Raw genomic sequence first — 55,810 nt, 5'->3', positions numbered from 1 at the left:
GACGGAGAGGTCCTCGATCGACAGGAGGGTCATCGTCCGTCACCTCCTCGTGGAGTCGGCGCGTTCCTGCAGGCCCTCACCGAGGAGGCTGAAGCCCAGGACGCAGATCAGCAGGAAGAGGCCGGGAGGTACCGAGGTCCACCACCGGCCGGCGACGACGTCCCCGGTGCCGAGGCTGATCATGGCTCCCCATTCGGCGGTGGGCACCGGCACGCCGAGGCCGAGGAAGGACAGCCCGGCCAGCGTGAGCATCGCCCAGCCGCAGTTCAGCGGGGCGATGACGCGCACCGGCGTGAGGCTGTTGGGCAGTACGTGCCGCCAGAGCACCCCCCAGAAGGAGGCCCCGGAGGTGCGGGACGCCTCCACGAAGGGCAGTTCCCTGACGGAGCGCACCTCGGCCCGCACCAGCCTGGCGTACGCGGGCGCGTTCACCAGCGCGATCACCGCGACCAGGTTGGCGGTCCCGCCGCCGAGCAGCGCGGCCACCGCCAGGGCCAGGATGAAGGTGGGGAACGCCTGGAAGACGTCAAGCACCCGCATCAGCACGTCGTCGGGCCGGCCGCCCCGGTATCCGGCGACCAGGCCGACGAGACTGCCCGCGACCACGGCCAGGGCGACCGCGGCGACCGCGATGCCGACGTCGAGCCTGGCGGCGTGCAGGACCCGGCTCCACACGTCCATGCCGTTGAGGTCGGTACCCAGCAGGTGGGCGCCGCCCGGCGGGGCGAGGGAGGCGAGGGGGTCGATCTCCTCGGGGCCCCACGCGGTCAGCAGCGGCGCGAACGCGACCGCCACGGCGACCAGGACCAGAATCGCGGAACCGGCCGTGATCAGGGACGACGCGAAGCGCCGGTCCCCGCCCGACTCCCGGACGCGCCCGGTCCTCGGGGTGCGCGCGTCGCCGGGCTTCCGTACGCGTCCGGCTCCGTCCTCCGGAACGCGTCCGGCGTCGGGGGCGCGTCCGGCCTCGGGGGCGCGTCCGGCGTCCGGCATCAGATCCTCACTCTCGGGTCGAGGACCGCGTGGACGACGTCGGCGACGAGGAACACCACCACGTAGAACAGCGCGATCACGAGCACCGACGCCTGCACCACCGGGTAGTCCCGGTAGAGCAGGCCGCGCAGCGCCCACTGCCCGAAGCCCTGCCAGGAGAAGACGTACTCCACGAGGACCGTCGAGCCGATGGAGAAGCCGAACACCAGGGCCGCCAGCGCGGGAAGGCGCACCAGCGCGGCCCGTACCAGGTAGCCGCGCAGCAGCAGCCGGTCCCCGAGGCCGTGCGCGGCGGCGGCCGCGTACGCCTCGGAGGCGAGCACCTCCAGCGCGGAGGCCCGGACGCTGCGCAGCAGCGGCGCGACGATGACGATCACCAGCGTGGCCACCGGCAGCACGAGGTGTTCCAGCGCCGAGACGAACGCGGGGCCGTTGGCCGTCAGCGCCGCGTCGAGCAGGTCGGCGCCGGTGATGAGGCTGAGGTCGGTGTCGGGGTCGACCCGGCCGCTGGGCGCGGGGAACCAGCCCAGGACGCTGTAGCCGACGAGGACCAGCACCAGGCCGAGCCAGAACTCCGGCACCGAGTTGCCGACGAGCGCCGCGACGCGGACGGCGTGGTCGCCGAACCGGCCCGCGTTGCGCGCCGACCAGATGCCGAGCACCGTCGCCAGCACCAGCGCCACGGCCAGCGCGATCACCACGAGCTCCATGGTCGGCCCGACGCGCACGGCCATCTCCGAGCCCACCGGGGCACCGCTCTGGATGGAGGTGCCGAAGTCACCGGTGAACAGCCCCCCGGCGTAGTCGAGGAACTGCCGCCACAACGGCTGGTCCAGCCCGAACCTGGCCCGCGCGGCGGCGGCGTCGGCCTCCGTGGCGTTGGGGCCGAGGATGGTACGGATCGGGTCGCCCGGCAGGACCCTGACGAGGAGGAAGGTCAGGACGACCACCCCGAGGAGCACCGGGACGAGCTGGAGCAGCCGTCTGAGGAGGAACCGGAGGATGCGCACGGACTACCCGGCGACGCTCAGGTAGCGCAGCCGGGCCAGACCGTCCATCGGCTGGACCCAGCCCGCCACCGCCTCCCTGACTGGGAGGTTGAAGTTGGGCTGGCAGACGACGACCCATGGCACGTCCCCGGCCAGGATCTCCTGCACGCGCAGCCAGAGCTTGGCGCGCTCGGCCTCGTCGACGACGGTGTGGGAGTCTTCGAAGATCTTCTCGATCTCGTCGTTGACGTAGTTGGAGTAGTTGAGGCTGGCGCCCTTGGTGAAGCTGGTCCCGAGCATGTACTCCACGTCGTTGACCCAGAGCTGGCCCACGGTGATCTGCAGCGGGATGTTCTTCTTCTCCCTGCGCTCGGCGAGCGTGGCGGGGTCGAGCGGGGTGAGCTTCAGCTCGATGCCCGCCTTCCTGGCCTCGCTCTGCACCAGGACGGCGATCTGCTGCTGCTCCTCACTGTCGGTCTGGAAGACCAGCTCGGAGGTGACCGAGGTCCTGCCCGCCCCGGCCAGCGTCTCCTTGGCCTTGGCGACGTCGTAGGTGTAGGGATAGCCGGTCTCGGAGTAGCCGGGCATGTCCAGCGGGACCACGCTCCTGGCGGGCCGCGCGTCGCCGCCGTAGACGTTGGCGATGATCTGCTCGTACGGGACGGCGTGGGCGAGCGCCTTGCGGACCGCGGGCTCGTCGAAGGGCGCGGTGGTCACCGACATCTGGATGGCGACCTGGCTGTTGCTCGGCGCGGAGATGACCTTGATGCCCGGGGTGGTCTTGAGGTCCTTGATGTCGCGCTGTCCGATCCCGAAGGCGATGTCGATGTCGCCGTTCTGCAGTTGCAGGCGCTGGTTGGCGGCGGCGGGCACCACGGTGAGCCTGATCTCACCGCTCTTGGCGCCGTCGGGGCCGGGATAGCCGGTGTTGGCGGTGAGCAGGATCTCCTGGCCCTGGACCGCCTTGCCGACGTTGAAGTAGCCGCCGCTCGGGGGGTTCTTGGCGAACCACTCCTTGGCCCAGGGGTCGTCGTCGGTGGCGTGCTTCTTGGCCTCCTCGGAGTCGAAGACGTACAGCGAGATGGCCTGGATCTGCCGGGTGAGGGCGCTGGGGAACGCCTGGGTGAACGTCACGGTGTGGTCGTCGACCACCTGGACCTGGTCGGCCTCGGTGAGCCCGATCAGCCGGTAGATCCCTGCGACGTTGGCCTTCGCGGCGAAGGCGCGGTCCTTGGACCACTTGACGTCCCTGGCGGTCATCTCGTTGCCGCTGGCGAACTTCACGCCCTTGCGCAGCTTGAGGGTCCAGACCTTGTTGTCGGCGTCGGGCTCGAAGGACTCGGCGAAGGTGGGGGCGACGGCCTCGGTGTCGAGGATCCGGCCGCCGCCGACCGAGGTGACCCCGTAGTCGACCATGTAGGGGAAGACGTTCTTGTAGAGCATCAGCGCGGTCAGGTCGAATCCGACGAAGTCCTGGTCCCAGCTGCTCAGGTAGCTGCCCACCGCGATCCGCAGCGCCGAGGCGGCCGGGGCGCCGCTCCCGCCGGGGGCCGCGCTCGCCGCCGGGGCGTCCGAGCCGCCCGCCTTGGTACCCGCGGCGCACCCGGTCGCGAAGAGGAGGGCGACCCCACCCCCGAGGTGCAGGATCGAGCGACGGGACAGCTCGGGGGACACCGGGCCGTGGGGGTGAGGCAAACCGGGCATCGCAGTCCTCCAGGGGCCATGAGGGATAGGCCGCGAGGTGGGTGGATCGCGGCACTGACGGCCCACCCGACCTACATGTGCCGTTTGTTCTATCAGACCTGAGTTTGGTGAACAAGAGACCGATGCTTGTTCACACGCAAAACCCGTGTTCAGCCAGTTCAACGGGCAAGTGATAGGTCGACCCGAGTGGTCATGTTCACTGAATTTCACACGAACGACGCCCAGACGTGACCGGCACTTCCTACCCTCTCGGCGGGGCCTGGCGCACCGGCGCCCCGCACGCCCGGCCCCGCCGCCGGTCGCGGCACGTCCGGTTCGTGATCACCGCACCCGGGACGGGCGGGACGCGCCGGGGCCGTCGGGACGGGTGCGGGTTCGCCCGGTTCATGATCACCGCGCCCGGGATGGGCCAGGATGTATCAGGACGAGTAAGGATTTGCCCGGTTCATGATCACCGCGCCCGGGATGGGCCAGGATGTATCAGGACGAGTAAGGATTTGCCCGGTTCGTGATTACCGCGCTCAGGATGGGCAGGACGTATCGGGGCGAGTACGGGTTCCACCGGAGCCGGTCCTCGACCACAGTGCCGCCGGAACCCCGGCGGCGCCCCCTGCGGGAGTGAGCCGATGTTCTCCGTACCTGTACTGCTCGTCGTGGCCGCCGCGGCGGTGATCGCGACGCTGGCCTGCGCGCTCGCCCTGGTGGCCGGGTCCCCCTGGCCGCTCTCCCTGCTCAGCGGCGTCGCGGCGGGCGCGGCCACCCTCGGCGTGCTCTCCCGACTGCTGGACGACGGCCACCGGATCCGCCCGTAGCGCTCCGGCGTGCACGCGGGCACCGCCCTTCCCGCCGCCCGCGACGAGCCACGTACGGCACGTCACGTACGACGAGCCGCCCACGGCGGGTCGCGTACGGCGGGCCGCCCGCGACGGCACGTCCCCCGGCGCCCTCGGAGCGGCAGGGCACCGGAAGCCGGCGGGAACGGGCGGAGTCCGGTCGATCAGAGGCGGATCAGAGACCGCGCGCCAGGTGGTAGTAGGCCTGGTTCCAGCGGATCTCCTTGGCGAACTGGCGGGCGGTGGTGTCCGCGTCGATGACCAGGAGCTCGACACCGAGCATCTCGGAGAAGTCGGTGAGCTCCTCGGTGGTCAGCGCCGACGACAGGACAGTGTGGTGCGGGCCCCCGGCGGTCAGCCACGCCTCGGCGGAGGTGCTCAGGTTCGGGCGGGGCCTCCACACCGCGCGGGCGACGGGCAGGCTGGGCAGCGGCTCGGCGGGGGCGACCACGTCGATCTCGTTGGCCACCAGCCTGAACCGGTCCCCCATGTCGGACAGGCCGATCACCACGGCGGGGCCCGGCTCCGCGTCGAAGACCAGCCGGACGGGATCCTCGCGCCCGCCGATGCTCAGCGGGTGGATCTCGCACGAGGGCACCCCGGCGGCGATCGTCGGGCAGACCTCCAGCATGTGCGCGCCCAGGATGACCTCCTGGCCGGGGGTCAGGTGGTAGGTGTAGTCCTCCATGAAGGAGGTGCCGCCGGAGAGACCGGCCGACATCACCTTCAGGGTGCGCACCATCACCGAGGTCTTCCAGTCGCCCTCGCCGCCGAAGCCGTAGCCGTCGGCCATCAGCCGCTGCACCGCGAGCCCCGGCAGCTGCCGCAGCCCGCCGAGGTCCTCGAAGTTGGTGGTGAACGCGCCGAAGCCCCCCTCGGTGAGGAAGTGGCGCAGCCCCAGCTCGATGCGGGCGGCGTAGCGCAGCGAGTCGTGGCGCTCGCCTCCGGCGCGCAGCTCGGGGGCGAGCTTGTAGGTGTCCTCGTACTCGGCGATCAGGACGTCCACGTCGGCGTCCGCCGCGGCGTCGACGGCGGCGACCAGGTCGTTGACGCCGTAGGTGTTGACCGAGACGCCGAAGCGCAGCTGCGCCTCCACCTTGTCGCCCTCGGTGACCGCCACGTCGCGCATGTTGTCGCCGAAGCGGGCCAGCCGCAGCGAGCCCACCTCCGCGCGCCCCGCCGCGGCCCGCGCCCACGCGCCCACGCGCGCCGCCACCGCCGGGTCGCTCACGTGCCCGGCGACGGTCTTGCGCGCCACGCCCAGGCGGGACTGGATGTAACCGAACTCGCGGTCGCCGTGCGCGGCCTGGTTGAGGTTCATGAAGTCCATGTCGATGGAGCTCCACGGCAGCGCCACGTTGGCCTGGGTGTGCAGGTGCAGCAGCGGCGTGCGCAGCGCGTCCAGCCCGGCGATCCACATCTTGGCCGGGGAGAAGGTGTGCATCCAGGCGATCACCCCGACGCAGGCGTCCGAGGCGTTGGCCTCCAGGCAGACCCGGCGAATCGACGCGGCGTCGGTGAGCACGGGCTTCCACACCACCCGGAACGCCAGCGTCTCGTCAAGCTGCTCGGCGATCCCGCGGGACTGCTCCGCCACCTGGGCCAGCGTGTCCTCGCCGTACAGGCCCTGGCTTCCGGTGAGGAACCAGATCTCTCGCTCGTGGAGGGTCACCGCGGACTCCTTTGCCCGTAGACGTTCTGGTAGCGGTCGTACAAACTGTCGATGTCGGGCTGCGCGATGGGCAGCGGCTCGCCCAGCTGGCGGGCCACGTGCACGGTGCGGGCGACGTCCTCGCACATCACCGCCGCCTTGACGGCGGCGCGGGCGTCCGCGCCGATGGTGAAGACGCCGTGGTTGCGCATCAGGACCGCCGGGGAGCGGTGGCCCTCCAGGGTGGCGACGATTCCCTTGCCGATGTCGTCCCCGCCGATCAGCGCGAACGGCCCCACCGGGATCTCGCCGCCGAACTCGTCGGCCATCGCCGTCAGCACGCACGGGATGGCCTCGCCCCGCGCCGCCCAGGCGGAGGCGTACGTGGAGTGGGTGTGCACCACGCCGCCCACCCGCGGCATCGTCCGGTAGACGTACGCGTGCGCGGCGGTGTCGCTGGACGGCGCCAGCTCGCCCTCGACCAGCTCGCCGTCCAGGTCGCACACCACGATCGACTCCGGGGTCAGGGCGTCGTACGTCACCCCGGACGGCTTGATGACGAACAGGTCCTCACCTGGGACCCGTCCCGAGACGTTGCCCGCGGTCCAGGCCACGAGGTTGTAGCGGACCAGTTCCTGGTGGAGCGCGGACACCGTCTCCCGCAGCTTCCTGACGACGGCGCTCATCCGGCCGCCCCCTTTCGGTGCGAGCCCGGGTGCCCGGTCACGCGCGGTGCCGGATGCCCGGCCACGCGCGGGGGCGGGGGCAGCGCCCGCCCGTTCAGATGTTCCTCGCGCCCGGTCACGCGTCCTCCTTGTTCGTCGACGTGCTCTTCTCGTTCTCGCCGACCTGGTTGCGCAGGGCCCGCAGGCCGTGCAGCATCTCCCCGTCGGCGAAGTGGTCGTGCAGGCGGCGGTACTCGGCGTACAGCCGGTCATAGGTGTCCGCGCGCCCGGCGTCGGGGACGTAGACGGCCTCGCCGCGCCCGCCCATCGCGGCCGAGGCCGAGGTGATGTCGGGGTAGGCCCCGGCGGCGACCGCGGCGTGGATGGCCGACCCCAGGGCGCACCCCTGCTCGGAGCCGATCACCGAGATCGGGCGGCGCAGCACGTCGGCGTAGACCTGCATCAGGAAGTGGTTCTTGATCAGGCCCCCCGCGGCGACGAACTCGGTCACCGGCACCCCGGAGCTCTCGAAGGTCTCCACGATCGTGCGGGCGCCGAACGCGGTGGCCTCGATCAGCGCCCGGTAGGTGTCCTCGGGCTTCGTCGCGAGCGTCTGGCCGACGACCACGGCGGAGAGGTTGTGGTCGACCAGCACCGAGCGGTTGCCGTTGTGCCAGTCGAGCGCCACCAGGCCGTGCTGCCCGACCCGCTGCGCGGCGGCGCGCTCGGTGAGGAGGTCGTGCACGGTGATCCCGCGCTCCTCGGCCTCGCGCTCGTAGGAGCCCGGCACCGAGGTCTCGACGAACCAGCCGAAGATGTCGCCGACACCCGACTGGCCCGCCTCGTAGCCCCACAGGCCGGGCACGATGCCGTCACGCACCACGCCGCACATACCGGGTACCTCGGCCAGGGCGTCGGAGGACATGACGTGGCAGGTGGAGGTGCCCATGATGGCGACCATCTGGCCGGGCCGCACGGCGTCGGCAGCGGCGGCCGTGACGTGGGCGTCGACGTTGCCGATCGAGATCGCGATGCCCTCGGGCAGCTTCGTCCACGCGGCGGCGCGGGCGTCCAGCCGTCCGGCGAGGCCGCCCAGGGGGGACGGCTCCCCGCCGAGCTTGGCGGTGAAGCCGGTGAAGGCGGGGTTGAGCTCGGCGAGGAACTCCTCGGAGGGGTAGTGGCCGTCCTGGCGGATGGCCTTGTACCCGGCCGTGCAGACGTTGCGCGTCTCCACGCCGGTGAGCTGCCAGACGATCCAGTCGGCGGCCTCGATCCAGCGTTCCGCGCGGCCGTAGACCTCCGGGTCCTCCTCCAGCACCTGGAGGCCCTTGGCGAACGCCCACTCCGAGGAGATCTTCCCGCCGTAGCGGGGCAGCCACGCCTCTCCCCTGCGGGCGGCGACGGCGTTGATCCGGTCGGCGTGCGGCTGCGCCGCGTGGTGCTTCCACAGCTTCGGCCACGCGTGCGGGCGGTCGGCGAGCCCGTCGACCTCGCACAGCGGGATGCCCTCGGCGGTGGCGGGCAGCACGGTGCAGGCGGTGAAGTCGGTTCCCAGGCCGATGACCTGCGACGGGGAGATCCCGGCCGCCGCCACCGCCTTGGGCACCGCCTGGCGCAGCACCTCCCGCCAGTCCTCCGGCGACTGCAGCGCCCAGTCGGGGCCCAGGCGCACGGCGGTGCCCGGCAGCCGGTCCTCGATCACCCGGTGGGCGTACTCGTGCACGGCGGCGCCCATCTCGGCACCGTCGCCGACCCGGACCACCACGGCGCGGCCCGACAGCGTACCGAAGTCGACACCGACCACGTAACGATCGTTGTTAGCGTTCACATCATCTCCAGGACATCGGGACGTTGGGACCTCGGTACAGGGGAGTCCGGCACGGACGACCGCGCCGGATCCGCGGGGTTCAGGCGCGGCGCGGCGCGCCGGGACGGCGCGGACCCGAGCCGGGAAAGGCGCCCGGACCCGGCCGCGACCTCGGGCGCGGCATCACCACGGTACGCGGACTCAGGCGCGGAACGGCGCGGTGCTGGCCCTCGCCACGAACCGCGGCGGGACGACGTGTCGCTCGTGGGACCATTCCGCTCCCGCCTCCATCTGCCTGAGCAGGACCTCGATGCTGTGCTTCCCGACCGCCCCGAAGTCCTGCCTGATCGTGGTGAGCGGCGGGGTGAAGAACTCGGACTCGGGGATGTCGTCGAACCCCACGAGGCTGATCTGCTCGGGCACCCGCACGCCCAGCTCGGCGAAGGCCCGCAGCGCCCCGAGCGCCATCTGGTCGTTGGCGACGAACACCGCGGTGACGCCCGGCGCCGCCGCCAGGCGCAGCCCGGCCTCGTAGCCGGAGCGCGGGCTCCAGTCTCCGGACAGCAGCTCGGGGACCGGACGGCCCGCGGCGGTCAGCACCTCGCTCCAGCCCTCGATCCGCCCGTCGGCCTCCAGCCAGTCCGACGGGCCGGCGACGTGCCACACGGTCTCGTGGCCGAGGTCGAGCAGGTGCCGGGTGGCCAGGCGGGCGCCCTCGACCTGGTCGACGCTGACCACCGAGACGTCGCCCGCGTGGCTGCCCTCGACGGCCACGACGGGGACGTCGGTGGGCACGTCGGCCAGCGCGGGGGCGGCCGAGCGCTGCGGCGCGACCACCACTATGCCGTCGACGGACTGCTCGGCCAGGTAGCCGAGCGCGTCGCGCACGCCCGCGGTGTCGATGGTCTTGAGGCTGACCATGCTGACGAAGTATCCTGCCGCCCTGGCCGCCTGCTCGATCCCGTAGACCGTGCTCGCGGGCCCGTACAGGGTCGTGTCGAAGCTGACCACCCCGAGGGTGCGCGTGTGTCTCGTGACCAGGGCGCGGGCGACCATGTTGCGCCGGTAGCCGAGCTCGTTGATCGCCTCCAGCACCCGGGCCCGGGTCTCGGCGCGGACATTGGGATGATCGTTGAGCACGCGCGAGACCGTCTGGTGTGACACGCCGGCCCTCGTGGCGACGTCCGCCATCACCGGCGGACGTCGTTCGAGACTCGGGCTCAAGGGTCGGCTCCTTCAGGATGGCTTGGGACAGACTGTGAGCGCTAACAATGCCTCTCGTCAAGCACCCCCGAGATTACGTTCTTATTACTCAGAGATCATCCGTTAACGCCCACTTGACGTTGCCGTCATCACGCCCTTAACTGGCGCGTACTCTCTTGTTAGCGTTCACATCTCCTGCGAGAAGGTCTCCATGGTGCGAGAACTCCTGACCGCCCGGGGGTTGACAGTCGGCAGACCCGGGCATTTGATAGCTCGTCACGCAGCCGGACGGACCCCCACCCGGTCTGTCGCCGCTGGTGTGAGCGCTCACAGCGAGGCTCACGACGACGTCCGTGAAGACGCTCACGGTCACGTTCACCAACACGCTCACGGACACCGGAGCGGGCCGCGTCCCGGCCCGTTCCGGTGTCGCCGTGGGCGTGGCTCGGACGGGACGCGCCCCGGCGGTGGCACGCCGGAAGCCGGGACGCGCCGCCACGGCACCCTCTGCTCCCGGGACGCACCGCGTCCCACCGCCCTCCCGGCCCGCCCCCGGGCCCGGGCAGGCTCCCACACTGGAGGTATTCGATGAAGTTCGCGAAGCTGGCCACCGCCGCGGTGAGCCTGGCTCTCGCCATGGGAGTGACGGCCTGTGGCTCCAGCGTCAAGACCGTCGATCAGGGCGCGTCGGGAGCGGCCTCCGCGGCGCCCGCCGACACCCTCGTCGGCGTCACCATGCCCACCAAGTCCTCCGAGCGCTGGATCCACGACGGCAACAACGTCAAGAGCGCCCTGGAGAAGCTGGGATACAAGGTCGACCTGCAGTACGCGGAGAACGACATCCCCACGCAGGTCAACCAGATCGAGAACCAGATCACCAGCGGCGCCAAGCTGCTGATCATCGCCTCGATCGACGGTACCGCCATCACCACGCAGCTCCAGCAGGCGGCCGACAAGAAGATCCCGGTCATCGCCTACGACCGGCTCATCCGCAACTCGCCGAACGTCGACTACTACGCCACCTTCGACAACTACAAGGTGGGCGTGCAGCAGGCGACCTCGCTGCTGGTCGGCCTGGGGCTGAAGAAGGAGGACGGCTCCGAGGGCGACGCCAAGGGCCCGTTCAACATCGAGATCTTCGCCGGCTCCCCGGACGACAACAACGCCACCTTCTTCTACAACGGCGCGATGGACACCCTGAAGCCGTACATCGACAAGAAGACCCTCGTCGTCAAGAGCGGCGAGACCGACTTCAAGACCGTCGCGATCCTGCGCTGGGACCCGGCCACCGCGCAGAAGCGCATGGAGGACCTGATCACCAAGGCCTACTCCGGCAGCACCAAGGTCCAGGGCGTTCTCTCCCCGTACGACGGCCTGTCCATCGGCATCCTGTCGGCGCTGAAGAGCAGCGGCTACGGCACCGCCGACCAGCCCTACCCGGTCGTCACCGGCCAGGACGCCGAGGCCGCCTCGGTGAAGTCGATCATCGCGGGCGAGCAGTACGCGACGATCTACAAGGACACCCGCGAGCTGGCCGCCGTCACCGTCGAGATGGCCGACGCCGTGCTCAAGGGCGGCAAGCCCGAGGTGAACAACACCGAGGACTACGACAACGGCGAGAAGGTCGTCCCGTCGAACCTGCTCGACCCCGTGATCGTCTACAAGGACAACTACAAGAAGGTCCTCGTCGACTCCGGCTACTACACCGAGGACCAGCTCAAGTAGCGGTGTCGGTGTCATGACGAAAGGCATCCGGCCGGCGGCGCCCCACCCGCCGCCGGCCCGGTGCCCACGGAGCGGAAAGGCAGTGCGGAGGCGGACGGCATGACCGACGACATACTTCGGATGCGTGGCATCACCAAGACGTTCCCGGGCGTCAAAGCCCTGCAGGACGTCAACCTGGTGGTACGGCGCGGCGAGATACACGCGATCTGCGGGGAGAACGGCGCCGGCAAGTCGACGCTGATGAAGGTCCTGTCCGGCGTGTACCCGCACGGCTCGTACGACGGTGAGATCCTCTTCGACGGCGAACCGTGCCGCTTCTCCGACATCAGGGACAGCGAGAAGCGCGGCATCGTGATCATTCACCAGGAGCTGGCGCTCAGCCCGTACCTGTCGATCGCCGAGAACATCTTCCTCGGCAACGAGCGGACCAGCCGCGGCCTGATCGACTGGAACCGGACGAACGCCGAGGCCGCCGAGCTGCTGGAGCGGGTCGGGCTGCGGGAGAACCCGGTGACGGCCTCGATGGACATCGGGGTGGGCAAGCAGCAGCTGGTGGAGATCGCCAAGGCGCTCTCCAAGAAGGTCAGGCTGCTCATCCTCGACGAGCCGACCGCGTCGCTCAACGACGAGGACTCCGCGCACCTGCTCGACCTGCTGCGCGGGCTGCGCGAGGAGGGCATCACCTCGGTGATCATCTCCCACAAGCTGAACGAGATCCGGGCCATCGCCGACTCGACCACGATCCTGCGCGACGGCCGGACGATCGAGACCCTGGACATGAGGAACGACCAGGTCTCCGAGGACCGTATCATCTCGGGCATGGTCGGCCGCGACCTCGAGAACCGCTACCCGCCGCACGAGTCGAAGATCGGCGAGGAGGCGCTGCGGATCGAGGACTGGACCGTGCACAGCCCGAGCCAGCACGGCCGCGTCGTCGTCTCCGGCGCCAACCTGACGCTGCGCCGCGGCGAGATCGTCGGCCTGGCCGGCCTGATGGGCGCCGGGCGCACCGAGCTGGCGATGAGCGTGTTCGGCCGCAGCTACGGGGTCGGCATCTCCGGCCGCGTCTACAAGGACGGGCGGGAGATCCAGCTCCGCACGGTCGGCGAGGCGATCGGCCACGGGCTCGCGTACGCCACCGAGGACCGCAAGCGGTACGGGCTCAACCTGATCGAGGACATCAAGCGGAACGTCTCGGCCGCGGCGCTGGGGAAGCTGGCGAAGCGCGGCTGGGTCGACGACAACAAGGAGTACCAGGTCGCCGACGGCTTCCGCGAGAGCATGAACATCAAGGCTCCCAGCGTGCTGTCGGTCACCGGGAAGCTCAGCGGCGGCAACCAGCAGAAGGTGGTGCTGTCGAAGTGGATCTTCACCGACGCGGACGTACTGATCCTCGACGAGCCCACCCGGGGCATCGACGTGGGTGCCAAGTACGAGATCTACTCGATCATCAACCAGCTTGCCGACCAGGGCAAGGCCATCTTGGTCATCTCCTCGGAGCTTCCCGAGCTGCTCGGCGTCTGCGACCGCATCTACGCCATGTCGGCCGGTCGCATCACCGGTGAGGTCCCCCGGGCGGAGGCCACCCCGGAGCGGCTCATGCAGTTCATGACCAAGGAAAAGGAGTAGGGAGCACGATGAGCAGCGGCCAGATCCCGGCGCGTGAAGTCGCCGGACCCGCAGGAAAGACCGGAGCGCCGCCACCGGGCGGCGGCGACCTTCTGACGGTGCCCGCGAAGGCACCGGGAGGCCGTTTCTCCTTCAACCTGCGGCAGAGCGGCATCTACATCGCCTTCGCGCTGGTCATCGTGCTGTTCTCCGTCCTGACCGACGGCAGGCTGCTCAGCCCGCAGAACATCTCCAACATCATGGTGCAGAACTCCTACATCCTGATCTTGGCGATCGGCATGATCCTGATCATCATCGCCGGGCACATCGACCTGTCGGTGGGTTCGGTGGTCGCGGTCACGGGCGCGATCGCGGCCGTGCTGATGGTCGACATGGACGTGGCCTGGCCGCTGGCCCTCCTCGTCACGCTGATCGTCGGCGCGCTGATCGGGGCCTGGCAGGGTTACTGGATCGCCTACTTCGGCATCCCGGCGTTCATCGTGACCCTGGCCGGAATGCTGATCTTCAGGGCGCTCACCCTGACCGTGCTCGGCAACCAGGGCATCGGCCCCTTCCCCGACGAGGTACGGACCATCGCCAACGGCTTCGTGCCCGGCTTCTTCGGCAACATCGGCCTCGGCCCGCTCGGCGGCGCCGACCTGCTGACGCTGCTCATCGGCCTGGCCGCGGTGGCCGGGATCGCCGGCACGCAGTGGCGGGCCCGCCAGGCGCGGCTGGGCTACCGGCAGAAGGTCGACGCGCTGCCGCTGTTCTTCCTGAAGATCGGTGTCGCCTCCGCGGTGGTGATGGTCATCATCGTGCAGCTGGCCAGGTTCAAGAACCTGCCCTGGGTGCTGGTGCTCCTCGCGATCCTCGTCCTGGGCTACACGCTCATGACCAACCGCGCCGTCTTCGGCCGCCACATCTACGCCATCGGCGGCAACCTGAACGCGGCGAGCCTGTCGGGCATCAAGGTCAAGTCCGTCACGTTCTGGATCTTCGTCAACATGGGCGTGCTCTCCGCGGTCGCCGGGATCATCTTCGCCGGGCGGCTGAACCAGGCGGGGCCGACGGCGGGTAACAGCTTCGAACTGGACGCCATCGCGGCCGCGTTCATCGGCGGCGCCGCCGTCCAGGGTGGCGTGGGCAAGGTGGTCGGCGCGCTCACCGGCGGTCTCATCATGGCCGTGATCAACAACGGCATGTCCCTGATCGGCGCGCCCAGCGAGCAGGTCCTGCTCTTCAAGGGCCTGGTTCTGCTCGCCGCCGTCGCCCTCGACGTGTGGACCAAGCGCCGCGCGGGCGCGACCCGCTGACCCGTCCCACCGGATTCGTTCCCCCCGCCCCCTGCCCGCCGGACACCCCGGCGGGCAGGGGGCGGACCCGTCGGCGGCCATGGATCCCTTCGGCGGTCACCGGGTGTGGAGGTCCTCGCCCCGGGTAAAGCGAGTGATCTCGGACGGTGAGAGAGGACGCGGATGGCGATCGACTCGGTGGGCATGTGGATCGCGGTCATCGCGCTGGTGGTGGTGCTGCTCGCCCTCGACTTCGTGGTGGCGGCGCGCCGGCCGCACACCGTGGGCATGCGCGAGGCCACCGCCTGGACGGTCTTCTACATCGGCGTGGCCATCGCCTTCGGCCTGGTCCTGTGGTGGCTGGCCGGGCCGGGACTGGCGACGGAGTACTTCGCCGGATGGATGGTGGAGAAGAGCCTCTCCGTCGACAACCTCTTCGTCTTCGTCATCATCATGGCGCGGTTCTCGGTGCCCGAGGAGCACCAGCAGAAGGTGCTGCTCTTCGGCATCGCCACCGCCCTGGTGCTGCGCGCCGTCCTCATCGCGGTCGGCGCGGCGGCGATCGCCCTCTTCTCCTTCACGTTCCTGATCTTCGGCCTGCTGCTGATCTGGACGGCGGTCCAGCTCGTCCGGCACCGGAACCAGGACCCCGACGTCGAGAACAACCCGCTGATCCGGCGCGCGGGCAAGGTGCTCCCGGTCAGCGACGACATGCACGGCGGCAAGCTCGTCGCCCGCGAGGACGGCAGGCGGGTGGTCACCCCGCTGTTCGTGGTCTTCCTCGCCATCGGGAGCACCGACCTGCTGTTCGCCCTCGACTCCATTCCCGCCGTCTTCGGCGTCACCAAGCATCCGCTCATCGTCTTCGCCGCCAACGCCTTCGCGCTGCTGGGACTGCGTGCCCTGTACTTCCTGATCGAGGGCCTGCTCGAACGCCTGGTCTACCTGTCGATCGGCCTGGCGGTCATCCTCGGATTCATCGGCCTCAAGCTCATCCTGTCGTTCCTGCACGAGGACGTCTCGAAGTCCTTCCCCGAGGTCCCGACCCCGATCTCCCTCGGAGTGATCTTCCTGGTGCTGCTGGTCACCGTCATCGCCAGCCTGCGGAGGGTGCGCAGCCACCCGGAGGAGCGCGCGCACGCGGGCACCCTGCACCGGATGCGCCGCAAGGACGGGAAGAAGGGCGGCGGTCAGGGCCAGGGTCAGGGCCAGGGCCAGGGTCAGGAGGACCGTTCCGGCGGGCGGGGATCCACCGGCGACTGAGCGAGAGGGCGGCGGGGAACCGCCCCGGGCACGAACACGGCGGGGAGCCGCCCGGACGGGCGGCCCCGCTCAGCCGTGCGTCTGGAAGGCGTGGTCCACCGCCTCCCACGCGAGCCGCCCGGACGGGCGGCCCCGCTCAGGCCAGGCAGCGCAGGGCGGCCTTGAGCCTGCGGTCGAGGGGATGGTCGTCCGGCAGGCGGCCGACCGTCGCCTCCACGAACACCGGGGCCGGCAGCAGCTCGCTCGCCTCGTACGCGTGCACCCAGACCCCGTCGGCGGTCAGCTCGACCTCGGCCTTCGAGTCCTGCTCGGCGAGCACGAACGCGCCCACCCGAGCCCGCCACCAGGCCCGCTCCCCCGCCTCGTCCTCCGTGACCGGCGTGCCGACGTCGTCGGCGTGGGTGGCGTACTCGGAGGCGTAGTGGAAGGCCTGCAGCCCCACCGGGTACGGCCCGGCGAAGGTCGGCAGCGAGGCGTCGCGGCCGAGCGCGCGCATCCGCTCGCGCGTGTCCCCGTTCTCGCGCCGCCACTCCTGGAGCACCTCCTCGACCGGGACGCCGCGGCGCTTTCGCACACACCACTCGTTGAAACCGTCGAAACCACCGTCCACGCCCTCGCGCCGGAGCATCGCGGTGAAACCGTCGATGTCGTCGTCCAGGCAGGCGTGGTTGTACAGCTCCTCCCCCGCCAGGTGCCCGAGCACGTCCCGGACCGACCAGTCGGCCGCCCGCGAGGGACGGTCCCAGCCCTCCGCGTCGAGTCCCGTGAAGAAGCGGTCGAGGCGTTCCGCCTCGGCGTCGAAGATGTCGAACGGGTCGAGACCCACCAGGGGGTCCTTGGATTCGTTGGTCATGCCTCAGCCGTACCCCGAGAACGGCGGGCATCCCCTGGCGAGCCGCCGGCCGGCGGTGGCCGCGGACGCCTTCACCGGCCGTCGTGTGCCTGCTAGTCGTCGCCGTCCTCCTCGCCGTCTCCCCCGGAGTGATGACGAGGGAGTTCCCGATCCCGGCCGTCCGGCGGGAAGACGAAGCCGGAGTCGCGCAGGAAGGCGATGAGCGGCCCGTCGGGGGCGAGCCTGCCCCTCCGCCGCGCCTCGGACAGGTCCCGGCCGAGCTTGCGCAGCTCGTCGCGCGCCTTCTCGTTCTCGCCCTTCTGGAGGGCACGGGCCACTTTGACGATCCTCTCGCGGATCTCGCGGGCCGCCCTGCGGTCGATCTTCCCCTCACGTTCCTGGTCGGTGACCGCCCGGTGGAAGGCCGGCAGGAGTTCCTGCCAGCCCCGCGCCGCCGACCGCACCGGGGACGGCGCCGCGGACGCGCTCGGCGAGACGACCGGCGTGGGGGGCTGCGACGCGGGCGGTGCCGGGGACGGCGTCCAGGAGGACGGCGCCACCGCGGCGATCGCGGACGGTGCCGCCGTGCCGGCCTGCCGCGCCGGGTCCGATGGCACCAGTGCCCAGAGAGCCGCCGCCACCGGCACGGCCACCACGCCCAGCGCGATCGCGACGGACCGTCCGGGCGACCGCCCCCGCGTGAGCGCGGAGAGGACGCCGGACACGGACGCGGACACGGACGCCGACGTGGGTACCGGTCCCGGCGTGACCGCCGGCGGCACGGTGTCGTACACGGACGTCGGCATCGGCGGCGGTGGCGGTGGTGCCGTGTCGCGGGTGGCGGGCACGTGACGGGCCGTCGCGGCGAGCCGGCGGACCACCTCTCCCCCGGTCGGCCGCGCGCCGGGATCCTTCTCCAGCAGGGCAAGGACGAGCCTCTCCAGCTCCACCGGGACATCGGGCCGGTACCGCCTGAGCGGGTCCGGCCGGTCGCGGACGTGCTGGGAGATCACCTCCGTGGCCGGGCCGGTGAACGGGGGCCGCCCGCACAGCAGCTCGTAACAGACGCAGCCGAGCGCGTACATGTCGGAGGCCGCGTTTCCCGGCTCACCGAGGATCTGCTCGGGAGACAGGTAGGCGGCCGTGCCGATGACGCTTCCCGCCGAGGTCAGCCGCATCGCGGCCTCGGTCGCGACCCTAGCGGTACCGAAGTCGACGACCTTGAGCGCGCCGGCCGCGCCCAGGTGCAGGTTCGCGGGCTTGACGTCGCGGTGCACGACCCCGGCCCGGTGCGCGGCGTCCAGCCCGAGCGCGGCCTGCCCTGCCAGGTGGCACGTCTCGGACACGCTCAGCGGTCCCCGCCCGGCCAGCTCGGCGGCGAGGTCCCTGCCGGTCAGCAACTCCATCACCAGGTACGGCCGGCCCTCGTGCTCGCCCATGTCGAGCACCGTCACCACGTTGGGATGGACGACGCGCGCGGCGGTCCTGGCCTCCCGGGCGAACCTCTCGCGCGTCGCGGCGTCGGCCACCGCCGGTGACAGGATCTTGACCGCCACCGCCCAGCCCGGCCGCAGGTCGTAACCGCGCCAGACCTCGCCCGTGCCGCCGCGGCCGATCGGCTCGTCCAGCCGGTACCGGCCGGCGAGCACGGTCGCCGCCCCCTCCCAAACCCCCACGATCCCCGCCATTGATTCCTAGCCCGACAATTGGCCCACAACTATATGAGGGGAGTCTCCGGGCGGGAGCTCCTCGTCCTGCCGGATCTCGATGAACGAGGGTCCGGCCACCAACGCCAGGGGAGCGTGCCGGGGGACACGGGAAACACCGGGAAGCACCGGGAAACACGGAGTCCCGGAGGCGGCGCGCGCCTCCGGGACTCCGGTCGTGCCGCTCAGCCCTCGTTCGCCTGGCTGCCCGCCGCGTTCACCGGGCGGTAGGCGAGAGCGACGAGGCCGGTGCCGAACGTCGTGTTGTCCACGAGCTCCAGGGTCGCCTTGACGTTCTCCCCGCGGAACAGCCGCTGCCCCTCGCCGAGGATGACCGGGGAGACCAGGAGCCGGTACTCGTCGAGCAGGCCGTTCTCCATGAGCTCGTCGGTGAGCCGGCCACAGCCCCAGATCATGATGTTCCCGCCGGGCCGCCCCTTCAGTTCGGTCACCTTGGTGACGAGGTCGTCACCGTGGATGATGGTCGAGCTCTCCCACTCGGCCTTCTCCAGCGTCGAGGAGACCACGTACTTCTCGATGCTGTTCACGTGGTCGGCGTAGGGGTTGCTCATGCCGGGCCACGCCTGGGCCATGCCCACGTAGGTGACCCGTCCCAGCAGCAGGGCGTCGCAGCCGAGCGTGAGGTCCAGGGCGTACGCTCCCGACTCCTCGTCCGAGTACGGCATGGACCACAGGTGGGGGTTGTCGATGTAGCCGTCGAGCGTGGTGTGGGTCATGGCGATGATCTTGCGCATGGTTTTCTCCGTGTCGTTCGTGCTGGATGAGGCCGGATGAAGCAGGATGATCTGGATGGGGAAGGGGTTCAGGTGACGTACGGGTTCCTGGCCCGGGCGTCGCGCAGGGCGCGGGCCCACCAGGTCAGCCGGTCGAGCGTGGTCCGCACCGCGGTGTTGCACTCCGCGCCGGCCCTGGGCCAGGTGCCGTCGGCGGCGAAGAGATCCCAGTAGCGGGGAAGGGTGACGGCGTCGCGGATGGCCACGGCGTGCAGTTCGGTGAAGACCTGGCGGAGCTGGTCGACCGCGTGCAGGCCGCCGGAGTCCCTGCCGTAGGCGACGAAGGCGACGGGCTTGGCCTGCCACTCCTCGTAGTACCAGTCGATGGCGGTCTTCAGCGGAGCCGGGAAGCTCCGGTTGTACTCGGGGGTGACCACGACGAAGGCGTCGGCGGCCGCCAGCCTCGGTGCCAGGGCGGCCACCTCGGCGGGGACGGGCCCCTCCTGGTCGTTGAGGGTCTGCGGCAGGCCGGTCTCTGCCAGGTCGATCAGGTCGACGTCCAGATCGCCGCGCCTGCGGGCCCGGCCGGTGAACCAGCCCGCCACGGTGGGCCCGAACCGGCCGTCGCGGGTGCTCCCGATGATGACCGCCAGCCGCAGCCGGTCGTCCTGCGACATCTCCGTACCTCCCTCGCGTCCGTCCCCGGTTCGACGTGTCCCACGATGCCGCACCCCTCTTACGGAAAAGCTCCCGTCGTTTTACGGCCGGACCGGGGAGCGCGAGAATCCGCGGTAAGACGATGAGCGCGCGGCGTTATCGTGGCCTTCATGCGTTTCGGGGTGCTTGGGCCACTGGCCGTGTGGACGACCTCCGGCGAGCCGGTGGCGATCCCCGGGCTGAAGGTCCGCACCCTGCTGGCCGACCTCCTGGTGCACGAGGGGCGCCCGGTGCCCGCCGACCGGCTGATCGACGACCTGTGGGGCGACGATCCGCCCGGCAACCCGGCCAGCGCCCTGTCGGCCAAGGTCTCGCAGCTGCGCAGGGTGCTGGAGGACGCCGAACCCGGCTGCCGGGACCTGATCGTCCGCCATCCCGCGGGTTACGTGGTGAGGGCCGACACCGACGTCGCCGGTTTCCTGCGCCTCCTCGAGGAGGCGGCCCTGGCCGGGGACCCGTCGGTCAGGGCGGCGCTGCTGGCCGACGCGCTGGCGTCGTGGCGCGGTCCCGCGTTCGCCGACTTCGGTGACGAGCCGTTCGCGCGCCCCGCGATCGCGCGGCTGGAGGAGCGGCGGCTGACCGCGCAGGAGGACCGCGCGGAGGTACGGCTGGAGCTGGGCGAGCATGTCCTGCTCGCCGGGGAACTCGGCGACCTGCTCGCGGCGCATCCCCTCAGGGAGCGGCTGCGCGCCGCCCACATGCGTGCCCTGTACCGGTCCGGGCGGCAGAGCGAGGCGCTGGACAGCTACGAGGAACTGCGCGTGCTGCTCGCCGACGAGCTGGGCCTGGACCCGGGCGCCGACCTGGTCGCCCTGCACCGGGCCGTCCTCGCCCGGGACCCGGCGCTGGCCGCGCCCGGCGTTCTCCCCGACAGGCCCAGCGGCAACCTCCCTGCGCCCCTCACCGGCCTGATCGGCAGGGAGGAGGCCGTCACCGGGATCCGCGCCCTGGTGGAGGCAGAGCGGTTGGTGACGCTCACCGGTCCCGGCGGCGTGGGCAAGACCCGCCTGGCGCTCGAGGTCGCCAGGCACCTGACCGGCCCGGAGGCGGCCCCCTCCGGCGCCGCCCCCCGCCCTTCCGCCGGCGCATCCTCGGGCGGTGTCCCCTCCGGCGGTACCTCCTCGGGCAACGTCCCCTCGGGCGGTGTTCCCTCGGACGGTGTCCCCTCAGGCAACGTCTCCGGCGGCGTGCGTGACGGGGTCTGGCTGGTCGAGCTGGCCGCGCTCGACCGCCCCGGCGACGAGGACGCGGTCCACCGGCTGGCTGAGACGATCATGGCGGTGCTGGACGTCCAGGACACGGCGGGCGCCGCGGGGCCGGTGACCGCCGCCGACCGGCTCACCGAGGCGCTGCGCCCCCGGCGGCTGCTGCTGGTGCTGGACAACTGCGAGCACGTCGTCGAGCCGGTCGCCGAGCTGGCCGGGCTGCTGCTGCGTGCCGCCCCGGGGCTGCGGATCCTCGCGACCAGCCAGGAGCCGCTCGCCCTGCCCGGCGAGGTGGTCTGGAGCGTCCCGCCACTGGAGGTCCCCGGCCGGGTCACCGACGACATCCCCGCGCTGGAGCGGACGGGTTCCGTACGGCTGTTCGTGGCACGCGCGTCCGCCGCGACCCAGGGGGTCCGGGGGGCCCGGGGGGCCCGGGGATTCGTCCTCGACGCGGACACCGCCCCGGCGGTCGCGGCGCTGTGCCGCAGGCTGGACGGCATCCCGCTGGCGCTGGAGCTGGCCGCGACGAGGGTGCCCGCCCTCGGGGTGCACGGTCTCGTCGCCCGCCTGGACGACCGGTTCCGGCTGCTGGCCACCGGGCACCGGGGCGTCCCGCCGCGCCAGCAGACCCTGACGGCGATGATCGACTGGAGCTGGGAGCTGCTGACCGGCGCCGAGCGCGCCGTCCTGCGTCGCCTCGCCGTGCACGCCGACGGCTGCACCATGGAGGCCGCCGAGGCCGTCTGCGCGCAGGACGACGTTCCGGCCGCGGACGTGCTCGACCTGGTGGCGCGGCTGGTGAACCGGTCGCTGGTGGTCATGGTGGACGGCGCCGACGGGCCGAGATACCGGCTGCTGGAATCGGTGGCGGCGTACTGCGTCGAGCGTCTCCAGCGGTCCGGGGAGTACGAACGGGTGCGGCTGCGGCACCTGCGCCACTACACAGGCCTCGCCGAGCGAGCCGCGCCGCGCCTCTACGAGGCGGACCAGCGGCGCTGGCTGCGGCGCCTCGACGCCGACGCCGCCAACCTCCGCGCCGCGCTGAACGCGGCCGTCAGGAACGGCGACGCGGACGGCGCGCTGCGTCTCGCCGGCGCGATGGCCTGGTACTGGTTCCTGCGCGGCCGGCTGGCCGAGGCCCGCCGATCCCTGGCGGCGGCACTGGCCGTTCCCGGCGCACCACCGGTCGCCGTCCCCCGAGACCGCGAACCGGGTACGACCGGGAACCCTGAGCCGGACACCGCCGGCGGCTCCGGGAGCGTCTCGTTCGCCGCGCTCCGGGCCAGGGCCCTCACCTGGAAGACCGCGGTCGAGTTCCTCCAGGGCGAGGTGGAGGTCGCCGACCGGGAGAAGCTTCGCCGGGCGGCCCTGGAGGCGTACGAGGACGCGGACGATCCCGGCGGGCGTGCCAGGGCGTGGTGGATCCTCGCCTACGCGGGGCTCGACCTCGGCGACCTGTCCGCCGCCGCGGACCTGCTGGACCGGGCGCTCCCCTCCTTCGAGGCGCTCGGCGACCGGTGGGGGACGGCCGCGGCCCTCGCCCTCCGGGCCAAGCTCGCGCACGTACGCGGCGACGTGGAGGGGCTCGAGCGCGACGGCGAGCGCAGCGCGCGGATCTTCGGCGAGCTCGGGGAGCGCTGGGGGCAGCTGGAGGCCGGCGGCTGGCTCGGCGCGCTGGCCGAGATGACCGGTGACCTCGACCGGGCCGAACGGCTGCAGCGCGACGGCATGCGCCTGGCCGAGGAACTCGGGCTGTGGACGGAGTTCGCCGGGCGGCTGGGCTGGCTGGGCTGGATCGCGCTGCAGCGCGGCGACTACGCGCGGGCGGCGGAGTCGAGCGAGAGGTCGCTGCGGCTCTCCATGGAACAGGGCCACCAGGCGGGGCAGGTCTTCGCCCGGATGGGACTGGCCTTCGCCGCGCGCAGGGCCGGCCGCCTCGACATCGCGGAGACCCACCTGCGCGAGGTGCTGGACCGCACCCCGCCCGGCACCGAGGAGCCGCCGCCGTACCTGCCGATGATCGTGGCCGAGCTCGGCTTCGTCGCCGAGCAGCGCGGCGACGCGGCGACGGCCCTCAGCCTGCACCTCTCGGCCCTGGACCTCTCGGCCAGGCTCGACGGGGCCCGGGAGATGACGGTCGCCGTGTACGGCCTGGCCGGAGCCCTGGCCGTCGCCGGACACCACGACCGCGCCGCCCGGCTCCTGGGCGCGGGCACCGCGGCCCGCGCATCGGACTCCGTGCCCCCGAGCCCGTTGGAGGGCGGCGACGTCGACCGGATCACCTCGCGGATCCGTGACGCGCTGGGCGAGGAGCGCTTCGCCGCCGAACACGAACGCGGCACCGCGCTCACGCCCGATCAGATCAGGTCCACGGCCGTCATACCGGACGCCGCCGCGGCCGCACCGGACTGAACACGCCTCCCCACCGGGCCGGGAGCGGGGGGCGCGCCGGGTCGGCGGTCACCGGACCCTGGAGGGCCGCCCCGGGGCACGCCGTCCTCCCGGATCCGGTGATCACCCAGCGCAGGTAAATCAATTTCCTGATGGATTATCAGGGCCGGCGATCCTGGCAGACTGTCCGGCATGAGGAAGAACGAGGAGAGCGGGGAAGACGTCTCCGCGCCCCGGGCGCGCCGCAGGGGCCGCCCGCCCAGGGACCGTTCCGCGCCGACCGCGCCGTCGACACCCGACCGCATCCTCGCCGAGGCGACGGTCCTCTTCGCCCGGCACGGGGCCGGCGGCGTCTCCGTGCGCGACATCGCCGCCCGGGTCGGGATCGACGTCTCCAGCGTGCACCACCACTTCCCGTCGAAGGCGTCGCTGTACGACGCCTGCTTCGCGCGCGTCTTCGAGCTGGAGCAGGCGACGCTCACGCCGCCGGTGCGCGCCTTCCTCGCCGCCGTGCGCTCCGACCCCCCCGGCGACGTCGTGGGCGCGATGCACGCCCTGGTGGACGCGTTCGTCGACTTCCTCGACGAGCATCCCCAGACCACCTTCCTGTGGCTGCGGCGGTGGCTGGACCCCACCCTCCACCTGTCCCTGGACGAGGCGTACTCGCTGCCGATCTACGGCGAGATCGAGCGCGCCCTGCTGGAGGCGGCCACCCGCGGCCTCGTCGTCGAGCCGACGCCGCACATCACCGTGCGCAGCCTGGTCTGGGCGGCCCACGGCCACGTGACCGCGCTGAGCGCCCTGAGCTCCCACGGCGGCGACGCGGTGACCGCGGACCGCGAGAGGCGTGAGTTCCGCGCCTACGCCCACCGCTTCGTCGACCGGCTCTACGCGACCCCTGGCGCGGGCGCCTCCGACGGCCAATAATTCCATCAATCGATGGAATATGGGAGGCAGCGGATGGGCGCAAGCGAAGCGGGCCGGGAAGCGGCCGTCGGCGGCGGCACCGTGGCGGGCCAGGGGGCGACCGCCGACCGCGAGGGCCCGGCGGACCGGAGCGCGGCCGACGCGACCGACGGTACGCCGGGCCGGAGCGCGGCCGACGCGGCCGGCGAAACACCGGATCGGAACGCGGCCGACGCGGCCGGCGAAACACCGGATCGGAACGCGGCCGACGCGGCCGGCGAAACACCGGATCGGAACGCGACCGACGCGGCCGGCGAAACACCGGATCGGAACGCGACCGACGCGGCCGGCGAAACACCGGATCGGAACGCGACCGACGCGGCCGGCGAAACACCGGATCGGAACGCGACCGACGCGGCCGGCGAAACACCGGATCGGAACGCGACCGACGCGGCCGGCGAAACACCGGGTCGTGGTGGCGTGACCGCCGTCGTCGGTGGCGGCGCGGCGGGCATAGCCGCGGTCAAGGCCCTCGTCGAGGCCGGTCTGCCCGTCCTCGGCGTCGAGCGCGCCACCTCCCTCGGCGGCCTGTGGCGGCTGGACGCCGACACCGCGTCCTACGAGGGTCTCCGCCTCAACACGAGCAAGCCGCGCACGGAGTTCTCCGACTTCCCGATGCCCGCCGAGTGGCCCGACTACCCGGACCGCGCCCAGATGCTCGAATACCTGCGCTCCTACGCCGACCGCTTCGGGGTCGGCGAGCACTTCCGGTTCGGCACGACGCTCGAATCGGCCCGGCGCACCGGGGACGGCTGGGAGCTGGAGCTGACCGGCCCCGAGGGGCCCTACCGCGAGACGGTGGAGCACCTGGTGGTGGCCAACGGTCACAACCACGAGCCCCGGCTCCCCGAGCCGCCGTACCCGGGGACGTTCACCGGCACCGAGTCGCACGCGCACGACTACGTCACCCCCACCGAGCTGGCCGGCAGGCGCGTGCTCGTCGTAGGCACCGGCAACTCCGCGATGGACATCGCCGCCGAGCTGGCCGGCCACGCGTCGGCCGTGCTGCTGTCGGCCAGGCGGGGTGTCTGGGTGCTGCCCAAGCGGCTGCTGGGCCGCCCCTCCGACCAGCTCAACGGCGCCCTCGCGGCCCTGCTGCCCTGGCGGGTGCGGCAGGTGGTCTCCCAGGCGGTGCTCAGGGTCGCCGACAGGAGACCCGCCGGGCCGCGCCTGCCCGCTCCCCGCGAGGGCGTGCTCCAGGACCACCCCACCCTGAGCGACTCCGTCCCCCGGCTGATCGCGGAGGGAAGGGTGCTCGCCCGCCAGGGCGTCGCGCGCCTGGACGGCCCGCGGGTCCACTTCGCCGACGGTCAGGTGGACGAGGTCGACCACATCGTCTGGTGCACCGGCTACCGGGCCGTGACACCGTTCCTGGACGCCGCCACGATGCCCGACCCGGCGAGCGCGCTGCTCTACCGCCACGTCTTCCCCATCGGCGACGACTCGATCAGCTACGTCGGGCTGATGCAGTCGACCGGCTCGGCGCTGCCCGTCGTCGAGGCGCAGAGCCGCCTCGTGGCCGCCGTACGCGCGGGAACCCACCGGCTGCCCGACCCCGGGACCGCGCGGCGGATCGCCTCCACCGAACTCGACGCCGCCCGCGACCGCTGGGGGCGGCGCAGGCCCCACATGCGGATCGACGTCGACCAGTACCTCCGCGTCATGGACCGCGAGCTGCGCGCCGCCCCGTCCCGCGCGCTGGCCGGGCGCCGGATCCTGGTCACCGGCGCGGCGGGCACCTTCGGCAGGGCGATGAGCGCGCGGTTCACCGCCCAGGGCGCGCACGTGGTCGGCCTGGACATCGTGGACACAGCCCGCCCCGACGACTCCGGCCCGATCATCGCGTGCGACATCACCTCCCAGGAGTCCGTCGACGCCGCGGTGGCCGAGGCCGCGGCCCTGCTCGGCGGCATCGACCTGCTGGTCAACAACGCGGGGCGCGGCGGACCCGCCCCGGCCGAGCTCGCTCCCGGCGAGGAGGTCGAGGCGCAGCTGCGGCTGAACCTCCTCGGCGCCTGGCGCGTGACGGCGACGGTCATGCCCCACCTGGTGCGCACCCGCGGGCGGGTGGTCTTCATCGCCTCGCGGATGGCGCTCCTGCCACTGCCGCTGGCGGCGGCGTACGGCGTCTCCAAGCGCGCGCTCGCGGCCTACGCCGACGCGCTCCGGCTGGAGGTCGGCACGCACGTCGGCGTGACGACGGTCTACCCGAGCATGGTCCGCAGCCCGATCCACGACAGTACGCGGCAGGCGGGACTGTCCCTGGACGCGGTGTCCAGGCCGGAACCCGTCGAGGGCGTGGTCGACGCGATCGTCCGCGCCGTCACCGCCCGCCGCGCCCCGCGCGACGTGGCGACCACCGTCCGGGGGCGCGTCGAGATGATGGTCGGCAGGCACGCCCCCTCCCTGGCCGACCGCCTCGTACGCCGCACCGTCGCGGCCCGCGTGGCGGCCGGCGACTTCGCGAACGCCCCCCTCGCGGCGGGGATGGTGAGCAGGCACCGGAGGTAGAGGACCGGCGCCCACCGGGCACATCCGAGGGCACCCCGCCCGTTCGCCCCGGTCGGCCCCGCCCGGCCGGTGCGTCAGAACGGACAGTTCGGGAGCACCCCGCCCGCTCTGCCGCACCGGCCCCCCGCCCGGCCGGTGCGTCAGAAACCGGTGAGCGAGGGCATCCAGTCGGACGATCCACCGTGGAACACCCCGCTGAGAACGGTCCGCAACCGCTCCGTCTCGGCGGGCGTCAGGTTCAGGTCGACGGTGAGGACGGTCTCGGTCTCCATGTCGTCCGCCGCCCTGGGGGTGAGGTGCAGGACGAGGCGCCGGTCGTCGAGCACGCAGGCGGTGATGCCGCCCCCGGTGCCCCGCATGCCCTCGCGGGCCACCCAGTAAGGCTGCTCTCCCCCGCCTTTTCCGCCGAGGAAGAGGAGGTGGTCACCACCTCCACCGGTCTCCCCGTGCAGGAAGGCGGTGGGCCCTTCGCGCTCCTCGCCGAATCCGGAACCGCGAACGACCATGTGCTCGATCGGCGTGTAGGCCAGCTCCCCGGAGACGACCGGCTCGGGATCCGGTGGCACGCCTGAATCGCCGAAGTGAGGCCAGGAGTCCTCGGGCTCGCGGAGTCCCATCGGGACCGCGGTCGGGAGGGCGTCCCGCAGCCAGCCGGGAACGGTGTCGCGAGGAAACACCGCCAGTTCTTCCAGCGGCGCGAGGTCGGGGATGTCCGTGCCGTCGGGGAAGGGAAACCTCTCGGCGTCCACGTGTCCCCGGTACGACCTGCTCCCCGGCGTGAAGCGCAGCTCGCAGGAGAACCACGTGCCCTCGCCGTCGCGGTAGGCCAGCTCGCGGAGTCGCCGGACCTGCTCCTCCAGCCCATGAACGCCGACCTCTGCCCCGTCGCAGTCCACGACGACGCGGGTGAATCCCCCGACCTGGCCGCAACGGACCGTGGCGTCGCTCCAGCCGGGAGGCGCGGCGGCACGGACCAGGTCGCCGATCGCCAGCCGCAGGCGGCGCTCCTCGTCGTACTTCGAGCGCATGGTCATCCTTCCTTCGCCGTCAACAGCCCGTGCAGGCGGCGCGCCTCACGGAGCAGGCCGCTCGATCCCCTGCGCGCCGCCATGGCCTCGATCTCGGGGATCGCCCCGCGGGCGCGACACCACGCCGCCGTGGTGGCGGCCAGCTCCACGAACCCGGTCAGCCCGTGGCGCGGCCGGTCACCGGCCTGGGGCAGGAGCGCCGGCAAGGCCGCGGCGAGCGCCGTCCACACCTCCTCGTGGGCGCCCTGGCGGGCCGCCGACCCCAGGGCCGTCGTCAGGTGGACGAGCTTGATCTGGTCGTATTCGACCAGCGCCGCCGCCTGCCCGCCGAGTTCGGCGGCCGGCAGGTCGCCGCGCCCCGCCATCTCCAGCAGGATGTCGACGGCCTCCGGCGTGTCCGGGTTTCCCAGCAGGCGGGCGAGGACGAGCGCCACGGCGGCTCCCGGCGGCCCGTCGAGCCGGGCGAGCTCGCGCAGCCGGCCCGGTCGTACCGCCATGTGGTGCCACTGGTCATGCCGAAGCTGGCGTGACAGGTAGGCGGCAGCCACCTCGCGGTGGGACGGGAACATCGACGGCCACCAGCTCGGCTGGATCCCGTCGCCATACCGCGGGGAGTCGACGAACATCCGGTCGACGAGGGGCAGCCCGGTGGCCGGCGCGCGCAGCGACAGGACGGGCTGCGCCTCCCCGTACCCGTGTTCCGGGTGGGACCGGCCCATCTCCACCACCGGGTCCGCGAGCCGGGCACCGGACAGCCATCGGGCGACCAGGCGACCGGCCGCCGAGGAGAGCCGGCCTGCGCGTTCGGCCGCCTCCCCGTCCCGCTCTCTCGGCAGCCGCAGGAGCGCCTGCTGCAGGTCCGCGGCGAGCGGCTTCGCCCCGGCGGCCTCGATGACCTCCAGCCTCGTCACCAGCTCGGCCGCCTCCACGTGCCCGGTCGTGAGGGTGGGGGTGGCCAGCAGCAGGGGCGGGACGACGTCCTCCTCCACGGCCCTGTGGATCTCGGCGGCCCGGTGCAGCAGGAGCAGGCGCGGCGGAGGGAGGCGGCGGGTGTCGGGGAGCCTGCTCCTCCAGGAGCCGCGCTCCGGCGCGACGCCGGTGAGGGAACACGCGGCGCCGACCAACCACTGGTGGACCCGGTTCCAGTGATGCACTCCGTACAGGTGCCCGTACCCGCCCGGCAGGTCGGCGGCCATGCCCTCCCGGTTCCAGTAATGCACTCCGTACAGGTGCTCGTACCTGCCGGTCAGGTGGGGCTTGAACGCGGCGGCCGTGCCCTCCCGATCCTGATGCACGAGGGTGACGAAACCGGCGAGCAGCCGCTCCCACGCCTGCCAGTCGTCGGAGTCGTCCAGCAGGGGCACCATCTCGGCCACGGAACCGATCGGTTCCGGCATCCGCCGCGGGACGTCGGGCCGAGGGAGCGCGGGCGGATCGAACCCGTCCCGCGGATCGGTCCCGGCCGGCTCCTCGCCGCCGAAGACCGCGAAGGCACGCCGTCCGAGGTCGGGCGGGAGCGTGCCGAGCGCGTCGCGGATGACGGCACGGCCCTCGTCGTCCATCAGGTCCGCGTACTTGATCGCGAGCGTCAGCGCCCTTTCCCGCAGCTCGGCGGAGTCGGCGGCGAGCGCGAGCGCCAGTGGTCCGGCGATCGAGGTCACGAGGCCGGGCGAGAGCCGTACCCGCTGGTCCAGCCAGGTGAGTCCGGCGCGGACGAGCTTGCGCTCGGGCCGGAAGAGCACCGCCTCCCATCCCTCCAGCAGGTCGAGGGGGTCGAGCCCGTCGAGCCCGCGCAGGTGCCGCAGCGCCAGCTCGGCGACCGGCCCCGGGGCCGCGGGCAGCAGCCGCAGGTAGTCACGGGCCTGCGGCTCGATCTCGTGCGGCGCGGGCTCCAGGGCCTCGTGCAGGCGGACGAAGAACCGCAGCTCCGCCACCGAGCCCCCCAGCAGGAACCGCCTGACGCATCCCTGGAGCAGCTCCTGCCGTCTCGTCACGTCTCGGGCGGCCAGGGTGCGCAGAGCACCCAGCAGCGACCGGGCCGGATCGCTCTCCCACTGCAGAACCCGCCCCACCCCCTGGGCCTCGAAGAGGCGGGGAAGCATGACGTCGAAGAGCGGGTCCTCGTGCGGCGCGGGCAGGGCGCCGGCCGCGCTCGCCCATCCGGCGACCACCGGATCGTGGTCCGGCACCTCGATCCCGGTCGCGCGGAGCAGGGCGAGCGCCAACTCCAGGCCGCGGTCCTCCCACGTCCGGAGCCTCAGCACGAGCCGCCCCGCCAGGTCGGCCCGCCACCGCGCCGGCCGGGCCGCGAGAATCGTCATGATCCGCTCGGTGTCCTCGTACGGCGGGCTCCAGCGGGAGGTGAAGTCCCGGCGGTTCAGCCAGGTCGCCACGGCGGCCGCCCCGGGAAGGACCCCGGCCCCGGCGGCGCGGAGCGCCTCGGCGTGGTCGTCGAGCCCCTCCCAGGATTCGCGCCGGCCGCGCAGCGTCCTCAGGTGTCCGGGAAGGCGGCGGGCGACCTCCTTGCGCGCCTCCTCGTCCAGCCCGGCGAGCCGGGCCGCGACGGCGTCGGCGTCCCGGCGGTCGATGAGCCCGCGGATCTCCTCCCAGGCGGTCATGCGCCGGCCTCTTCACGGTGGCCGGCCTCTTCGCGGCGGCCGGCCTCTTCGCGGCGGGAGGTGGGAGGGAGTTCGCCGGGAACGGGGACCTTCGTCCCGGCCGGCGAGGCAGCGTGCGGGTGGGGGGTGGACATGCCGCGAACAGTAGTGATCCACTCCGACAATTCGGCCGCGGACCCGTCACGGAGCCGGGACCTGCGACGAGTCCGTGGCCCTGTCGCGAAACCACGGACTCGTCACAGGGTCACGGGGGTGGGACCGGCCTGCAGCCGGTTGCCCGTACGCCGCCAGCGGGCGAGCCCGCCGTCCAGCGGGCGCGCGTGAAAACCCCGCTCGCGCAGCAGCCGTACGGCCTCCGGAGAGACCGCGCAGTAGGGTCCGCCGCAGTAGGCCACGATCTCGGCGTCCCTGGGGAGCTCGTCGAGACGGTCGCGCAGCTCGGCCAGGGGCACCGACAGCGCCCCCGGCACATGACCGCGGGCGTGGTCGGCCGCGGGACGGACGTCGACGATCACGATGCCGGATCCGGGGTCGGCGAGACGCGCGGCGAGCTCGCCGGCGGTCACCGGCTCAAGCGCCGCGGGGTCGCCGAGGTGTTCGGACACCGCCTCCCGCAGGTCGGCGAGCCTTTCCCCGGCGAAGTCCTGCAGCTCGCCCAGGAACCGGGAGACCCGCTCGTCGGCCAGCCGGTAGTAGATCCGCGTACCGTTCCTGCGGCTCGTCACCAGGTGGGCGGCGCGGAGCTGCTGCAGCTGGGCCGAGGTGTTCTTCAGCGGGACGCCGGCCGCCTCGGACAGCTGCTCGACGGTGCGTTCCCGCTGGTCGAGCACGTCGAGCAGCCTGAGCCGCACCGGGCTGGCCAGCGTCTTCCCGATCCGCGCCAGCTGCCGGTAGATCGGTTCCTCGCGAAACTCCGCCATGACCGTCAGACCATGTACTGGTCGTGGCGAAGATAGAGATCCGTCCACTCCGCGTCGCTGAGCTGACGTCCCTCGGCCACGATCGCGCCGAGTTCCTCGAAGTACGCCTCGCGCGGTGCCCCGGGGGCGAAGAGCAGGAGCATCGAGGCCGGTTCGCCGGACTCGTTGCGGAAGCTGTGCACCCCGCCCGCCGGGACGTGCAGGAAGTCTCCCTCCGTCGCGTCGATCTGGCTCCGCCCGTCGAACAGCCGCACCGTCCCGGACAGGACGAAGAAGGACTCGGAGATCGTCCGGTGGAAGTGGGGCGCCGGGCCGGACGGCTTCGGCCCCATCTCCCAGCGGTACAGGCCGAACTGCCCGCCCGTCGAGGCGCCGGTGCCCAGGTAGTGCACCGCCGTCCCGCCGATCGTCAGATCCGGCCCCGCGCTCGCCGGCCGGAAGATCCCGCTGCTCTCGCCCGCCTCGTCCAGGTAAAGCGCCTTCGGGTATGACATCGCATACTCCATCCCTGTGAACCAATATTCCCAAGAACTATAGAATATAGGGATAAAGCGCGAAAGACGCGACGCGAGCGACGGGATCCGTGACGCCACACGGGCTCGGTTGGCCCCCGCGTCGTCGGCGATACTGTCACGATGGATCACGTGCGTGTCGAGGAGGGACCTGTCCTCAACGAGCTCCTGGTCACCGACCCGCATACACCGTCCCTGCGGAAAGGGATGGCCGGTACATGACACGGACGGCGAGAGCGGTCGGGAAAGAGCGACTCGACCCGGTCCGGTGATATGAGCGTGGGAGTTCATGGTGCGGACGCTTTTCGATCCGTAGGAGACCGAGGAGTTCGAGTCGGCGAAGGACCTGCTGATCCGTCGTTGCCTCGCCTGGGCGGGTGAGCACGGCGCGCGGGCCGACGAGGCGATGCTGGCGGCGGCTCTGAACGCGCGCCACCACAGCCGGGACGGGCGGCTGGCCTGCTGGGACGCGCGGCAGGTGCGGCGCTTCCTCCTGGAATGGATTCCCCGGCACCTCGTGGCCGAGCGGGAGGTCCTCGACACCGCGCCGGAAAGCCTGCTGACGCTCCTGCGCTACCTCACCGCGTCCGGCCTGCGCGACCCCCGGGGCGCCTCCCTCACGGAGCTGGAGGTGGCCGTGGCCAAGGCCGCGGCGGAGTATCCGGCGGCGCTGGCCGACCCGGCCCGGCAGGGCCTCGGGAAGTTCTGGACGCAGACCGCCCTCGACAACGGCGTCGTCCTCGACGACGAAAGGGCTGTGGCCAGATTCCGGCGCGATATCGACGCGGGCCGGATACGGTTCGACGCCGACGTGCTCGACAGGCTTCTCGAAGCCGAGTTCGCCGGCGCGGGACCCGACGACGAGCGGGCCTTCCCCCAGTGTCCCGTCGCCCTCCCTCCCGCCGCCGAACTCGCCGCCGAGGCCGCCCGGAGCGAGATCGTACGGCAGCTGGCCGCCCTGCCCGGCTGGGTGGGGACGGACGGGCGACCCCTCACCAAGACCGGGAACCTGCGGCTGGCCGACGCCCGCGAGCTGGCCGAGCTGCTGGGCACCGGGGAACGGGACCTGCGGGTGCGCAGTTCCACCGAGCTACCCCGGGTGAGCCTCCTGCTGGCGTGGGCGAAGAAGGCGGGCCTGGTGCGGGTGCGCAAGGAGCGCCTGGTCCCGGTGGCCAAGGCCGCCCCGCTCCTGCGTGACCCGGAGAAGCTGTGGCGGCGCGCGTTCGAGGCGGCCTTCGAGCTGGGCGTCGCGATCTGCGCGCCCGCCTCCGGGTGGTCCCGCCCCTCGATGCTCGTCACGGCATTCGACGAGCTGCTGCCCGACGTGCTGAACACGATGTACAGCCTGCCGGCCCCGATCCCCGTGGCCCGGCTGCAGGAGACCGTATGGCTGGCCTGCCAGGCGTACTTCCTCCTCGACCCCGAGGAGAACGGCTTCCGTCAGGACATCTGGCGCCGTCGGGTCGACAAGGATCTCCTCACGGTGTTCGACGCCCTCTCCCGCCTCGGTGCCGTCGAGACGAGCCACGGCGTGGCCGACGAGCTGTACTCCAGCGACCTGCGTCCCGGCGTCGTCGAGGGGATCGGCGAGCTCACCGAGGACGGCCTGCCGCTGCCGCCCGAGGCGTGCGCCCGGCTCCTGTCGCGCCTGGCGGAGCCGGGCCCGCTGGTACGGCTGACACCCCTGGGCACCCGAGCCGTACGGGAGCGGCTGCTCGCCGACGGGCGGGACGCCCCGCTGCTCGGGGAGCTGGCGGACGCCGAGCCGGGCGAACTGCTGGGGACGCTCGCCCAGCACTACACCCGGGAGACGGCCGCGGCCGAGCTCGAGGGCTGGCTGGCGGCGCACGGAGGTGACATCGAGCCGCTTCTGGACGCCGTACGCGCCTGCCCCTTCCGTACCCGCGCCTCCGCCATGCTCTCCACCCTGGCGGAGGCCCTCCCCGACGGCCGGTCGACGCAGGCGAGGCTCCGGCGTGACCCGGCGCTGGGACCCCTCGTCCTGACCGCCCTCCTGGAGGCGGGAGAGCTGAGCCCCGAGGATCTCACCGCCGACGAGCACCCGCTGCTCCTCTCCGAGAGTTTGATCATTCTGCTGGAGCTGGGCGGTCCCGAGGCCGTCGTGGAGCAGCTCCGCGAGTCGGCGGGCGGGAACGCGTCCGAGCTCGTCGCGGAGGTGCTGGACTCGGGGCATCCCGCGAGAGCGGCCCTGGAGGAGCTGCGCGTGCTGGTGTACGAGCCGATGCTTGCCACGAGCGCCCGGCTCCGCCTCGTGCCCAGCCCGGCGCCGGGCTCGCGCGGCCGTCCCAGTGGCCGCGGCAGGAAGCGCAGACACTGATGCGGCCTCGCCGGTGCCACCGTCCGCCGGGACGTTCGGCCCCCGGCGTCCCCGGTCCACCTGACCACCGGTCCACCGATCCACCGGACGTTCCTCGGCGGCGGTCGTCACGCCACGACGGCGGTCGTCACGCCGTCGAGGGAACCAGCGGGAGCCCGTGGTCGGCCGCACGGCGCGCGATCTCGAACCCGGCACGGGTGTAGATGCCGAGGGCCCCGGTCGGGTTGTCCGCGTCGACCCCCAGCCCCGCCGTGTCGTACCCCTGCGCGCGGAACTCGCCCAGCGCGTGCGCGAGCAGCGCGCTCGCCACCCCGCGCCCCCGCCACTCGCGCGGGGTGGCGATGATCTGGATCCACGCCTCGCGGACCCCGGTCGCCTCGGTGTCGGCCTCGAAGTAGTGGGTGAGCAGGATGCCCGCACACTCCCCCGACGCGTCCAGCGCGACGAAGGACCCCTCCGTCCGGAACGCCCGCACCCCCACGATGGTGCTCCGCCAGGAATCCGGGGTGTGCTGGACACTCCCCCAGTGGTCGACGAACGAGCGGTTGCGCACCTCCCGGACGGCATCCTCCAGATCGTCCCGGTAGGTGATGATCTCCAGCCCCTCCGGCGGCGAGACCTCCGGCAGCTCGGCGCCCAGGTCGAGGGTCATCCCGTAGAACCACCGGACCGGCTTCATCCCCGCCCTGGCGACCAGCGCCCGCAGGCCCTCGTTGCGGCTGTCCACCTCGATGTGGAGTTCGAGCGGCTGCCCGGGAAAACGGCGCTCGTGCAGCACCGGGGCGTTACCGATCGCCCACTCCAGCAGACGGCCCCCCAGCCCCCTGCGCCGGTACTCCGGATGCACCCCGCCCCACAGGCTCATCCGATGGATCGGCTCGGCCGCGGACCGGGACATGGTCATCCCGTACGCGACCAGCCGGCCGGACTCCCACGCTCCCAGCGTGCCCTCGACGGGGTCGAGCAGCGGGTTGGCGAGATCCTCGGCGAGGGCCTCCGCGGTCTCCCTCCCCCCGACCTGGTCCACCTCGTCGATCGCCGCCAGCAACTCCGCCCACGCCCCGACGTCGTCCTTGGTCAGCGGAGCCCACTCGAAGGTCATGGTTGTCGAGCGTAGAAGCACGCCGCTTTCGCCGGCCACCCGTTTTCCCGCCGACTGCGGGTAGGGTGCCGCCGTGGATCTGGACGTCATCCGGCGCGGCATCGACGCGCTCCGCGAGTACGACGCGGACCTCGACCTCTTCGGCGCCCGCGAGCACCGCTACCGGTTCGAGCCACCGCTCGACAAGGCCACGCTGGAGGACGTCGAGACGCGGATCGGGGTGCGCTTTCCCGCCGACTACCGCACGTTCCTGACCCGGCTCGGCAATGGCGGCGCCGGCCCGTACTACGGGGTGCACGGGGTGCGGCCGGACAGGTCCTGGAAACGGTTCGGCGCGTTCCCGTTCACGGAGGAGTGGGAGCCGCCCACGGACGACGATGGCTACGACGACGTCATGGAAGCCGCCTTCAAGGGACTGCTGCCGGTCGCCGAGCACGGCTACCGCTCCCACCTGGTCGTCAACGGCTCCGCCGCGGGCCAGGTCTGGGGCGACTGGACATGCGTCGGCGAGGCGCTCGCCCCGCAGGCCGAGTCGTTCGGCGCGTGGTACCACGACTGGCTGGAGGTTTCGCTGCGCGAGGTGCTGAGCGAGCGGATCGAGGACACCGTGCGCGACGAGACCGGCTGGAGCGTCGACCGGCGGTTGCTCGGCCTCCTGCCGCCGCCGCTCGCCGGCGGTGACGAGCGGCCGGAGGTGAAGGTCCTGCGGCTGGCCCGCCGGGCCTACCTCGCCCTTTACGAACGCCGCGACGGCGACGCCCGCGACCTCCTCGCCCAGGCCCGCGCGGCCGGCGCCGAGGGGGACCACGAAGCGGTGCGCCTCGCGCTCGCGGAGGCCGTGCTCCTGCGCGAGGAAGGCAGGACCGCCGACGCCCTGACCACCGTGGAACACGCGATCCCGCGGAACGGCTGGTGGTACGACAGGTCGTGGCTGCACCGCCTGCGCGTCGAGTTGCTTCTGGCGCAGAGCCGGCTGGACGACGCGTACACGGCGACCGAGGAGCACATCGCGCGCTGTCCCGACGACGACTTCGGCTACGTACGCCGAGCTCTCCTTCGGGTGTTGACCGGTGACCCCTCGGCCGCCGAGGAGGTCCTGCGCGCCGACGCCCCGCTCGGGAGGGGAGTTCGGTCGGCAGGCCACCCACGTCCCGCCGACCGCACCCCCGTCGCGCTACGGCTCCGCGCCCGGCGCCTGGCCTGGGAGTGCCGCCGCTGGGGACACGCCACCGACGCGCCCCGCTTCGACGCGATCGCCACCGCCTGACCGGGCTCCGACGACGGTCCCCGGCCGTGCGCCCCGTGATGTCATCCTCATCTTGCAGGTGTCTTAGTACGTGCGAGAAGTGGTCTGACGGGTTGTCTTATGCGGGTTCGCGTACGGATTGGGCGGTTGCCGGCGACGACTCCTCGACCACCGGCGGCTTCAGGAGGCTGGTCCCCCAGGCGACCGCGACGGTGACCAGGGAGAGGATCAGACCGATGATCACGGTGGCGGAAACGCTGTAGTTGTTGATCGCGACACCACCGGCGAACGCGCCGAACGCGATACCGACGTTGGCCGCGTACTCCACCGGACGCGACCGGCCGTGCTCCACCGGGGTGGAGCACGGCCTACCCGTAACACGTCGGTGATCATGAAATACAGTGCCGTTACGGGGTGTTTCAGATCGTTCGTCACACATCGATACGGGGCACCATCGCCCTATTGCCGCGGGGATCCCTTGGACCCGTTCATCGAGAGGACGTCTGGTCTCAGGGGCCCTACTTCCACTCGATGACCTGGAGGTAGTTTCCGTCGAGGTCGGCGAACGTGCCGAATTTTCCCTTCTCCCGGTCCTCGACCGAGATCCACTCCACGCCGGCCGCATTCAGCTGGGCCTCCACGGCGTCGAAGTCGTCGACGTGGAAGTTGATGATCGCGCGGCCCGGTTCGCTGTTCTTCGCCTCGACGTCGTCGCGCCCGTCGACGACCAGCAGGAAGCCGCCCAGGTCGATCGGGCCGTCGCCGGTGAACTCCGGCGCCAGCGCCTTGATGTACCAGGCACGCAGTTCGTCGGGACGGGTCGTGCCGAGCAGCATGCTTCCGGGCTTCAGCGTCGTCATGTCGAATCTCCTTGCTGTGTGATCACAGGTCGTGGCAGCGGCTATCGCCGCGCGTTCCGGTGCTACGTGAAATCGCGTTCCGCTGCCTCAGCGGTGCGCTTGATGGCCGCCAGTCGACGGTCCCAGTCGGCCGCGAGCGAGGACATCCACCGCGTGGCGGCGTCCAGGCTCTCGGATCTCAGCGAGTACCTCACCTCGCGCCCGACCCGGCTGCCGGTGACGAGTCCGGCGGCGTCCAAGACGGCGAGGTGCTTGACGATCGCCTGCCGGGAGACGGGGAACTGCTCGGCGAGCGTCGTCGCGGTGGCCGCGCCCAGCTCGGCGAGGAGGTCGAGCAGTCCGCGACGGATGGGGTCGGCGAGCGCGACGAGAACGCCGCTGACCTCCTCTCCCGTGTCATCGGATTCCGCCCTCACACGGTCGACTCTTCGACGCGCTTCTTCGCCGCGTCGAGGACCTGCGGCCAGCCGCTGGAAAGGTCCTCGATCGTCTTGGCGCGCACCTCATCGGACACGGCCAGCGCGGCGAAGCCGCTCTCGACCACGGTGAGGCGGGTCTTGTCACCCTCGGCGGACAGCGTGAACTCCACGAGGGTGCTGTTGCCCTCGGTCAGCTCCTGGCCAGGGGAGGCGGGAGCCCAGCGGTAGGCGATGTACGACTGCGGCTCGACCTTCACCACGCGCACCGGGAAATCGCCGTGCTCCGAGTTCCTGGCCACCGTCGACTCGCCCTCGACAGCGGTGGTGCCCTCGATGCTCTCCGGTTCGGCCACCCAGAAGCCGGGTGCGGAGACCAACGACCAGACGCGCTCGACCGAGGCGTCGATCAGGGTGTCGCGCTCGATCCGATCTTCGAACATGAGAAAACTCCTTCACGCGACGACATTAACGTGCAACCAGATTGTTGCACCTCGATCGGTCGTCGTGCAACCTACTCGTTGCACGAGAGTCGAGGACGCCGGACGATCGGGGACGACTGGGGGCGGTCGGGGACGGTCGCCAGGGTTCTGCGTAGTTCAAACGAGGAGAACCTCCCCGAAGCCCACTACCGGCGGCGAGCCGACAGCCGCCCCGGCGATGTTCGCCGGTTAAACCGATGGCGAAGATCCACCCCGGACACAGAACCGCCATCACCGATAGCGGCGATCTACGGGATGACGCCGTCTGCGACAACAACATCTTGATCACTCTCCGCCTCCAAGTGACGACTCATTGAAATGTCGTAGCGGCCCGGCACACTGACCACCGACACGGGAGGTGGGCATGGCACGGGGCCTGGGCAGGAACGCGGTCCGGAAGTCGCTCGGCCTCAGCGTCTGGGAGATCGAGCTCGCGGCCACGACCGGCCTGCTCCGGCGCTTTCCCGACCGGACCTTCGACCCTGTCTCCGTCAGGGCGGCCGAAGCCGACGTCGAGCACTTCCGGCGATCACTCGCCGCGGAGCGGCGCTGCACCGTCACCGAGGCGTCGGCCAGGCTCGGCGTCTCGATCGACCGCTTCAAACGGATCATCGCCGCCACCGGTCTGGCACCCGTGGCCATCGAGGAGATCCGGAAGTACGGCCGGATCCTCACCGTCCGCTACTACCGCGCCGCTGACGTGGACGCTCTGGCCGACCACGCCCACGCGGACACCGAGCTACGCGCCGCCGCGCGAGCGGTCTCCCGCTCCGAAGCCGCGAGAAAGGCCGCCCAGACCCGCAAGCTGAACCTCGCGCGCACCGTCGCGGCGCGCGCGGAGATAGAGGCGACCAAGCCCACCCCCGACGCGGACTGCGTGCGGGTCCTCCTGTGGACCGCTGCGCTGATGGTCGCCGCCGGCGTCTGGCCGGGGCCTCTCAGACCCCTTCACCGCATGGCGGACCCCCGCGTCCCACCACTCACCGAGATCCTGCGCGATGCCCGCCTCCCTCGCGCCGAACTGGAGACGATGCTCGCCGAGCTCACTCCGAGATCAGCGGAGCTCGTGCGTCTTCTCGTCTCGCCCCGGGACGCGTAACGGGAGTCGGGTGTGCCCATCGAGATGATCCCGGCCGAGCTGCCCCGGTTCGGCGACCACCTACTGGCTCCCCTCCTCCGCGAGGCAGTCTCCTCACCCCCTCCCTGGCTGCTGCGGGCGCGGGCGGAGGTGGAGTTGCAACGAGCCGTCCACGCGGAGGAGCGGCGTGCCGTCGAAGAGGCGTCCCAGCGGCGCCGAGCCGAGCGAGCCGCCGTCGACCAGGCCGCCCGAGCCGCTTCCCAGCTGTCCGACGAGTCCGTGGCCGAGATGTTCGGCATACCCGCCGACGTGATCCGGCGGCTCCGCCCGGCAAGCGGCCGTTGGACGGCCGACCACGTCGCGAGACTGCTCAAGGAAACCCCACCGTGGCTGCGGGACGATGCCGCGGCCCGGGAGGAGGTCGACCGTCGCCGTCACCGCGCCGAGCGGAAAGCCGCCCGGCGCCTCTCCTGGCGCAGCCTCTGGGCCGAGGCGCTCGGCGTCCCCCTCGACCGGGTCCCCGGTTCGGTCGGACGTCCCACCCGCGCGGCGATCGAAGCCGCCAGGCGAGAGCCGCCCCGGTGGGCGCGCGAGACACCACCCGACTGAAACGTACCTGACCCTCCGCTTCATGGGCTGCCACAGTTGTCCGGAGCGTCCAACAACTGTGGCCATCCACTGGTGAGACTCAGGTCCAGCGCCGCAAGGCTACGAGCCAATCGCCGAAGAGCAGGCGCCACTCGACCAGGCTCGGGACCGGCTCGCCGCCGCAGGAAGGCTCCTTCGACGCCACCTTCCAAGGCCGCATGACTAGACCCGACGAGCGGTCCGGTGCACGCTTCGCACGGCGGCGGCCTCCGGATGCGGCCGAAGATCCGGTACGACCGCCGCCAGGCGGTCCAGCTCTCGCTTGACCCGGGATGCGATGCCTCCGCTCAGCGTGAACCGAGTCGGGGACGGCGCTCGCAGTGCTCCGTCGAGCAGGTGGAGCGCACCCCTGCTACCGATTCCCGTATGCCCGAGGTCCAGATGGGCCAGCCGATGCGGGGAGGTGGCCAGCGCTCGGGCGATGGACGCCGCCCCCTCGTCACCGAGACGGTTGTCCTCGGCACCGAGAACCCCTGCGGACCGGACCCGTCCCAGGTCGAGCACCTCGACCCCGGCCGCCACAGCGGCGGCGACCAGTTCGACTGCGGCCACGGACCCGATGCCGTTGCTCGCCACCGACATCCGGCGCAGCCGCCCGGCCCGTACGGCTCCCGCTAGCGTTCTGGCCCCCTGATCTCCCAGCCCCGCGGCCGAAACGTAGAGTTCCTCCACCCCGTCCGCCGAGACCAGCCCCGCCAGTTTCTCGGCGCCCACCGGTCCAAGGGGATTGCCGCTCACGTACAGCCGCCCGATACCCCCGGTGGACAGCACCCGGTCCACGAGCATCGCGAGCCCGTCCGCGTCCAGACGGGTCTGGACCAGGTCGACCGTGCTCAACCCGGTACCGATGGCCTCACCGACGAGGCGACCGCCATCGGGTCCGAGCGGGTTGCGCTTGAGCCAGAGCCCTCGTACGACACCGGGTGAGGCGATCAGACGGTCGGCGATCCGGCATGCCCCGGCTGCGGTGATCCCGTTGCAGCCCAGGTAGAGCGTCTCGGCCCCGGAGGCCGTCGCCGCCTCGGCACCCGTGTCCGCGCCCGCGTCGCCCAGTTCGTCGGTGCCCAGCAGCAGATGCCGGGTCGGTCCGCCCTGCGGCAACGCCTCGGCGACCAGCTCAGCGCCGCGCGGCCCCAGTGCCTGCTTGCACAGGTCGAGGCGACCGCCGGGCATCGCCGTACCCACCGCGAAATCGGTGCGGCGGGTCACCGGCCGCCCGGTACGCAGCCACGCGAGCAAACCGTCAAGATCGCACGGCTCAGCGTGGTCCTTGCCTGAATGCTCGGCTACCACGACACCTCCACACGATTCCAGCCATAAAGCCCAGCTGTCACTATGCCCGTGTGATCCCTGTGGGCGACGTCGTTCTGGTCACGCCGCTCACCCACCATGCCGCCCGTACGATCCCCGCCGAACGATCCGCCTACCACGGCGCCTCCGCGTAGTCCTTGAGGAAGACGCCGTGCACCGGGTGGCCCGCCTCGCCGCGCACGATCGGGTCGTAGACCCGAGCCGCACCGTCGATGACGTCCAGCGGCGTCCGGCGATCGAGCCGGTCCCGCAGCGGCACCGGGTTCTCATCGGTGATCCAGCCGGTGTCCACACTGCACATGTACACACCCTCCCGCGCCAGATCGGCGGCGCTGGTACGGGTCAGCATGTTCAGCCCCGCCTTGGCCATGTTGGTGTGCGGGTGACGGCCGGTCTTGTTCGGCACCGCGAACTGCCCCTCCACCGCCGACACGTTCACGATGTACCGGCGAGGAAAGGGCGCCTCGCGCAGCAACGGCAGCAGCCTGTCGACCAGCAGGAACGGCGCGACCGCGTTGACCAGCTGGACCTCCAGCAGCTCGGCCGGGTCCACCTCCCCGATCCGCGCCGACCACGAGTTCCGCGCCGACAGATCGGGCAGCAGACCGGACACATCCGGCAGGCCCGGTGCCACGTCACCGGAACACGGCGCGGGGAGATCCGGCAGCCCCAAGACCGCGTTACCGGGGGACGGCACCGGAAGACCCAGCACCGCGCCACCGGAAGCCGTGACCGGAAGACCCAGCAGGCCCCAGGCCCCATCACCAGGAAGCGACATCGGAAGACTCGGCACGAATCCCGCCACCGCCGACGCTCCTGGCGGCAACTCGGCCCGCTCCCCCTCGACCAGGGCGGCATAGGCCGACGGCGGTCGGCGCAGGGTCTGAGCGGCGTTGTTGACCAGGATGTCCAGCCCGTCCCCGGCACTCAGAAACCGGTCGCAGAACGCGATGACCTGCCGGGGATCGCGCAGGTCGATCCCAACGACCTCCAGCCGACCTGCCCAGTCACCGGTTTCCGCGAACCTCTTGACGGCGTCGACCGGAAAGCGGGTGGTCACCGTGACGTGGGCGCCGTCGCGCAGCATCTTCAGCGCGAGCTGGTGCCCTATCTTCGTCCGTCCCCCGGTGATGAGCGCCCGTCGCCCCGACAGATCGGTACGGGCCGTACGGCGCGCGGCGTTGGAGGCCGCGCACGAGGGACAGAGCAGGTGATACAACCCGCCCACCCGGTTGAACCGCCCTTTGCAGACATAGCAACTCCGCGCCCTGCGCAGTTCCCCCGCCTCCCCCTGGGGCGACCTTCCCGTCTCTCCTCCTGGCCCCCCTTGGGGCTCTCTCCTCGTCTCACCCGATACTTCCCGTGCCTGTTCCCCTGGTGGTTCCTCGATAACAGGAGCGTCGATCACCCGGTCCGTCCCGCCCATCGCGGTGGCCGCCAGCACCGCGGCGTCGGCCTCCAGCGAGGCACGGCCACGGTCCCGCTTGCGGCGGCGCTGTCCGTCACGGACCAGCGCGAGCGCCACGTGCTCGATGCGGAGACGGTCCGGATCATCCAGCGGGAGCCGGCGCACCTCGCCGAGCACACGCAGCACCGTCGAGGCGCTCTCGGGATCCACGGCATCCTCCCTGAAGGGTGGGGCCCGGCTGGATTCGAACCAGCGTCCTCTTCCACTGCCAGAGAAAGCGCGACGGCCAACTGCGCTACGGGCCCCCAACGAAGGGTGGGGGCCGGCCGGATTCGAACCGACGTCCTTCGCCTTGCGAGGGCGACGCGACGACCAACTGCGCTACAGACCCCAAACGGAACCGGCTCAGGCTCGAACCGACACCTGTGCTCACCCTACCGACGAGATCAACTCAATTTTGGGCATTCACCGCAGCACGGAGAATCAGCTTGTCCCAAGTCGGGTGGCCACCGGTTTTGGTCGGCGTTCACCTCGGCCACTGGAAGTGTCACTCATCCATCCAGCGCGGTGATAGCCGATGTGATCAACGCACGAGCATCGGAACCGTAGACCGCCAGTTCAGCGAGCGCGGCGAACGTGTCGCCGTACATAGCGATCTCGCGCGGCTGGGTGATCGTCAAGTGCCCGGACACAAGCTCGACGGTCACCTCCGCGGCGCCGAACATCCAGAACCCCTCCACAGGCCAGATGTTCGAACGATCAGCGCCGAGCGGGACGATGCCCAGCGAGACCGTGGGCAGCGCACCCGCCGTGAGCAGGTACCCCAGCTGGCCGGCCATGGTCTCCGGGCCGCCGATGGGATGGCGTAAGACGTTCTCCTCCAAGAGAACTGCGAATCGACGGTCTCCCTCACGGACGACGTTCTGCTTGTCCACGCGCACCTGCACGGCCGCATCTACATCGTCCGGGAGAGACCGCCGTCGCATGATCGCAGTGCTGATCAGGCAGGCCGATAGTCGTCGTGGGGGATGGCGCGCTTCCACACCGCCTCGAACGCCGCAACACAGAACTTCACGAGATCCGAGTCGGTGAAGGTCTCCGCCCCCACCTTGTCTCCGTCACCGCTGAAGTAACTGACGAGCAACGTCTCTCCGTCGAACAACCAGAAGTCGTTGCCGGGCAACGCCAGATCGGTGGCGTTGCGTCGGGGCAGCCAGCGCACCTGCTCTCCGGCACGCACATTGGGAAAAGTGACGTCGTACTCGTAGCGGATGTACTGGCTGACAGGTTCGGACACGATCCGGGCGCGCCGTACCTCCACACCTCGGGTCGTCGCGTCGACGACGTTCTGTAGCCATGGCCGCCACCAGGAAGACCGATCATCCGGGTTGATCCGGTGACCTGCCTGCCAGGCATGGTAGCCAGGGTCGTCGAGCATGTAACCGTCGCGCATCTCCAGGTGCAGGGCGGAGTGCGCGCACACGCGTAGCCATTGTTCAAGCGTCCGTCCGACCGCCACCGTTCACCTCCGGGAAAAACTGCATCATGCGCTCGTGGAACCGGATCACCGTCTCCTCCTCAGCGATTCACCGGAAAACGGAGACCGCAGGTCACACCGATTATCCTCATGCCTCGAGGTTGATCCGCCCGAGGAACGCACCCCGCTCGGCGCGTTTGACCTCCGCGACCTTCTCGATGTCCCACCACTCGTACCCGTGGACATGGGCGACGGCCCGCAGGACTTCGAGCATGTCGGCGATCTCCTCCGCCACCCCGGCCGCCGGAGCCTCGCGCAGTTCCGCCGCCTCCTCGAACAGCTTCTCCAGCAGTGCCTCGCGATAGGCAGCGTCCCCGAGAACGGTCACCACCGGTTCCCCGCCACCCGCACGAATGATCTCCGGAATCCTGTCCCGCACGAGTTTCCCCACCTCAGACCGCCCTTCGCGCATGTACGGCTTTCTTCGGAAAGCCCAGAGACTACCGGCCTCCTCCTCCGTGCGCGCTTCCCTACACGAGCGGTGAAAATAGCCTGTATTTCGGCAAATACACACCAAGGGCGGCGGCGGATGGACTTCTCTCACTGGGAGCGGAGCCCACGCTCCTCGTGGCGCATGGCCGTGCTGATGGGGGCGAACAGCCGTACCTACAAGTTCGCCCTCGGTGCCGCCCTCCTGGACGCCGCAGCCGAAGGCCGGTCGGAGATCCTGCTCCGGGATCTGGCGGCGCCGTACGCGATGGGGCTGGTACGGCATCTCGGCCAGGCGCCACAGGTATCCCAGAAGGGCGAACGGGGAGAAAAGGACTTCCTCTCGGTGGCCGAGCGAGAGGCCGCGGAGTCACTCAGGCTCGGGAGCCCCACCGAAGAACTACTGGCGGCGGCTGTCGACTCCATGCCCAGGATGGTGATGCGGAAGTTCCACAACCTGCGTGGCGAAGGAGCGGAGGTGCCGCACCGCTTCTATGAGGTGACGGGCCGTTCCCACGAACAGGTCGTCCGGCTGGGCAAGGAACTCAGCGATATCGCCCGGTCAGAGCAGGCTCCGACCCTGCGGGGCGAGCTGTCAGCCCGCTGGAGCATCGTGGAGACGTCCTTCGCCGCCGGGATCGGCCGCAGCCTGATCGATGAGGGTGTCGCCGTGGACATGACCACCCTGCAGATCACCGACAGGCGGCGCCGCCGATCGGTCACCGGCGTCACGGACGCGGTCATCGGCTTCCAGCACGGTCTCTGCATGATCTGCGCGGAACCCATCACCCTGGGCATCGACGTCATCGCCGTCGACCACGTGTTCCCTTACTCGTTCATGAGGCTTCTCCGCCCCGGAGGCGGGGGCACGGCACCGGACCTGGACGCGGTCTGGAACCTGGCCCCCACACACGCATGGTGCAACGGCCAGAAGAGCAACCGGCCACCTGCTCCAGCGGAAATGATCAGGCTGGCTCAGCGAAACGAAGCCATCATGCGGTCACCGCACCCACTCAAGAAGACCCTGAAGTTGGCCTTGGAGCACAACGGGTACAAAGGAACCCGGCCGGGCCAGTGGTTCACGTTCATCCAACACGTACGCGACCTCCTCTGACGCGCCCGTCAACGGTGAGGGGGCAGCCGTCGAGGGCTTCCCCGGCTGGAGTCGCGGGTGGAACGCCGGATCACGGGCAACGACCGGTCACGTTCGAGGACGTCGAAGTTCCCCGCGTTCGATGCCGCCGGTGAAGGCGTCGTACTCGGCGTCGGTGAACAGGTGCGGAGCCTTCTCCGGGTTCTTGGAGTCGCGCAGGGCCACGATGCCCTGGTCCAGGAAGGCGATCTGGACGCAGTTGGTGCCGCCGCTACTGAGGCTGCTGGTGTGCCAGCGGGCGTCGCGAAGCTGGGTTTCGATCCAGTCGGGGTCGAGGGTGTTCTTGTTCATGAGGGGTCCTTGGCGATCGCGGTGAGGAGCGGTATCGATGCCTTCGGGGAGAGTGCGTCGGACTTCAGCAAGTCGCTGGTGGTGCGGTAGAGCTCGACGGTCTCGGGTTCGTTCAGGTGCAGGGAGGCGCGCAGGGACTCGATGCACACGAGGTCGCGACCAGTGGGAAACGACATGAGCATGAACGGGCCGTCCATTCCCGCGTGGGCTCCGGCGGAGAACGGCAGGACCTGGATCGTGACGGCGGGGTTGGTGCGGGCGAGGTGGATCAGGTGCTCGATCTGGGCGCGCATGCAGGCCCGTCCGCCGACTTCCTGACGCAGCAGGCCCTCCGGAAGCACGACCCAGATCTTCAGTGGAGGTCGGCGCTCCAGCATGGTGCGCTGATGCTCCAGCCGCAGTGCCACGAAGCGGTCGATGTCCTCCGGCGTCTTCCAGACTCTGCTGCCCTCGGTCACCGCGCGGGCGTAGTCCGGGGTCTGGAGAAGGCCGTGGACGGTGAGGGGGTTGAAGACGAACAGGCCGCTGGCGTTCTCCACCTGGGAGAGATAGTCGCCGAGCGGGTCGTCGACCACGCCTTCGTAGCGCTGCCACCAGTCGGCTTCACCGGCTCGGCGTACGAGGTCGCGAAGTTCTTCCCTCAGGGCGGTGTCGGTGATGCCGAAGACCTCGAAGAAGTGCGGAAGCTGCTGGATCCTGAGCCCTTGCAGCCCGTTTTCGATCTTGCTGACCGTCGAGAGGGACTGGTAGCCGAGGTGGCCTGCCGCCTCCTCCTGGGTCCAGCCGAGGGCCTCACGGATGCGTCTGAGCTCCGCGCCCAGGCGTCGGCGTCGCGGCGTGGGTTCGACGGGCATGGTCACCTCCTTCCTCGTGGGGAGCGTAGTGCTCAGGACGGGGCAAGGAAATGCCATCCTCCCTTGAGGAAAGACTTTCTTATAGGAATGACTTGCCTAAAGGGTGACCCGCACTGCATCATCGAGGCGTGACAGCGATGAGTGTTCAGACAGTCACAGAAAGACATGATTGTCGGCTTTGTCTGTATGTCTTCGCGGAGACGTCCCCTGTGCGCCACCGATCCCGAAGGCACCGTTGACCTCAGGCTTCCTCACCGGGGTGAAACCCAAGCGAGCCCCGCAGAGCATCCGCCGACCTGATCGCAGGGCTGCCCCCAGTCCCATCCGTTAGGAGCAACGATGCTCATCGAGCACGTTCCGGATCCCGGCGAATACGACAGACCACACAAACGCTTCCGGATGACCGCCTGGTGCCTGCCTCCCGGCAACGCGGCCCGACGCGCCCGGGAACTGTTCCGCGACCGGCTGGCCAAACTGCCTCTGGACCCCGACGTGCTCGATGACCTGGAGATCGTGGTCTCCGAGCTGGTCACCAACGCCACTCGCTACGCCCCCGGCCCCTACGAGCTCCGCCTCCTGCACGACCAGGCCTGCCCGTCCGCGCCGAGGTCGTCGACGCCGGAGCCGGAACCACCCTCATCGGCCACCTGTTGAACCGCCCCCCGCCCGTCCCCGAGCGGATCGACGATCTCGAACTCGGCGGCCGGGGCCTGCGCATCGTCGCCGAACTCACCCACGGACGCTGCGGCACCCAGTGGACCCGCCTGTGCGGCACCGGCCAGCTCGGCACCGTCGTCTGGTTCGACCTCCCCACCCAGCGGCACCGGCCCTGACCTCCCCGACCTCCGGGGCAGCCGGGATCGTCCCCCGATCCCCTTGACCCCGGAGCCGGTCCACACTCACGGCTCCCCGTGCCGAGCGTGGACCGCACACGGAGGCCGGCGCCCACGGACCCCATCCCACTCCCGTCCGGGACGCCGACCTCCCACCCCTTATGAAGCGGCAACGCCCAACCTGCACGTAGAAAGCTTTGATGGCCCGCGCCACGCGGCCGGTGTCAATGACAGCTCGGGCAAGTTCATGACGTACGCGCGCGGCGTGCGGAAGGATGACGCCGGACGGCTGGACGCACGGTGAACCTCGGAGAACTATGCAGTCGCAACCTGGCTATTGGCGCGTGTCCGACGGCACCCCCGTGACGGCGGCGGAGGCCCGGGAGATCTGGGCCCGTGAGGCCTATCCCCTGCTCGTCGATGTGGCGCGCACGTATCACGCGGTCATCACCTACAAGGAGCTCGCCGAGAGGATCCAGGAGAGCACGGGCATCCGCACCAGGACCCTGCTCCACAACTGGATCGGAACCGTTCCGAGCAAGGTGGTCCGGGAAGCTCATCGCCGCGGCGACCCGCAGCTCACCGCCCTGGTGGTGCGCACCGACGACGGCATGGTGGGCGAGGGCTACAAGGAGGTTCTCGAGGTCGCCGGAGAGCCACCGGCGGACAGCGTTCCGGATCGCGAGCAGCACGCCGCTCGCGCCCGGCTGGAGTGCTACCGGCGCTTCGGTGCGGCCCTGCCCGCCGATGGCGGCGTTCCCGCTCTCGCCCCGCTGTATCAGGCCGCCGTCGAGCGTCGACGCGTACGCACCGAGAGTTTTCCCCGGCTCTGTCCCCGCTGTTTCGTGCAGCTTCCGTCGACCGGCGCCTGCGACTCGTGCGACTAGCGGCGGCCGAGCCGTGAGGAGCCGGCTCTCCTCCGTCGTTCGCGCACGACAAAGCCCTCGCCGACTCTCTCGGGTTGTCCTCAGAGCGGGGCGGACCGGCGGGTCACGTGGGTGTTCGTCGCCTCCGCCTCGGCGCGAAAAGGAAGAACCCGGGCTCAGCTCTGCTTGGCGATGACCTGCCGGTGGTAGTCGAGATGATCCTGGCTGATCCCGTGGTCCTGGATGACTCGGAGATGGCCGAGCGAGACACCGGATGCCGTGTCCGTCGTCGTGAGGTCGGCCTGGATGGTGATCATCCCCCGGTCGAGCAGGACGTGGTGGTTGGGGCAGAGACAGAGCAGGTTGCCGGGCTCGTCGGGGCCGTTGTGCGGCTTTCCAAGCGGGCGGATGTGGGCCCCCTCGGCGTAGAAGCCCCGGTGGAGAGCGAGACGGTCGCCGCAGATCTGGCAGTGGAAGTCGTGCGCGCGCTTGATCTGCTCGGCGAGCAGGGAGTCGCGGATGACGCGCTCCACGACGGCCTCGCGACGGCTGGGTGAAGAGGACACCGCGTTCAGTCCGACTCTGGCGAGAAGCCTGTCGTGGTCGACGCCGTGGAAGTACGCGCCGAGCAGCCTCACGACGATCCGGGCCCGGATGTCCTCCCGGTCGGTGACGATCTCATGAGCCCACGACCGCAGTCCGCTGTCCGGCTGGTGCTCCTTCATCCACTTCCGCGCGTGCCGACTACTGGCTGCCGGTACGTCGGTGTGGCCGGGCAGATCCCAGAGGCCGTGATGGTGAAGCCACAGCACGGGGGACTCCGGGTTGGGCCGGTCCTCCTCGAGACCGAACTCCTCGATGAGCCGCCCGATTTCGCGGTAGGTGCTCTCCCACCGCCGCAGGCGTGGCTTGCCCTGGGCCGCGCGGCCGATCACCCAGAGCAGGGTCAACGGCTGATGCCTTTTCTGCGCACCGGTCGCGGGAGACACGGCGAGCTTGAGCGACTCGACCTTCCGCAGGAGGTCTTCGACGGAGGACACCTTGGCAGCCTGCCCCGGTTTCGTCACCTCGAAGCCCAGGCCGCCGAGCACCCGGGCGACGGTGGCGTTCCCGCCCGAGAACTCGTCAGGGCGCAAAGGCCTGCCCCCGACTCCGCGGTGAGCGACTCCGGCGATCGCCTTGGAGTCGTACCGCCTGCCGCCGTGAAGGAGGAAGTAGCCGAGAGCGGGCCGGTAGCCGTACTCCTCGAGAAAAGCGTCGCGGCCCAGCTTGTCGAACTCGTCGATGGCGGCGAGCACCATCTCACGTCGAAGATCGGAAAGCGCCACCCCACGAGCCTATGCAGGTATCACCGAAACCGCCGCTGATTTCAGGTGAAATCGCACTTCCGGCCAACGGGGGCGCCGGCCGAAATCCTTTGCGGGGACCAGCCGTTCCCGACAGGGCCGGGAAGGCTCGGAACCGAGGTCGGGCAAGAGAGCCCTCCAGCAAGATCGAACCGTGCCTCACGCCTGTGCAACGTGCCGGCCTCTTGCATCGGAGGCGCCTGACGGAGAGGGCCGGGAGGGCCGATTCGTCCCGCTACGAAGGCATCACACTCTGCTCGTTCGCGCTGCCCATTCGAGCCTTGCGTGCGATCGTTCAGGCAGACGAGCACTGAAGGAAGGCACCCGGATGCTCAACAGCTCACCTGGTTACGCGGTCGTCGACCTGGAGACCACGGGCCTGCGCCCCTCCCGGCACGACCGGATCATCGAGATCGGCATCGTGCACCTCGATGCCACCGGTCAGATCACCGGCGAGTGGAGCACGCTGGTCAATCCCGGGCGCGACCTCGGCCCGCAGCACGTCCACGGCATCAACGCCGCCGACATCCGTCACGCCCCCACCTTCGACGACATCGCCGCGACACTGGCCACCCTGCTGCACGGACGCGTCCCGGTGGCCCACAATCTCCCCTTCGACCTCGGCTTCCTGACCTACGAGTTCCAACGGCTCGGCGTGACCGCACCGCTCCGCCACGACCTCGGCGTATGCACCATGGCGGAAGCCGTACGGTTTCTCCCCCAGGCCCCGCGCAACCTCGCCGGTTGCTGCGCCGTGGCCGACATTCCGCTCGACGGCCACCACGACGCGCTCGTCGACGCCCGCGCCGCCGCCGGCCTCCTGCGCCACTACCTCGCCCTGGCTGGCGCCACCCACCCATGGCATCCCTTGCTCGCCACCGCGGCACGGACCTCCTGGCCCACGCTCCCCGGTGCCGGAACACCGTGGGTACGGCGCGGCGTCTCCACCGAACGCGACGGCCATTTCCTGGCCCGCATCCTCGACCGGCTCCCCCGCGTACCTCAGCCCGTAATGGCCGATTCCTATCTCGCCCTGCTCGACCAGGCTCTGCTGGACCAGCACATCTCCGCCGCCGAAGCCGACGCCCTCGTCCAGCTCGCCGTCGATCTCGGACTTACCCGCACCGAGCTGGAACGGCTGCACCATGACTACCTGACCGCGCTCGCGCACGCCGCCCTGGCCGACGGCGTCGTCACCGCCTCCGAACGGCGAGAGCTGGACCTCGTCGCCACCCTGCTCGGCCTGCCCGGCGAATCAGTCGACAAGGCACTCACCCGCGCGACGCGGGAGCGCCCCTCCGTACCCTCTCGCTTCAAACTGGCCACCGGTGACCTGGTGGTGTTCACCGGCGAGATGGACGGCGGCCGCGAAACCTGGGAGGCCCTCGCCCGCCAGGCCGGCTACGTTCCACATCCCAACATCACGAAGAAGGTCCGGATACTGGTCGCCGCCGATCCCGACACCCTCTCCGGTAAGGCCCGCAAGGCACGCGCCTACGGCATCCCCATCGTCACCCCGGATGCGTTCAACGGCATGCTTCTCTGAGGACGGCCAGCCTGGCACGGAGAGCCATGATCACCGGGAACATCCATGTGGCGGCTTCAGACTCGTCGCGCACAGCGCTTTCGTTGCCTCCCGGCTCCGGACTTCTTGGCCGGCTGATTCCGGCGACAGGAAAGATAACCTTATGTGATCGACCACACGCTTCACGTGACACGATTTGGCCTTTACATGTGATGGCTGGAGCAAGGTCATGGAGCACGGCAAGAGGACATGTGTCATGCGTACGGGACCGGTGCGCATCTCCAGCAAGAACCAGGTGACCCTGCCTGCGGCGGTGCTGCGCAAGCTCGGTCTTCACGCGGGAGACCCGGTCGACATCGCCGAAGAGGACGGCCAGATCATCCGGCGACACCGCTGCCGTCTCGACGGTGTGATCTGCACCATTCCCGGCTTCATCGAGGCCGTGGACGTCGAGGCGAGCCGCGAGAGCTGGGGATGACGGGCGCCGACCGTGACGCTCGACACCGGCGTCATCGCCGACTTGCTCGATTTCGACGACGCGTTGCACGGCCGTACCCGTGACGCCGTTCGCCGCTGGGAGAACAAGGCGAACTCGTCCAATGGGGACGAACGTCTCCTCGGGGATCTCGCCATCTCAGGGGGTGTACCTGGCTACACCCGAGGTGTGCACGTAGTCGGATTCCGGCGGTGAGCCGGATTTTCTACCGTCGTTCTCATGAAGGTCATCGAGGCGGCAGGCGTTCGTGAGCGCTCCTCGGGCCAGGTGACGGCGCCCACCATGCCGTCCGCCATCGACGGAAGGAAGCAGCCGGCATGATGAAGAACGCAGACTTCAGGCATCGGCGCGAGGTATCGCCGGGCGTTTACCGCATCGATCCGGACGCGACGACGGTCCGCTTCACGACACGTGCGGTGTTCGGCCTGCTGCCCGTACGAGGATCCTTCAGGGTTGATCACGGCCGGATCCTGGTCACCGACGATGTCGGCGACTCCACCGTGGACGTGGTGATCCGGGCGGCCAGCTTCGAAAGCGGTAACTCGCAGCGCGATGGGCATGTCCGGTCCCCGGACTACCTCGACGCCGCCGTGCACCCCGAGATCGTCTTCCGCGCCCACGGTGTCGAACGATCCGCCGAAGGCGCCGAGGTGCGGGGATCGCTGACCGTGCGAGGCGTGACGCGGCCGACGGTCCTGACACTCGGCCCGGTCGTCATCGATGATCGGTGCCTGAGAGTCCGGGCCACGACCAGCGTCGACAGGTACGCCTTCGGCCTGACCAGGGCGAAGGGCATGACAGGCCGCCACCTCGGTATCACTCTCGAAGTCGTCGCCTTCCCGATCGGGACATAGGGGGCTCTTCGACGTCACGCGAACCGTCGCGCGGGACTGCCCGCGTCCTCATTCGTCGATGCCGCCTCGGCCTGGCGCGCCGGGAGTCCTATGCTGTCCGACCATGCGCCTCCACGCCGCCCCCGTGGTCACCCGATGGGCTCTCCTCGCGACCATGTGCCTCACCGTCCTGCCGTCCGGGGTCGCGCAGGCCGCCTCGCCCGAGAGTCCGCTCCTGAAAACCGGGAAGCTGGCGGCCACCTCCTGCCAGGAACCGCCGATCATCGACAGGGGCGTGCCGCTGACGCGCGAGTATCTGGCGGCGGTCGTGAGATGCCTGAACACATCGTGGTCCGCCCACTTCGCCCACGCCGGGCTGAGGTTCCGCAAGCCCACGGTCCGCTTCTACGAGGAACCGGCGCGGCGCGTGTGCGGGGTGCGCTGGCCCGCCAACGCGGCGGCCTTCTACTGCACCGAACGGGCCACGCTGGTCTTCCCGCTCACCGGCCACTGGATCGAGGACCGGACCGACCTGTACCCCCTCAAGGTGGCGGCCCACGAATACGGCCACCACCTGCAGAGCCTCACCGGCGTCAGGGACGGCTACGAGGCCCGCGTCCGCTCCGACCGTGGCCACCAGGCCGAGCTCGGCCGCCGCTACGAGCTCCAGGCCGACTGCCTGGCGGGCGTGTTCCTGGGCAGCGTACGAGGCTCGCTGCCCCGCACCGGACAGGACTGGGAGGCGCTGTCCGGCGCGCTCCGTGCCGGCGGCGACGACGACGGCCACCGCACCCACGGCACCGGCGCCAACCGGCTCCGCTGGTTCGAACGCGGCCACCGGGCCGTCTCCCCCGCCGCCTGCGACACGTGGACGGCCCCCGCGTCCCGGGTGTCCTGACCGCGCGGGGAGAAACGTCCGCGGGCCCGCGCCCCGACGGCGCGTCCGGCCGCGGGAGCACCGGACCGGACACCCCGGTGTGCCGTCGGAGAACATGTCATCAGCCCCGGACGCGAAGCCGGGGAGACGAGGAGACGGAGAAATGCGCGGGTCACCACACGATCGGGCCCTGGCGCCCCCACCGCTCCCGATCCACCGCGATCCCCCCGGGAGGGCCTGATGGAGGCCCGGGACCACGAGCTTCTGCAGGCCGCCAAGCACCTCGCCATCGCGCTGGACCTCACCCCCGCCGAGGTCATGCGGCGCGTCGTGGAGCTGGGCCGCGGCGAACGCGCCGACTGGTCCAGCGGCGCGCTGCTGCTGTTCGCCCTCGCCCAGCTGGCGGCCGAGCGGCCGCCCCCGCCCGGAGCGGGCGGGCGCACCGAGACGGTCGAGGACGTCGAGGCGCCGAGCCTCGGTGTCCTCCCGGGGAGCCGGCGACGCGGCGCGCCCCGGCACGGTCGCGACCATGCCGGACGGCCCTCGCCCGGCGAGTGACCACCGGACCCGCCGAACCCGCCGGGCGTGCGCGCTCAGAGGGGTCTGTACATGATGTGCAGCCCGACGTAGCCCTTGACCGGATGGTCGAAGCCCTCCGGCAGGGTCGCCAGCACCGCGAAACCGAGTGAGCGCCACAGTCCCACCGCCCGGGTGTTGGTCTCCACGACGGCGTTGAACTGCATCGCCCGGTAGCCCTCGGCACGCGCCCAGTCCAGGGCGTGCTCGCCCAGCGCCCGCCCGACGCCGCGTCCGGCGTGATCGGGGTGGACCATGAAGCTCGCACTGGAGATGTGTGAGGCGGGCCCCATGTGATTGGGGTTCATCTTGGCCGTGCCCAGAACGGTCCCACCGGTGTCGACGGCGACCACCGTGCGTCCTGGATGCTCGAGAAGCCACATCGCCCGGGCCCGCTCCTCGCTGACGTCGCGATCCCAGGTGAAGGTCTCACCGGCCGCCACGATCTGACGCAGGAAAGGCCAGATCAGTGGCCAGTCGGCGGACGTCGCGTCTCTGATCAACATGACGTCCAGCATGCTGGCCGGGATGACGGGCCGCAAACCGTTTCCACAGGGATCCTCGCCGACACCGCCTGACCGCACGGAAACTGTTGTCCAGCGCCGGGACTGTCTTCTATGACGTCCGGCGGCGCACCCTGATGTTCGGCACCACCCCTGTCGGCCGCGGCTGACATCCCGGGCGGCGCGCGGGTGCAGGCCCTCACTTCCCCAGTACCGAAAATCTGTAGTGGCTGAAGTAGACATCCGTGGTGGGTGGGGGTAGAGTTCCTGACATCGCAAGGAACGGATCCACGAGGGCAGAGCAGGACGTAGGCATCACGACGAACTGCCCGGACGAGCGTGGACAGCTGGCTGACAAAGACGACGCAGTGAAGAGGGGCAGCGGGTCGGACGTGCCAGGACCGGCAGCAGGTGAAAGGGTCCCGGCCGTGGGCGCACTGCCACCGCGGTAACGGAAAAAGCACCAACGTCGGACGTGCCAGGGCCGAAGCAGCGGAAGGGTCCCGGCCGTGGACGCGCAGCTGCGGCGAACAGCGAACGGGCAGAAGGTCGGACGTGCCAGGACCGGCGGTAGGTGAAAGGGTCCCGGCCGTGGACGCACTGCCACAGCGGTAACGAGGTACGACGTCGGACGTGCCGGGACCGGCACAGCAGGTCAAGGGTTCCGGCCGTGGACGCGCAGCTGCGGTGATCAGTGATGCATGAGGTCGAAGAAGCAGAGATAGCGAAGGGAGTGTTGAACGCCATCAGGATCGCCCGTTGACGGCTGATGTTCCGCCGCGCGGGTACCGCAGTCCCACGGATTGGAAGGTGGTCTACGGTCACGCATACGCGATCCCCGCATCCCCGCCCCATCGGGCGGCCGGTGCGGAAGAAACGGATCGGCCCCAGGGCCGATAGATGGTGTTGAACCTCGCGGGCCCCGG

General features: G+C 70.9%; 52 protein-coding genes and 2 tRNA genes (1 of these 54 cut by a window edge). 22 read left to right on the top strand and 32 right to left on the bottom strand.

From position 1 onward, the window contains the following. The 4 genes in view from ACTOQ2_RS38120 to ACTOQ2_RS38105 are tightly spaced (at most 6 nt apart) and all read right to left on the bottom strand, a layout consistent with a single transcriptional unit that may run on beyond the window. A protein-coding gene (locus tag ACTOQ2_RS38120; RefSeq protein WP_440105960.1) for a dipeptide ABC transporter ATP-binding protein crosses the window boundary here: on the bottom strand, positions 1-33 show its 5' portion. It extends 2,073 nt beyond the left edge of the window; only the first 33 of its 2,106 coding nucleotides appear in the window; the start codon lies at positions 31-33; the stop codon falls past the left edge of the window. Between the two features lie 6 nt (positions 34-39). Next, on the bottom strand, positions 40-993 hold the full coding sequence (locus ACTOQ2_RS38115; protein ID WP_440105958.1) for an ABC transporter permease: 954 nt from the start codon (positions 991-993) through the stop codon (positions 40-42). Next, a complete protein-coding gene (locus ACTOQ2_RS38110; RefSeq protein ID WP_440105956.1) occupies positions 993-2,003 on the bottom strand; it encodes an ABC transporter permease in 1,011 nt (336 codons plus the stop codon). Before ACTOQ2_RS38110 ends, ACTOQ2_RS38115 begins: the two co-directional genes overlap by 1 nt. Positions 2,004-2,006: 3 nt before the next feature. Next, on the bottom strand, positions 2,007-3,686 hold the full coding sequence (locus ACTOQ2_RS38105; RefSeq protein ID WP_440105954.1) for an ABC transporter substrate-binding protein: 1,680 nt from the start codon (positions 3,684-3,686) through the stop codon (positions 2,007-2,009). A 626-nt stretch (positions 3,687-4,312) separates the two neighbouring features. On the opposite strand from ACTOQ2_RS38105, the gene ACTOQ2_RS38100 reads away from it, so the two are divergent. Continuing rightward, on the top strand, positions 4,313-4,498 hold the full coding sequence (locus ACTOQ2_RS38100; RefSeq protein ID WP_440071672.1) for a hypothetical protein: 186 nt from the start codon (positions 4,313-4,315) through the stop codon (positions 4,496-4,498). A 196-nt stretch (positions 4,499-4,694) separates the two neighbouring features. Here the strand turns inward: ACTOQ2_RS38100 and araA are convergent, their stop codons facing one another. The 4 genes from araA to ACTOQ2_RS38080 form a co-directional block, all read right to left on the bottom strand. Further along, the gene (araA, locus tag ACTOQ2_RS38095) at positions 4,695-6,191 is read right to left on the bottom strand and encodes an L-arabinose isomerase (RefSeq protein ID WP_440105952.1); all 1,497 of its coding nucleotides are present in this window, start codon (positions 6,189-6,191) and stop codon (positions 4,695-4,697) included. Continuing rightward, on the bottom strand, positions 6,188-6,856 hold the full coding sequence (locus ACTOQ2_RS38090) for an L-ribulose-5-phosphate 4-epimerase (protein WP_440105950.1): 669 nt from the start codon (positions 6,854-6,856) through the stop codon (positions 6,188-6,190). The genes araA and ACTOQ2_RS38090 overlap by 4 nt, the downstream gene beginning before the upstream one ends. A gap of 115 nt (positions 6,857-6,971) precedes the next feature. After that, the gene (gene araB, locus ACTOQ2_RS38085; RefSeq protein ID WP_440105948.1) at positions 6,972-8,663 is read right to left on the bottom strand and encodes a ribulokinase; all 1,692 of its coding nucleotides are present in this window, start codon (positions 8,661-8,663) and stop codon (positions 6,972-6,974) included. Positions 8,664-8,843: 180 nt separating this feature from the next. Then, a complete protein-coding gene (locus tag ACTOQ2_RS38080; RefSeq protein ID WP_440105966.1) occupies positions 8,844-9,833 on the bottom strand; it encodes a LacI family DNA-binding transcriptional regulator in 990 nt (329 codons plus the stop codon). A 600-nt stretch (positions 9,834-10,433) separates the two neighbouring features. On the opposite strand from ACTOQ2_RS38080, the gene chvE reads away from it, so the two are divergent. The 4 genes from chvE to ACTOQ2_RS38060 all read left to right on the top strand — a co-directional run bounded on the left by chvE (position 10,434) and on the right by ACTOQ2_RS38060 (position 15,736). Beyond that, complete coding sequence (chvE, locus tag ACTOQ2_RS38075; protein ID WP_440105946.1) at positions 10,434-11,570, top strand: multiple monosaccharide ABC transporter substrate-binding protein; 1,137 nt, start codon at positions 10,434-10,436, stop codon at positions 11,568-11,570. Positions 11,571-11,669: 99 nt separating this feature from the next. Further along, a complete protein-coding gene (gene mmsA / locus ACTOQ2_RS38070) occupies positions 11,670-13,199 on the top strand; it encodes a multiple monosaccharide ABC transporter ATP-binding protein (RefSeq protein ID WP_440105944.1) in 1,530 nt (509 codons plus the stop codon). An 8-nt stretch (positions 13,200-13,207) separates the two neighbouring features. After that, positions 13,208-14,494, top strand: a complete 1,287-nt coding sequence (gene mmsB / locus ACTOQ2_RS38065) for a multiple monosaccharide ABC transporter permease (RefSeq protein ID WP_440105942.1) — start codon at positions 13,208-13,210, stop codon at positions 14,492-14,494. A 162-nt stretch (positions 14,495-14,656) separates the two neighbouring features. Beyond that, a complete protein-coding gene (locus ACTOQ2_RS38060) occupies positions 14,657-15,736 on the top strand; it encodes a TerC family protein (RefSeq protein ID WP_440105940.1) in 1,080 nt (359 codons plus the stop codon). A 136-nt stretch (positions 15,737-15,872) separates the two neighbouring features. Here ACTOQ2_RS38060 and ACTOQ2_RS38055 read toward each other — a convergent pair whose 3' ends face one another. The 4 genes from ACTOQ2_RS38055 to ACTOQ2_RS38040 all read right to left on the bottom strand — a co-directional run bounded on the left by ACTOQ2_RS38055 (position 15,873) and on the right by ACTOQ2_RS38040 (position 19,685). Next, on the bottom strand, positions 15,873-16,589 hold the full coding sequence (locus ACTOQ2_RS38055) for a maleylpyruvate isomerase family mycothiol-dependent enzyme (protein ID WP_440105938.1): 717 nt from the start codon (positions 16,587-16,589) through the stop codon (positions 15,873-15,875). Between the two features lie 92 nt (positions 16,590-16,681). Then, positions 16,682-18,244, bottom strand: a complete 1,563-nt coding sequence (locus tag ACTOQ2_RS38050; protein ID WP_440105936.1) for a serine/threonine-protein kinase — start codon at positions 18,242-18,244, stop codon at positions 16,682-16,684. 215 nt (positions 18,245-18,459) lie between these two features. Further along, positions 18,460-19,029 (bottom strand): dihydrofolate reductase family protein, encoded by a 570-nt coding sequence (locus tag ACTOQ2_RS38045; protein ID WP_440105934.1) that lies wholly within the window; start codon positions 19,027-19,029, stop codon positions 18,460-18,462. Between the two features lie 68 nt (positions 19,030-19,097). Further along, entirely contained in the window at positions 19,098-19,685 is a 588-nt protein-coding gene (locus ACTOQ2_RS38040; protein ID WP_440105932.1) for an NADPH-dependent FMN reductase, read from the bottom strand. 150 nt (positions 19,686-19,835) lie between these two features. Here ACTOQ2_RS38040 and ACTOQ2_RS38035 point away from each other — a divergent pair, with 150 nt between their 5' ends. The 3 genes from ACTOQ2_RS38035 (at position 19,836) to ACTOQ2_RS38025 (ending at position 26,798) form a co-directional block, all read left to right on the top strand. Next, positions 19,836-23,342, top strand: coding sequence for a BTAD domain-containing putative transcriptional regulator (locus ACTOQ2_RS38035; protein ID WP_440105930.1), 3,507 nt, complete (start codon positions 19,836-19,838; stop codon positions 23,340-23,342). Between the two features lie 171 nt (positions 23,343-23,513). Then, entirely contained in the window at positions 23,514-24,248 is a 735-nt protein-coding gene (locus tag ACTOQ2_RS38030) for a TetR/AcrR family transcriptional regulator (protein ID WP_440105928.1), read from the top strand. A 459-nt stretch (positions 24,249-24,707) separates the two neighbouring features. After that, on the top strand, positions 24,708-26,798 hold the full coding sequence (locus ACTOQ2_RS38025; protein ID WP_440105926.1) for an SDR family NAD(P)-dependent oxidoreductase: 2,091 nt from the start codon (positions 24,708-24,710) through the stop codon (positions 26,796-26,798). A 140-nt stretch (positions 26,799-26,938) separates the two neighbouring features. Here ACTOQ2_RS38025 and ACTOQ2_RS38020 read toward each other — a convergent pair whose 3' ends face one another. The 4 genes from ACTOQ2_RS38020 to ACTOQ2_RS38005 form a co-directional block, all read right to left on the bottom strand. Next, positions 26,939-27,832, bottom strand: a complete 894-nt coding sequence (locus ACTOQ2_RS38020; RefSeq protein ID WP_440105924.1) for a hypothetical protein — start codon at positions 27,830-27,832, stop codon at positions 26,939-26,941. Then, positions 27,829-30,444, bottom strand: a complete 2,616-nt coding sequence (locus ACTOQ2_RS38015; protein ID WP_440105922.1) for a DUF7824 domain-containing protein — start codon at positions 30,442-30,444, stop codon at positions 27,829-27,831. The genes ACTOQ2_RS38020 and ACTOQ2_RS38015 overlap by 4 nt, the downstream gene beginning before the upstream one ends. Positions 30,445-30,680: 236 nt before the next feature. Next, positions 30,681-31,364 (bottom strand): ArsR/SmtB family transcription factor, encoded by a 684-nt coding sequence (locus tag ACTOQ2_RS38010; protein ID WP_440105920.1) that lies wholly within the window; start codon positions 31,362-31,364, stop codon positions 30,681-30,683. Positions 31,365-31,369: 5 nt separating this feature from the next. Then, positions 31,370-31,858 carry a cupin domain-containing protein gene (locus tag ACTOQ2_RS38005; protein ID WP_440105918.1) on the bottom strand — a complete coding sequence of 163 codons (489 nt, stop codon included), beginning with the start codon at positions 31,856-31,858 and terminating at the stop codon, positions 31,370-31,372. A gap of 424 nt (positions 31,859-32,282) precedes the next feature. Here ACTOQ2_RS38005 and ACTOQ2_RS38000 point away from each other — a divergent pair, with 424 nt between their 5' ends. Then, positions 32,283-34,214: a hypothetical protein gene (locus ACTOQ2_RS38000; protein WP_440105916.1), complete on the top strand. Its 1,932-nt coding sequence runs from the start codon at positions 32,283-32,285 to the stop codon at positions 34,212-34,214. A 127-nt stretch (positions 34,215-34,341) separates the two neighbouring features. Here ACTOQ2_RS38000 and ACTOQ2_RS37995 read toward each other — a convergent pair whose 3' ends face one another. After that, positions 34,342-35,316 carry a GNAT family N-acetyltransferase gene (locus ACTOQ2_RS37995; protein ID WP_440105914.1) on the bottom strand — a complete coding sequence of 325 codons (975 nt, stop codon included), beginning with the start codon at positions 35,314-35,316 and terminating at the stop codon, positions 34,342-34,344. Positions 35,317-35,389: 73 nt separating this feature from the next. On the opposite strand from ACTOQ2_RS37995, the gene ACTOQ2_RS37990 reads away from it, so the two are divergent. Continuing rightward, positions 35,390-36,583: an SMI1/KNR4 family protein gene (locus ACTOQ2_RS37990; RefSeq protein ID WP_440105912.1), complete on the top strand. Its 1,194-nt coding sequence runs from the start codon at positions 35,390-35,392 to the stop codon at positions 36,581-36,583. Positions 36,584-36,680: 97 nt separating this feature from the next. Here ACTOQ2_RS37990 and ACTOQ2_RS37985 read toward each other — a convergent pair whose 3' ends face one another. The 4 genes from ACTOQ2_RS37985 to ACTOQ2_RS37970 all read right to left on the bottom strand — a co-directional run bounded on the left by ACTOQ2_RS37985 (position 36,681) and on the right by ACTOQ2_RS37970 (position 38,281). Next, positions 36,681-36,890: a hypothetical protein gene (locus tag ACTOQ2_RS37985; RefSeq protein WP_440105910.1), complete on the bottom strand. Its 210-nt coding sequence runs from the start codon at positions 36,888-36,890 to the stop codon at positions 36,681-36,683. A 190-nt stretch (positions 36,891-37,080) separates the two neighbouring features. Next, positions 37,081-37,422 (bottom strand): VOC family protein, encoded by a 342-nt coding sequence (locus ACTOQ2_RS37980; protein WP_362677032.1) that lies wholly within the window; start codon positions 37,420-37,422, stop codon positions 37,081-37,083. 62 nt (positions 37,423-37,484) lie between these two features. After that, a complete protein-coding gene (locus tag ACTOQ2_RS37975) occupies positions 37,485-37,838 on the bottom strand; it encodes an ArsR/SmtB family transcription factor (protein WP_440105908.1) in 354 nt (117 codons plus the stop codon). Continuing rightward, a complete protein-coding gene (locus ACTOQ2_RS37970) occupies positions 37,835-38,281 on the bottom strand; it encodes an SRPBCC domain-containing protein (protein WP_440105906.1) in 447 nt (148 codons plus the stop codon). Before ACTOQ2_RS37970 ends, ACTOQ2_RS37975 begins: the two co-directional genes overlap by 4 nt. A 403-nt stretch (positions 38,282-38,684) precedes the next feature. Between ACTOQ2_RS37970 and ACTOQ2_RS37965 the strand changes: the two genes are divergently transcribed. Together ACTOQ2_RS37965 and ACTOQ2_RS37960 are read left to right on the top strand one after the other, a co-directional pair. Continuing rightward, positions 38,685-39,419, top strand: a complete 735-nt coding sequence (locus ACTOQ2_RS37965) for a hypothetical protein (protein ID WP_440105904.1) — start codon at positions 38,685-38,687, stop codon at positions 39,417-39,419. 12 nt (positions 39,420-39,431) lie between these two features. Then, entirely contained in the window at positions 39,432-40,007 is a 576-nt protein-coding gene (locus tag ACTOQ2_RS37960; RefSeq protein ID WP_440105902.1) for a hypothetical protein, read from the top strand. Between the two features lie 201 nt (positions 40,008-40,208). On the opposite strand, the gene ACTOQ2_RS37955 is transcribed toward ACTOQ2_RS37960, so the two are convergent. The 7 genes from ACTOQ2_RS37955 to ACTOQ2_RS37925 form a co-directional block, all read right to left on the bottom strand. Then, positions 40,209-41,285 carry a ribonuclease inhibitor gene (locus tag ACTOQ2_RS37955; protein WP_440105900.1) on the bottom strand — a complete coding sequence of 359 codons (1,077 nt, stop codon included), beginning with the start codon at positions 41,283-41,285 and terminating at the stop codon, positions 40,209-40,211. 184 nt (positions 41,286-41,469) lie between these two features. Next, positions 41,470-42,975 carry an SDR family NAD(P)-dependent oxidoreductase gene (locus tag ACTOQ2_RS37950; RefSeq protein WP_440105898.1) on the bottom strand — a complete coding sequence of 502 codons (1,506 nt, stop codon included), beginning with the start codon at positions 42,973-42,975 and terminating at the stop codon, positions 41,470-41,472. 19 nt (positions 42,976-42,994) lie between these two features. Further along, a tRNA-Ala gene (locus ACTOQ2_RS37945) sits at positions 42,995-43,070 on the bottom strand. 11 nt (positions 43,071-43,081) lie between these two features. After that, a tRNA-Ala gene (locus ACTOQ2_RS37940) sits at positions 43,082-43,157 on the bottom strand. Between the two features lie 159 nt (positions 43,158-43,316). Then, on the bottom strand, positions 43,317-43,751 hold the full coding sequence (locus ACTOQ2_RS37935; RefSeq protein ID WP_440105896.1) for a DUF5753 domain-containing protein: 435 nt from the start codon (positions 43,749-43,751) through the stop codon (positions 43,317-43,319). Between the two features lie 14 nt (positions 43,752-43,765). Continuing rightward, positions 43,766-44,284 (bottom strand): DUF6879 family protein, encoded by a 519-nt coding sequence (locus ACTOQ2_RS37930; RefSeq protein WP_440105894.1) that lies wholly within the window; start codon positions 44,282-44,284, stop codon positions 43,766-43,768. A 106-nt stretch (positions 44,285-44,390) separates the two neighbouring features. Next, positions 44,391-44,630, bottom strand: coding sequence for a hypothetical protein (locus tag ACTOQ2_RS37925; RefSeq protein ID WP_440105892.1), 240 nt, complete (start codon positions 44,628-44,630; stop codon positions 44,391-44,393). 201 nt (positions 44,631-44,831) lie between these two features. On the opposite strand from ACTOQ2_RS37925, the gene ACTOQ2_RS37920 reads away from it, so the two are divergent. Further along, the gene (locus tag ACTOQ2_RS37920; protein ID WP_440105891.1) at positions 44,832-45,845 is read left to right on the top strand and encodes a hypothetical protein; all 1,014 of its coding nucleotides are present in this window, start codon (positions 44,832-44,834) and stop codon (positions 45,843-45,845) included. Between the two features lie 87 nt (positions 45,846-45,932). Here the strand turns inward: ACTOQ2_RS37920 and ACTOQ2_RS37915 are convergent, their stop codons facing one another. Together ACTOQ2_RS37915 and ACTOQ2_RS37910 are read right to left on the bottom strand one after the other, a co-directional pair. Then, positions 45,933-46,175: a DUF397 domain-containing protein gene (locus ACTOQ2_RS37915; RefSeq protein ID WP_440105889.1), complete on the bottom strand. Its 243-nt coding sequence runs from the start codon at positions 46,173-46,175 to the stop codon at positions 45,933-45,935. Then, positions 46,172-47,029: a helix-turn-helix domain-containing protein gene (locus tag ACTOQ2_RS37910; RefSeq protein ID WP_440105887.1), complete on the bottom strand. Its 858-nt coding sequence runs from the start codon at positions 47,027-47,029 to the stop codon at positions 46,172-46,174. Before ACTOQ2_RS37910 ends, ACTOQ2_RS37915 begins: the two co-directional genes overlap by 4 nt. A 339-nt stretch (positions 47,030-47,368) precedes the next feature. Between ACTOQ2_RS37910 and ACTOQ2_RS37905 the strand changes: the two genes are divergently transcribed. The 3 genes from ACTOQ2_RS37905 to ACTOQ2_RS37895 all read left to right on the top strand — a co-directional run bounded on the left by ACTOQ2_RS37905 (position 47,369) and on the right by ACTOQ2_RS37895 (position 48,749). Next, the gene (locus ACTOQ2_RS37905) at positions 47,369-47,683 is read left to right on the top strand and encodes an ATP-binding protein (protein WP_440105886.1); all 315 of its coding nucleotides are present in this window, start codon (positions 47,369-47,371) and stop codon (positions 47,681-47,683) included. Then, positions 47,680-47,862, top strand: a complete 183-nt coding sequence (locus tag ACTOQ2_RS37900; protein WP_440105884.1) for a hypothetical protein — start codon at positions 47,680-47,682, stop codon at positions 47,860-47,862. Before ACTOQ2_RS37905 ends, ACTOQ2_RS37900 begins: the two co-directional genes overlap by 4 nt. Before the next feature lie 317 nt (positions 47,863-48,179). Then, on the top strand, positions 48,180-48,749 hold the full coding sequence (locus ACTOQ2_RS37895; RefSeq protein ID WP_440105882.1) for a hypothetical protein: 570 nt from the start codon (positions 48,180-48,182) through the stop codon (positions 48,747-48,749). A gap of 155 nt (positions 48,750-48,904) precedes the next feature. Here ACTOQ2_RS37895 and ACTOQ2_RS37890 read toward each other — a convergent pair whose 3' ends face one another. Then, entirely contained in the window at positions 48,905-50,056 is a 1,152-nt protein-coding gene (locus ACTOQ2_RS37890) for an HNH endonuclease (protein ID WP_440105880.1), read from the bottom strand. 346 nt (positions 50,057-50,402) lie between these two features. On the opposite strand from ACTOQ2_RS37890, the gene ACTOQ2_RS37885 reads away from it, so the two are divergent. From ACTOQ2_RS37885 to ACTOQ2_RS37860, 6 genes are all read left to right on the top strand, one after another. After that, complete coding sequence (locus tag ACTOQ2_RS37885; protein WP_440105878.1) at positions 50,403-51,620, top strand: exonuclease domain-containing protein; 1,218 nt, start codon at positions 50,403-50,405, stop codon at positions 51,618-51,620. Between the two features lie 235 nt (positions 51,621-51,855). After that, on the top strand, positions 51,856-52,077 hold the full coding sequence (locus ACTOQ2_RS37880) for an AbrB/MazE/SpoVT family DNA-binding domain-containing protein (RefSeq protein ID WP_440105876.1): 222 nt from the start codon (positions 51,856-51,858) through the stop codon (positions 52,075-52,077). 12 nt (positions 52,078-52,089) lie between these two features. Next, entirely contained in the window at positions 52,090-52,290 is a 201-nt protein-coding gene (locus ACTOQ2_RS37875) for a hypothetical protein (protein ID WP_440105874.1), read from the top strand. A gap of 122 nt (positions 52,291-52,412) precedes the next feature. Then, positions 52,413-52,949 (top strand): YceI family protein, encoded by a 537-nt coding sequence (locus tag ACTOQ2_RS37870; RefSeq protein WP_440105872.1) that lies wholly within the window; start codon positions 52,413-52,415, stop codon positions 52,947-52,949. Positions 52,950-53,052: 103 nt separating this feature from the next. Further along, on the top strand, positions 53,053-53,826 hold the full coding sequence (locus tag ACTOQ2_RS37865; protein ID WP_440105870.1) for a neutral zinc metallopeptidase: 774 nt from the start codon (positions 53,053-53,055) through the stop codon (positions 53,824-53,826). Positions 53,827-54,045: 219 nt separating this feature from the next. Then, the gene (locus ACTOQ2_RS37860) at positions 54,046-54,363 is read left to right on the top strand and encodes a hypothetical protein (protein ID WP_440105868.1); all 318 of its coding nucleotides are present in this window, start codon (positions 54,046-54,048) and stop codon (positions 54,361-54,363) included. A gap of 35 nt (positions 54,364-54,398) precedes the next feature. On the opposite strand, the gene ACTOQ2_RS37855 is transcribed toward ACTOQ2_RS37860, so the two are convergent. Continuing rightward, on the bottom strand, positions 54,399-54,887 hold the full coding sequence (locus ACTOQ2_RS37855) for an N-acetyltransferase family protein (RefSeq protein WP_440105866.1): 489 nt from the start codon (positions 54,885-54,887) through the stop codon (positions 54,399-54,401). Positions 54,888-55,810 lie beyond the last annotated feature (923 nt).

It is taken from the genome of Streptosporangium sp. H16, from assembly GCF_051918855.1.
In the GTDB taxonomy this organism is placed as follows: Bacteria; Actinomycetota; Actinomycetes; order Streptosporangiales; family Streptosporangiaceae; genus Streptosporangium.
The sequence above is the reverse complement of the archived record's forward strand: the minus strand, read 5'-3'. Positions and strand labels throughout refer to the sequence as shown.

Bases quoted from the DNA above. Each gene is read 5' to 3' on its own strand.
- ACTOQ2_RS37970 (WP_440105906.1), bottom strand. From the start codon at position 38,281: ATGTTCGAAGATCGGATCGAGCGCGACACCCTGATCGACGCCTCGGTC.
- ACTOQ2_RS38060 (WP_440105940.1), top strand. From the start codon at position 14,657: ATGGCGATCGACTCGGTGGGCATGTGGATCGCGGTCATCGCGCTGGTG.
- ACTOQ2_RS37855 (WP_440105866.1), bottom strand. From the start codon at position 54,887: ATGTTGATCAGAGACGCGACGTCCGCCGACTGGCCACTGATCTGGCCT.
- ACTOQ2_RS38005 (WP_440105918.1), bottom strand. From the start codon at position 31,858: ATGTCATACCCGAAGGCGCTTTACCTGGACGAGGCGGGCGAGAGCAGC.
- ACTOQ2_RS38000 (WP_440105916.1), top strand. From the start codon at position 32,283: ATGCTGGCGGCGGCTCTGAACGCGCGCCACCACAGCCGGGACGGGCGG.
- ACTOQ2_RS38090 (WP_440105950.1), bottom strand. From the start codon at position 6,856: ATGAGCGCCGTCGTCAGGAAGCTGCGGGAGACGGTGTCCGCGCTCCAC.
- ACTOQ2_RS37895 (WP_440105882.1), top strand. From the start codon at position 48,180: ATGCAGTCGCAACCTGGCTATTGGCGCGTGTCCGACGGCACCCCCGTG.
- ACTOQ2_RS37965 (WP_440105904.1), top strand. From the start codon at position 38,685: ATGGCACGGGGCCTGGGCAGGAACGCGGTCCGGAAGTCGCTCGGCCTC.
- mmsA (WP_440105944.1), top strand. From the start codon at position 11,670: ATGACCGACGACATACTTCGGATGCGTGGCATCACCAAGACGTTCCCG.
- ACTOQ2_RS38010 (WP_440105920.1), bottom strand. From the start codon at position 31,364: ATGGCGGAGTTTCGCGAGGAACCGATCTACCGGCAGCTGGCGCGGATC.
- ACTOQ2_RS38100 (WP_440071672.1), top strand. From the start codon at position 4,313: ATGTTCTCCGTACCTGTACTGCTCGTCGTGGCCGCCGCGGCGGTGATC.
- ACTOQ2_RS37920 (WP_440105891.1), top strand. From the start codon at position 44,832: ATGGACTTCTCTCACTGGGAGCGGAGCCCACGCTCCTCGTGGCGCATG.
- ACTOQ2_RS37915 (WP_440105889.1), bottom strand. From the start codon at position 46,175: ATGAACAAGAACACCCTCGACCCCGACTGGATCGAAACCCAGCTTCGC.
- ACTOQ2_RS37905 (WP_440105886.1), top strand. From the start codon at position 47,369: ATGCTCATCGAGCACGTTCCGGATCCCGGCGAATACGACAGACCACAC.
- ACTOQ2_RS37995 (WP_440105914.1), bottom strand. From the start codon at position 35,316: ATGACCTTCGAGTGGGCTCCGCTGACCAAGGACGACGTCGGGGCGTGG.
- ACTOQ2_RS38030 (WP_440105928.1), top strand. From the start codon at position 23,514: ATGAGGAAGAACGAGGAGAGCGGGGAAGACGTCTCCGCGCCCCGGGCG.
- ACTOQ2_RS38080 (WP_440105966.1), bottom strand. From the start codon at position 9,833: ATGGCGGACGTCGCCACGAGGGCCGGCGTGTCACACCAGACGGTCTCG.
- ACTOQ2_RS37865 (WP_440105870.1), top strand. From the start codon at position 53,053: ATGCGCCTCCACGCCGCCCCCGTGGTCACCCGATGGGCTCTCCTCGCG.
- ACTOQ2_RS38105 (WP_440105954.1), bottom strand. From the start codon at position 3,686: ATGCCCGGTTTGCCTCACCCCCACGGCCCGGTGTCCCCCGAGCTGTCC.
- ACTOQ2_RS37980 (WP_362677032.1), bottom strand. From the start codon at position 37,422: ATGACGACGCTGAAGCCCGGAAGCATGCTGCTCGGCACGACCCGTCCC.
- ACTOQ2_RS38035 (WP_440105930.1), top strand. From the start codon at position 19,836: ATGCGTTTCGGGGTGCTTGGGCCACTGGCCGTGTGGACGACCTCCGGC.
- ACTOQ2_RS38055 (WP_440105938.1), bottom strand. From the start codon at position 16,589: ATGACCAACGAATCCAAGGACCCCCTGGTGGGTCTCGACCCGTTCGAC.
- ACTOQ2_RS37935 (WP_440105896.1), bottom strand. From the start codon at position 43,751: ATGCGACGGCGGTCTCTCCCGGACGATGTAGATGCGGCCGTGCAGGTG.
- ACTOQ2_RS37870 (WP_440105872.1), top strand. From the start codon at position 52,413: ATGATGAAGAACGCAGACTTCAGGCATCGGCGCGAGGTATCGCCGGGC.
- ACTOQ2_RS38020 (WP_440105924.1), bottom strand. From the start codon at position 27,832: ATGACCATGCGCTCGAAGTACGACGAGGAGCGCCGCCTGCGGCTGGCG.
- ACTOQ2_RS38045 (WP_440105934.1), bottom strand. From the start codon at position 19,029: ATGCGCAAGATCATCGCCATGACCCACACCACGCTCGACGGCTACATC.
- ACTOQ2_RS37880 (WP_440105876.1), top strand. From the start codon at position 51,856: ATGCGTACGGGACCGGTGCGCATCTCCAGCAAGAACCAGGTGACCCTG.
- ACTOQ2_RS38040 (WP_440105932.1), bottom strand. From the start codon at position 19,685: ATGTCGCAGGACGACCGGCTGCGGCTGGCGGTCATCATCGGGAGCACC.
- ACTOQ2_RS37910 (WP_440105887.1), bottom strand. From the start codon at position 47,029: ATGCCCGTCGAACCCACGCCGCGACGCCGACGCCTGGGCGCGGAGCTC.
- chvE (WP_440105946.1), top strand. From the start codon at position 10,434: ATGAAGTTCGCGAAGCTGGCCACCGCCGCGGTGAGCCTGGCTCTCGCC.
- ACTOQ2_RS38015 (WP_440105922.1), bottom strand. From the start codon at position 30,444: ATGACCGCCTGGGAGGAGATCCGCGGGCTCATCGACCGCCGGGACGCC.
- mmsB (WP_440105942.1), top strand. From the start codon at position 13,208: ATGAGCAGCGGCCAGATCCCGGCGCGTGAAGTCGCCGGACCCGCAGGA.
- ACTOQ2_RS37885 (WP_440105878.1), top strand. From the start codon at position 50,403: ATGCTCAACAGCTCACCTGGTTACGCGGTCGTCGACCTGGAGACCACG.
- ACTOQ2_RS37860 (WP_440105868.1), top strand. From the start codon at position 54,046: ATGGAGGCCCGGGACCACGAGCTTCTGCAGGCCGCCAAGCACCTCGCC.
- ACTOQ2_RS38115 (WP_440105958.1), bottom strand. From the start codon at position 993: ATGCCGGACGCCGGACGCGCCCCCGAGGCCGGACGCGCCCCCGACGCC.